The organism is Methylomonas sp. Kb3 (assembly GCF_002834115.1).
GTDB classification, from domain to species: domain Bacteria; phylum Pseudomonadota; class Gammaproteobacteria; order Methylococcales; family Methylomonadaceae; genus Methylomonas; species Methylomonas defluvii.
In genome coordinates this window covers 1-55,844 of sequence record NZ_PIZT01000012.1, presented here as the reverse complement: position 1 = coordinate 55,844, position 55,844 = coordinate 1, and the positions used below count along the sequence as shown (strand labels likewise).

Annotated in this window: 62 protein-coding genes and 1 tRNA gene (1 of these 63 running past the window's edge); 46 read left to right on the top strand and 17 right to left on the bottom strand. The window is 50.5% G+C overall.

Annotated elements, in window-relative coordinates:
- From CWO84_RS09820 to CWO84_RS09800, 4 genes are all read right to left on the bottom strand, one after another.
- Window positions 1-481 carry the 5' portion of a cytochrome D1 domain-containing protein gene (locus CWO84_RS09820; protein ID WP_033159296.1) on the bottom strand. 698 nt of this gene lie to the left of the window's left edge, so only the first 481 of its 1,179 coding nucleotides appear in the window; the start codon lies at window positions 479-481; the stop codon falls past the left edge of the window.
- Window positions 482-565: 84 nt separating this feature from the next.
- The gene (locus CWO84_RS09815; RefSeq protein ID WP_225892912.1) at window positions 566-844 is read right to left on the bottom strand and encodes a cytochrome c; all 279 of its coding nucleotides are present in this window, start codon (window positions 842-844) and stop codon (window positions 566-568) included.
- Between the two features lie 479 nt (window positions 845-1,323).
- Window positions 1,324-1,635 (bottom strand): c-type cytochrome, encoded by a 312-nt coding sequence (locus tag CWO84_RS09805; protein ID WP_033159293.1) that lies wholly within the window; start codon window positions 1,633-1,635, stop codon window positions 1,324-1,326.
- Complete coding sequence (locus tag CWO84_RS09800) at window positions 1,632-3,212, bottom strand: nitrite reductase (RefSeq protein ID WP_084153546.1); 1,581 nt, start codon at window positions 3,210-3,212, stop codon at window positions 1,632-1,634. Before CWO84_RS09800 ends, CWO84_RS09805 begins: the two co-directional genes overlap by 4 nt.
- Before the next feature lie 205 nt (window positions 3,213-3,417).
- On the opposite strand from CWO84_RS09800, the gene CWO84_RS09795 reads away from it, so the two are divergent.
- The 10 genes from CWO84_RS09795 (at window position 3,418) to CWO84_RS09750 (ending at window position 15,839) form a co-directional block, all read left to right on the top strand.
- Window positions 3,418-3,990, top strand: coding sequence for a MarR family winged helix-turn-helix transcriptional regulator (locus tag CWO84_RS09795; RefSeq protein ID WP_084153544.1), 573 nt, complete (start codon window positions 3,418-3,420; stop codon window positions 3,988-3,990).
- Window positions 3,991-4,076: 86 nt separating this feature from the next.
- The gene (pdxA, locus tag CWO84_RS09790; protein WP_101052433.1) at window positions 4,077-5,057 is read left to right on the top strand and encodes a 4-hydroxythreonine-4-phosphate dehydrogenase PdxA; all 981 of its coding nucleotides are present in this window, start codon (window positions 4,077-4,079) and stop codon (window positions 5,055-5,057) included.
- Window positions 5,058-5,065: 8 nt separating this feature from the next.
- On the top strand, window positions 5,066-5,857 hold the full coding sequence (gene rsmA / locus CWO84_RS09785; protein WP_033159291.1) for a 16S rRNA (adenine(1518)-N(6)/adenine(1519)-N(6))-dimethyltransferase RsmA: 792 nt from the start codon (window positions 5,066-5,068) through the stop codon (window positions 5,855-5,857).
- 163 nt (window positions 5,858-6,020) lie between these two features.
- Window positions 6,021-6,659 (top strand): adenylate kinase, encoded by a 639-nt coding sequence (gene adk / locus CWO84_RS09780; RefSeq protein WP_033159290.1) that lies wholly within the window; start codon window positions 6,021-6,023, stop codon window positions 6,657-6,659.
- Window positions 6,660-6,755: 96 nt separating this feature from the next.
- On the top strand, window positions 6,756-8,162 hold the full coding sequence (gene leuC / locus CWO84_RS09775) for a 3-isopropylmalate dehydratase large subunit (protein ID WP_033159289.1): 1,407 nt from the start codon (window positions 6,756-6,758) through the stop codon (window positions 8,160-8,162).
- Window positions 8,163-8,165: 3 nt separating this feature from the next.
- Complete coding sequence (gene leuD / locus CWO84_RS09770) at window positions 8,166-8,804, top strand: 3-isopropylmalate dehydratase small subunit (protein WP_033159288.1); 639 nt, start codon at window positions 8,166-8,168, stop codon at window positions 8,802-8,804.
- Window positions 8,805-8,825: 21 nt separating this feature from the next.
- Window positions 8,826-9,905 (top strand): 3-isopropylmalate dehydrogenase, encoded by a 1,080-nt coding sequence (leuB, locus tag CWO84_RS09765; RefSeq protein ID WP_033159287.1) that lies wholly within the window; start codon window positions 8,826-8,828, stop codon window positions 9,903-9,905.
- Window positions 9,906-9,910: 5 nt separating this feature from the next.
- Complete coding sequence (locus CWO84_RS09760; protein ID WP_033159286.1) at window positions 9,911-10,933, top strand: aspartate-semialdehyde dehydrogenase; 1,023 nt, start codon at window positions 9,911-9,913, stop codon at window positions 10,931-10,933.
- 69 nt (window positions 10,934-11,002) lie between these two features.
- The gene (locus tag CWO84_RS25160; RefSeq protein ID WP_133120659.1) at window positions 11,003-14,017 is read left to right on the top strand and encodes a FimV/HubP family polar landmark protein; all 3,015 of its coding nucleotides are present in this window, start codon (window positions 11,003-11,005) and stop codon (window positions 14,015-14,017) included.
- Between the two features lie 319 nt (window positions 14,018-14,336).
- The gene (locus CWO84_RS09750; RefSeq protein ID WP_033159284.1) at window positions 14,337-15,839 is read left to right on the top strand and encodes a B12-binding domain-containing radical SAM protein; all 1,503 of its coding nucleotides are present in this window, start codon (window positions 14,337-14,339) and stop codon (window positions 15,837-15,839) included.
- Between the two features lie 46 nt (window positions 15,840-15,885).
- On the opposite strand, the gene CWO84_RS09745 is transcribed toward CWO84_RS09750, so the two are convergent.
- Both CWO84_RS09745 and CWO84_RS09740 read right to left on the bottom strand, forming a co-directional pair.
- Window positions 15,886-16,743: an SDR family oxidoreductase gene (locus CWO84_RS09745; protein WP_033159283.1), complete on the bottom strand. Its 858-nt coding sequence runs from the start codon at window positions 16,741-16,743 to the stop codon at window positions 15,886-15,888.
- 241 nt (window positions 16,744-16,984) lie between these two features.
- Window positions 16,985-17,491: a hypothetical protein gene (locus CWO84_RS09740; RefSeq protein WP_033159282.1), complete on the bottom strand. Its 507-nt coding sequence runs from the start codon at window positions 17,489-17,491 to the stop codon at window positions 16,985-16,987.
- Window positions 17,492-18,708: 1,217 nt separating this feature from the next.
- Here CWO84_RS09740 and CWO84_RS09735 point away from each other — a divergent pair.
- The 12 genes from CWO84_RS09735 (at window position 18,709) to CWO84_RS09685 (ending at window position 25,644) form a co-directional block, all read left to right on the top strand.
- Window positions 18,709-19,827, top strand: coding sequence for a site-specific integrase (locus CWO84_RS09735; RefSeq protein ID WP_033159281.1), 1,119 nt, complete (start codon window positions 18,709-18,711; stop codon window positions 19,825-19,827).
- A 15-nt stretch (window positions 19,828-19,842) separates the two neighbouring features.
- Window positions 19,843-20,205 carry a DUF1640 domain-containing protein gene (locus CWO84_RS09730; RefSeq protein WP_020483227.1) on the top strand — a complete coding sequence of 121 codons (363 nt, stop codon included), beginning with the start codon at window positions 19,843-19,845 and terminating at the stop codon, window positions 20,203-20,205.
- 18 nt (window positions 20,206-20,223) lie between these two features.
- Window positions 20,224-20,448 (top strand): DUF6290 family protein, encoded by a 225-nt coding sequence (locus CWO84_RS09725; protein ID WP_033159280.1) that lies wholly within the window; start codon window positions 20,224-20,226, stop codon window positions 20,446-20,448.
- Window positions 20,432-20,698, top strand: a complete 267-nt coding sequence (locus CWO84_RS09720) for a type II toxin-antitoxin system RelE/ParE family toxin (RefSeq protein ID WP_033159279.1) — start codon at window positions 20,432-20,434, stop codon at window positions 20,696-20,698. Before CWO84_RS09725 ends, CWO84_RS09720 begins: the two co-directional genes overlap by 17 nt.
- A 25-nt stretch (window positions 20,699-20,723) precedes the next feature.
- Window positions 20,724-21,329 carry a hypothetical protein gene (locus tag CWO84_RS09715; protein ID WP_033159278.1) on the top strand — a complete coding sequence of 202 codons (606 nt, stop codon included), beginning with the start codon at window positions 20,724-20,726 and terminating at the stop codon, window positions 21,327-21,329.
- 132 nt (window positions 21,330-21,461) lie between these two features.
- Window positions 21,462-21,683 (top strand): hypothetical protein, encoded by a 222-nt coding sequence (locus CWO84_RS09710; protein ID WP_084153541.1) that lies wholly within the window; start codon window positions 21,462-21,464, stop codon window positions 21,681-21,683.
- Entirely contained in the window at window positions 21,680-21,925 is a 246-nt protein-coding gene (locus tag CWO84_RS09705) for a hypothetical protein (protein WP_051670503.1), read from the top strand. The genes CWO84_RS09710 and CWO84_RS09705 overlap by 4 nt, the downstream gene beginning before the upstream one ends.
- A 328-nt stretch (window positions 21,926-22,253) precedes the next feature.
- Window positions 22,254-24,185, top strand: a complete 1,932-nt coding sequence (locus tag CWO84_RS09700; protein WP_165385986.1) for a phage/plasmid primase, P4 family — start codon at window positions 22,254-22,256, stop codon at window positions 24,183-24,185.
- 147 nt (window positions 24,186-24,332) lie between these two features.
- Window positions 24,333-24,458, top strand: a complete 126-nt coding sequence (locus CWO84_RS24910) for a DUF5681 domain-containing protein (protein ID WP_225892913.1) — start codon at window positions 24,333-24,335, stop codon at window positions 24,456-24,458.
- A gap of 186 nt (window positions 24,459-24,644) precedes the next feature.
- Window positions 24,645-25,046 carry a DUF5681 domain-containing protein gene (locus CWO84_RS09695; protein ID WP_101052431.1) on the top strand — a complete coding sequence of 134 codons (402 nt, stop codon included), beginning with the start codon at window positions 24,645-24,647 and terminating at the stop codon, window positions 25,044-25,046.
- The gene (locus tag CWO84_RS09690) at window positions 25,043-25,237 is read left to right on the top strand and encodes a hypothetical protein (RefSeq protein WP_033159275.1); all 195 of its coding nucleotides are present in this window, start codon (window positions 25,043-25,045) and stop codon (window positions 25,235-25,237) included. The genes CWO84_RS09695 and CWO84_RS09690 overlap by 4 nt, the downstream gene beginning before the upstream one ends.
- Window positions 25,234-25,644: a hypothetical protein gene (locus CWO84_RS09685; protein WP_033159274.1), complete on the top strand. Its 411-nt coding sequence runs from the start codon at window positions 25,234-25,236 to the stop codon at window positions 25,642-25,644. Before CWO84_RS09690 ends, CWO84_RS09685 begins: the two co-directional genes overlap by 4 nt.
- Window positions 25,645-25,757: 113 nt before the next feature.
- On the opposite strand, the gene CWO84_RS09680 is transcribed toward CWO84_RS09685, so the two are convergent.
- Together CWO84_RS09680 and CWO84_RS09675 are read right to left on the bottom strand one after the other, a co-directional pair.
- Window positions 25,758-26,168, bottom strand: coding sequence for a hypothetical protein (locus tag CWO84_RS09680; protein ID WP_201799003.1), 411 nt, complete (start codon window positions 26,166-26,168; stop codon window positions 25,758-25,760).
- An 89-nt stretch (window positions 26,169-26,257) separates the two neighbouring features.
- Window positions 26,258-27,007, bottom strand: coding sequence for a DUF1566 domain-containing protein (locus CWO84_RS09675; RefSeq protein ID WP_033159273.1), 750 nt, complete (start codon window positions 27,005-27,007; stop codon window positions 26,258-26,260).
- 108 nt (window positions 27,008-27,115) lie between these two features.
- Here CWO84_RS09675 and CWO84_RS09670 point away from each other — a divergent pair, with 108 nt between their 5' ends.
- Window positions 27,116-27,892, top strand: coding sequence for an NAD-dependent deacylase (locus CWO84_RS09670; RefSeq protein WP_033159272.1), 777 nt, complete (start codon window positions 27,116-27,118; stop codon window positions 27,890-27,892).
- A gap of 117 nt (window positions 27,893-28,009) precedes the next feature.
- Here CWO84_RS09670 and CWO84_RS09665 read toward each other — a convergent pair.
- The 5 genes from CWO84_RS09665 to flgA form a co-directional block, all read right to left on the bottom strand.
- Window positions 28,010-28,086, bottom strand: a tRNA-Arg gene (locus tag CWO84_RS09665).
- Between the two features lie 32 nt (window positions 28,087-28,118).
- Entirely contained in the window at window positions 28,119-28,898 is a 780-nt protein-coding gene (locus CWO84_RS09660; protein WP_101052430.1) for a flagellar brake protein, read from the bottom strand.
- Between the two features lie 33 nt (window positions 28,899-28,931).
- Complete coding sequence (locus tag CWO84_RS09655; RefSeq protein ID WP_033159270.1) at window positions 28,932-29,426, bottom strand: flagellar protein FlgN; 495 nt, start codon at window positions 29,424-29,426, stop codon at window positions 28,932-28,934.
- Between the two features lie 4 nt (window positions 29,427-29,430).
- On the bottom strand, window positions 29,431-29,736 hold the full coding sequence (gene flgM, locus CWO84_RS09650) for a flagellar biosynthesis anti-sigma factor FlgM (protein WP_101052429.1): 306 nt from the start codon (window positions 29,734-29,736) through the stop codon (window positions 29,431-29,433).
- Between the two features lie 69 nt (window positions 29,737-29,805).
- Window positions 29,806-30,495, bottom strand: a complete 690-nt coding sequence (gene flgA, locus CWO84_RS09645) for a flagellar basal body P-ring formation chaperone FlgA (protein ID WP_101052428.1) — start codon at window positions 30,493-30,495, stop codon at window positions 29,806-29,808.
- Window positions 30,496-30,612: 117 nt separating this feature from the next.
- Between flgA and CWO84_RS09640 the strand changes: the two genes are divergently transcribed.
- From CWO84_RS09640 to CWO84_RS09575, 14 genes are all read left to right on the top strand, one after another.
- On the top strand, window positions 30,613-31,545 hold the full coding sequence (locus CWO84_RS09640) for a chemotaxis protein CheV (protein WP_020483236.1): 933 nt from the start codon (window positions 30,613-30,615) through the stop codon (window positions 31,543-31,545).
- A 38-nt stretch (window positions 31,546-31,583) separates the two neighbouring features.
- Complete coding sequence (locus tag CWO84_RS09635; protein ID WP_101052427.1) at window positions 31,584-32,450, top strand: protein-glutamate O-methyltransferase CheR; 867 nt, start codon at window positions 31,584-31,586, stop codon at window positions 32,448-32,450.
- 178 nt (window positions 32,451-32,628) lie between these two features.
- Window positions 32,629-33,024: a flagellar basal body rod protein FlgB gene (gene flgB / locus CWO84_RS09630; protein ID WP_033159267.1), complete on the top strand. Its 396-nt coding sequence runs from the start codon at window positions 32,629-32,631 to the stop codon at window positions 33,022-33,024.
- A 2-nt stretch (window positions 33,025-33,026) separates the two neighbouring features.
- On the top strand, window positions 33,027-33,443 hold the full coding sequence (gene flgC / locus CWO84_RS09625) for a flagellar basal body rod protein FlgC (protein ID WP_033159266.1): 417 nt from the start codon (window positions 33,027-33,029) through the stop codon (window positions 33,441-33,443).
- Between the two features lie 7 nt (window positions 33,444-33,450).
- Window positions 33,451-34,131: a flagellar hook assembly protein FlgD gene (locus CWO84_RS09620; protein WP_101052426.1), complete on the top strand. Its 681-nt coding sequence runs from the start codon at window positions 33,451-33,453 to the stop codon at window positions 34,129-34,131.
- Window positions 34,132-34,144: 13 nt separating this feature from the next.
- Complete coding sequence (gene flgE, locus CWO84_RS09615) at window positions 34,145-35,476, top strand: flagellar hook protein FlgE (protein ID WP_033159264.1); 1,332 nt, start codon at window positions 34,145-34,147, stop codon at window positions 35,474-35,476.
- A gap of 16 nt (window positions 35,477-35,492) precedes the next feature.
- Window positions 35,493-36,236: a flagellar basal-body rod protein FlgF gene (gene flgF / locus CWO84_RS09610; RefSeq protein ID WP_033159263.1), complete on the top strand. Its 744-nt coding sequence runs from the start codon at window positions 35,493-35,495 to the stop codon at window positions 36,234-36,236.
- 51 nt (window positions 36,237-36,287) lie between these two features.
- Window positions 36,288-37,076, top strand: coding sequence for a flagellar basal-body rod protein FlgG (gene flgG / locus CWO84_RS09605; protein WP_033159262.1), 789 nt, complete (start codon window positions 36,288-36,290; stop codon window positions 37,074-37,076).
- Between the two features lie 15 nt (window positions 37,077-37,091).
- The gene (flgH, locus tag CWO84_RS09600) at window positions 37,092-37,796 is read left to right on the top strand and encodes a flagellar basal body L-ring protein FlgH (RefSeq protein WP_051670499.1); all 705 of its coding nucleotides are present in this window, start codon (window positions 37,092-37,094) and stop codon (window positions 37,794-37,796) included.
- 22 nt (window positions 37,797-37,818) lie between these two features.
- Window positions 37,819-38,907, top strand: a complete 1,089-nt coding sequence (locus CWO84_RS09595) for a flagellar basal body P-ring protein FlgI (RefSeq protein WP_033159261.1) — start codon at window positions 37,819-37,821, stop codon at window positions 38,905-38,907.
- 45 nt (window positions 38,908-38,952) lie between these two features.
- The gene (flgJ, locus tag CWO84_RS09590) at window positions 38,953-39,999 is read left to right on the top strand and encodes a flagellar assembly peptidoglycan hydrolase FlgJ (RefSeq protein ID WP_033159260.1); all 1,047 of its coding nucleotides are present in this window, start codon (window positions 38,953-38,955) and stop codon (window positions 39,997-39,999) included.
- Window positions 40,000-40,008: 9 nt separating this feature from the next.
- On the top strand, window positions 40,009-41,676 hold the full coding sequence (gene flgK / locus CWO84_RS09585; protein ID WP_033159259.1) for a flagellar hook-associated protein FlgK: 1,668 nt from the start codon (window positions 40,009-40,011) through the stop codon (window positions 41,674-41,676).
- A gap of 9 nt (window positions 41,677-41,685) precedes the next feature.
- Window positions 41,686-42,594, top strand: a complete 909-nt coding sequence (flgL, locus tag CWO84_RS09580; RefSeq protein WP_101052425.1) for a flagellar hook-associated protein FlgL — start codon at window positions 41,686-41,688, stop codon at window positions 42,592-42,594.
- Window positions 42,595-42,751: 157 nt separating this feature from the next.
- On the top strand, window positions 42,752-43,060 hold the full coding sequence (locus CWO84_RS09575) for a hypothetical protein (protein WP_033159257.1): 309 nt from the start codon (window positions 42,752-42,754) through the stop codon (window positions 43,058-43,060).
- 400 nt (window positions 43,061-43,460) lie between these two features.
- Here the strand turns inward: CWO84_RS09575 and CWO84_RS09570 are convergent, their stop codons facing one another.
- Genes CWO84_RS09570 through CWO84_RS09555 form a run of 4 tightly spaced genes read right to left on the bottom strand, consistent with a single transcriptional unit; the run spans window position 43,461 to window position 46,588 of the window.
- Complete coding sequence (locus tag CWO84_RS09570; protein WP_084153539.1) at window positions 43,461-44,432, bottom strand: AIR synthase-related protein; 972 nt, start codon at window positions 44,430-44,432, stop codon at window positions 43,461-43,463.
- A gap of 22 nt (window positions 44,433-44,454) precedes the next feature.
- Entirely contained in the window at window positions 44,455-45,024 is a 570-nt protein-coding gene (locus tag CWO84_RS09565; RefSeq protein WP_033159256.1) for an adenylyltransferase/cytidyltransferase family protein, read from the bottom strand.
- A complete protein-coding gene (locus tag CWO84_RS09560; protein ID WP_033159255.1) occupies window positions 44,997-45,929 on the bottom strand; it encodes a hypothetical protein in 933 nt (310 codons plus the stop codon). Before CWO84_RS09560 ends, CWO84_RS09565 begins: the two co-directional genes overlap by 28 nt.
- Complete coding sequence (locus CWO84_RS09555) at window positions 45,926-46,588, bottom strand: hypothetical protein (protein ID WP_129871439.1); 663 nt, start codon at window positions 46,586-46,588, stop codon at window positions 45,926-45,928. The genes CWO84_RS09560 and CWO84_RS09555 overlap by 4 nt, the downstream gene beginning before the upstream one ends.
- Before the next feature lie 513 nt (window positions 46,589-47,101).
- Here CWO84_RS09555 and CWO84_RS09550 point away from each other — a divergent pair.
- The 9 genes from CWO84_RS09550 (at window position 47,102) to yeiP (ending at window position 54,871) form a co-directional block, all read left to right on the top strand.
- Complete coding sequence (locus CWO84_RS09550; RefSeq protein ID WP_033159253.1) at window positions 47,102-47,419, top strand: hypothetical protein; 318 nt, start codon at window positions 47,102-47,104, stop codon at window positions 47,417-47,419.
- Window positions 47,420-47,597: 178 nt separating this feature from the next.
- Window positions 47,598-48,074 carry a NifB/NifX family molybdenum-iron cluster-binding protein gene (locus CWO84_RS09545; RefSeq protein ID WP_101052424.1) on the top strand — a complete coding sequence of 159 codons (477 nt, stop codon included), beginning with the start codon at window positions 47,598-47,600 and terminating at the stop codon, window positions 48,072-48,074.
- A 327-nt stretch (window positions 48,075-48,401) separates the two neighbouring features.
- The gene (locus CWO84_RS09540) at window positions 48,402-49,853 is read left to right on the top strand and encodes an ATP-binding protein (RefSeq protein WP_033159251.1); all 1,452 of its coding nucleotides are present in this window, start codon (window positions 48,402-48,404) and stop codon (window positions 49,851-49,853) included.
- A 5-nt stretch (window positions 49,854-49,858) separates the two neighbouring features.
- The gene (locus CWO84_RS09535) at window positions 49,859-50,434 is read left to right on the top strand and encodes a hypothetical protein (RefSeq protein WP_033159250.1); all 576 of its coding nucleotides are present in this window, start codon (window positions 49,859-49,861) and stop codon (window positions 50,432-50,434) included.
- Between the two features lie 5 nt (window positions 50,435-50,439).
- The gene (locus CWO84_RS09530) at window positions 50,440-52,026 is read left to right on the top strand and encodes an ATP-binding protein (protein WP_033159249.1); all 1,587 of its coding nucleotides are present in this window, start codon (window positions 50,440-50,442) and stop codon (window positions 52,024-52,026) included.
- Between the two features lie 13 nt (window positions 52,027-52,039).
- Window positions 52,040-52,768: a response regulator transcription factor gene (locus CWO84_RS09525; RefSeq protein ID WP_225892914.1), complete on the top strand. Its 729-nt coding sequence runs from the start codon at window positions 52,040-52,042 to the stop codon at window positions 52,766-52,768.
- A 121-nt stretch (window positions 52,769-52,889) separates the two neighbouring features.
- The gene (gene aat / locus CWO84_RS09520) at window positions 52,890-53,582 is read left to right on the top strand and encodes a leucyl/phenylalanyl-tRNA--protein transferase (RefSeq protein WP_101052423.1); all 693 of its coding nucleotides are present in this window, start codon (window positions 52,890-52,892) and stop codon (window positions 53,580-53,582) included.
- Window positions 53,579-54,301, top strand: coding sequence for an arginyltransferase (locus CWO84_RS09515; RefSeq protein WP_101052422.1), 723 nt, complete (start codon window positions 53,579-53,581; stop codon window positions 54,299-54,301). The genes aat and CWO84_RS09515 overlap by 4 nt, the downstream gene beginning before the upstream one ends.
- Before the next feature lie 3 nt (window positions 54,302-54,304).
- Window positions 54,305-54,871 carry an elongation factor P-like protein YeiP gene (yeiP, locus tag CWO84_RS09510; RefSeq protein WP_033159245.1) on the top strand — a complete coding sequence of 189 codons (567 nt, stop codon included), beginning with the start codon at window positions 54,305-54,307 and terminating at the stop codon, window positions 54,869-54,871.
- Window positions 54,872-55,844 lie beyond the last annotated feature (973 nt).

The following is a 55,844-nucleotide window of genomic DNA, read 5'->3' as shown; positions in this document are numbered from 1 at the left end:
CCGGCGCGTCAACCAAGCCGACCACTTTGGATAATTTATTGTCTTCGCCGTAAATAGCGGGGATTTCGGCCAGTTGTTCCAGCGTCACCGCGTCGAACAGCTTAACGCCGCCGGGTGTGTAATTAGAAACCGCAATCACTTTGCCGTCCTGAGAAATCGCCCCGCCGATGCTGTTCCCGGCCTGGATGATGCGTTTATCGATTTTATCCTGGAGCAAATCAATCTTGGTCAAACCGCCATCGCGTCCAAATACATAGGCATAGCGCTGATCGCGGGAGAACACTATCGAAGCGTGAGACAAATCGCCCAAGCCTTCGATGCGACTCAGCGACACCGGTTTCGTGGTGTTAACAATCTGGATGCTGCCGGTTTCTCGTTCAATCACTACGCCGAGATCGCCGGTGGCTCTGAGCTCCGCATGACCGGGTAGCGCAGACGACAACAGGAAAATCAGGAGACTTCGGGAATAAGAAAGTTTCATAGGGCGCGTGTTATTTAGCGTCGATCATTCAAGAAGTAAATCTGCCCATTAGGCGATTAGGCCTAGCTACTGCGAAAACAGCCTTCAGTGCGTTCTTAGTTGTTGAATCAGCCAAGCAGTTTCATCGACAGTCAAAAAACTCTTCCACGGCGGCATAGCCGTGCCTGCTCGACCGTTTTGAATCGCATCCGCCAACAGAGCGTCGCTTTTGCCAGCCAGCGCTTCCGGCATCAACGATGGCCCCAAGCCGCCTTTCGGCGGCAGGCCGTGACAGGAGCCGCAATCATGCTTGAGCATATTCAACAGCTCCTGCTGCCGCACCGAGGTCAGTTCATTGGCGGAAATTTCAGTGCTAATGGTCATAACGAACACTAGCAATAAATTCCTCATGTCATAAACTCTAAACATAATACATTTGAATGACACAAAATTACCAAATTAACTTAGATTTAAATTTTGTCCCCATAAATTTGAATAAATTCGTTTAGCCGGTTTTCAGTAATTCTTGCCTTGCATCTCATCAACGAAATTGAATATGCCCCACCAATTGCTTGGTCTTCAAAATCGCACACTTTATCCCGGTAACGAATCCAAGCGCGCTGCGCCTCTACTAGCAATTCATTTTCTTTTGGAAACCTATCTTTCGGATGAGAATCGAGAATTCTCCGGTATTCGACATTAAGTTCCGCATCTAATTCGCTAATTGTCTTTTAAAGGACACAAGCTTGATACAGAGTACTACCTATATCACCTTCACAATCCGTCTCAGCTTCTGCATGAGCAACTACCGTGAGCGCCACCAACAGAGTAATTAATACGACTCTCATCCGGCAACCATCAGGCTAAGGTTTAACGCTGCCGTAATACGCGGCGATGTCGTTGATTTCCGCGTCGGTCAGCGAACCGGCGATCGCATTCATAATGTCGGATTTCCGAGTTTTGTCGCGATATTGTTTGATCGCGGTTTTCAAATACTCGGGATCGCGGCCGCCCAACGGTGGAAACGGCGCATCGGCACTGGGCATTCGGATGCCGTGACATTGCGCACACACCGCGCCCGCTTTAGCTTGACCGACATACAAACTGGTAGCCTGTGCGCTACCGGCGGCAAGCAACCCCGCCAGCAACGACACGATAAAATGAGTCATCTTCATTTTGATTGCTCCATTTCGTCGGGCGACAAGCCGCGGGTCATGTATTTAACCCGGCCGCGCGAGAAGATACCTGCGGGGCTTTCCATCGGTACGCTGGCGACTTTTTGCAAGGTGTTGGAATCGTAAACCACCACTTCGTCGCCGTTGTAACCGGCACTGATATACAGGAATTTGCCATCGGCGCTATATTCCGGGAAGTAGGCGTGGCCGCCGACATCCAGGGTTCTAGCCACTTCCAGGGTTTTCTTGTCGATCAACTGTACAGTGCGGGCGCGTCTATCCTTGCTGATGATGTCAACCGCCACATAAGGGGCGTTGGCATGCGCAGCGGGCGATTCGGTGCCGCCGGAAACCGGTACTTGTTTGACGACTTCCATTTTGTCCAGATCCCAAACGCTGACCACGGTTTTGTCGCAATCGCCGAAGTTGGTGCCAAAGCCCAAAGTACGGCCATCCACTTTCACCGCCGAACCGCCGCCAACATGCGGCACGCACCCGGCTTCCAATTTTTTGATGATTTCGCGTTTTTCCAGATCGATGGCGGCGACGATGCTGTCGTCGTAAGACGCGATCATCAGTTTTTTGCCGCCGTGAGTCAGGAAGGCGTCATGCAAATGTCGGCCTACGTTCTCGATCCGGGTGACAGGGAAGCCTTCTTTGTTTAAATCGATGACCCAAACCTGGCCGGCATTTTCCAATGCAATCGCAAAAATGTCCGCGTATGGAGTACCGATGATCATGCCTGAGTCGGACGAAACGTGTTTACCATCCGGATCGGTGCCTTCCAGTTCGAAGGTTTTCAATGGTTCCAGGGTATCGGCATTCAGAATCACGGCGTTATGCGGTACGAAAGAACCGGCCATAATATATTTACCGTCGCGCGATACCCCCATGCCCGGGCCGTTCCAGCCGGTTTTGATGCTGCGTACCGCTTGCATGGAATACAAATCGACTTTAAAAATCTCGGCGGTATCGGTTTTTACATAAGCCCAGCGCGGATTGGCCGGGTTGAAATCGATGATATGCGCGGCGGTGCCGGTAGGTACTTCGCCGACTTTTTGATGGGTGGAGCTATTAATAAAGATGGCTTTGGAGCCTTCGCCACGACCGTATTTGCCGCGCGCCGCGACACCTATCAAGTTTTCAAATTTATCGTCGATTTGAAAAGTCGGCTTGGCCGGTAATGTACTTTCGTCTTTGACATAGACTTTCAACGACTTTTTCATATCGTCGATGGTCCAGGCCGGGTTGGGCTGTTTTGGCGTTTCTTGCAGATGTTTGATCACGCCGCGAATTTCGTCGTCGCTCAGTTTGCCGTAGAACGGAGGCATCAAGGTGTCGAAGCTGCCGGCCATGACGATGGTGCGCAAGGAGGTGGGACTGCGGCCTTTCAACGTCGCCGAGTTCAGCGCCGGCGCCAGATAACCGCCGTGATCGGAACCGTGGCAGCTGGCACAATTGTCTTGGTAGAGCTTATGAAAGTCGTCGGATTTTGCCACCGCCACTCCGGATGACAACAGCATGGCGATAGAACTCGCCAGTAGGGATTTATTCAGCATTTTTATAGTATTTTTCATTTAAAATTCCTGCCACCCGCAAGTTAAAAAAAAGAGCCAACTTGGTGCATTAAACCATAAAAGATCAGGACGAACAGACACCCGATTTAGCATGGTAAAATAACAGCTTGTTGACTCCAGGCCGATGTTATAAAGTAAAGTTTCGATTCGCTATCAATTTACCCCCTAAACTATCGCCTTGTCAACCTAGTGGGTCACGATGAGAATGCAATTTATGCAACAAACTGATATTTACGAACTTATTGAGTGCATGACTACGTTGATCCGCTCCGAAGAGCGGAAAAAATGTACGGAACTCGGCTTGCAGCCGGTACACTTCCAAGTGCTCAATTACCTCTCGCGCTGCAATAAATATAGCAACACCCCAGCAGCTGTCGCCAATTATCTGGGCATGACTCGCGGCACCGTATCACAATCGCTGATTATTCTGGAAAAGAAGGGCTATATCGGTAAAACGCCGGATGCCAACGACAAGCGCGTGGTGCATTTGCAGTTGCTGGCGGACGGCGCAGCCATACTCAAACAAGCGCGACCGTCTGATTTATTCCACGGCGCCACGGCCATCCTGCAAAGCAGCGATTCACCGCCTTCAGACGCTAATGTGTTTCAGCAAGCCCTTACCGCGCTGCAAAAAGCAAATCAGTCGCAATCGTTCGGCGTTTGCAAAACCTGCCGCAATTTCAGCGAAAAAGACGACGGCTTTTTCTGCCAGCTAACCCAGGAAAAGCTCAGCACAGCCGATAGCGAGCAAATTTGCCAGGAACACAACCCTGTTTAACTGTCCGGCCAGTGCACAGATAGACAATAAACAAGTCTTGGCTCGGTTTACGCTGCATCATTCACCGGTTCGATTTGGGAGTTAATATGTCTATACCTCGCATCGCTTTGACGCCAGGCGAACCGGCCGGCGTCGGCCCGGACTTATGCATACAACTGGCGCAGCAGGAACAGGTTTGTCAACTCGTTGCCATTGCCGATCCGGAACTATTGCAGCAAAGGGCGGAGCAGCTTGGTCTGCCACTGGCCATTCAACTTTTCGACATCGATCAAGCTGTTAACAAACAGCAAGCCGGCACCCTAACCGTGCTACCCATCAGCCTAAGCGAACCAGCCGTTTGCGGACGCCTGAATCCAAACAATAGCCCTTATGTTCTGGAAACCATCCGCCAAGCCACCTTGGGCTGCATGAGCGGTGCATTTGCCGCAATGGTGACCGGCCCGGTCCACAAAGGCGTGATCAACGACGCAAACATTCCCTTCAGCGGCCACACCGAATTTATCGCCGAACTGACCGGCGGCACCCCAGTCATGATGCTGGCGACACCCGGCCTGCGCGTCGCTTTGGCGACCACGCATCTGCCGCTGTCAGAAGTAAGCGCCGCCATCACCTCGGATGCATTGGCGACCGTTATCCGGTTGCTGGACCTCGACCTGCGCCAACGCTTCAACATTACCGACCCGAAAATCTTGGTCTGCGGCCTTAACCCGCACGCGGGCGAAAGCGGCCATCTCGGCCGGGAAGAAATCGAGATTATCGAGCCGACGTTGGAGCGCCTGCGTTGCGAAGGCATTCACCTATACGGCCCGCTACCCGCCGACACCCTGTTTACACCCAAATACCTGGAAACCGCCGACGCCGTGTTAGCGATGTATCACGACCAAGGTCTACCGGTATTGAAATACAAAGGCTTCGGACAGGCCGTCAACATTACCCTCGGCCTGCCGATTATCCGCACTTCGGTCGACCACGGCACCGCGCTGGAACTGGCCGGCATCGGCAAAGCCAATCTCGGCAGTTTGCGATTTGCACTGCAGACTGCACTGGATATGATTCCCCACCTATAAAACTAAAAATGACCCACACCGCCCGCAAACGTTTCGGCCAGAATTTTCTGCACGATCACAGTATCATTTACAACATTCTAGCCAGTGCCCATCCGCAGGCTGGCCAACATTGGGTGGAAATCGGTCCCGGCCTGGGCGCACTAACGCTGCCTTTGCTGGAATCGGGCGCTAAACTCGATGTGGTCGAGCTGGACCGGGATTTAGTGAGCCGCCTGCAAAAACAGTTTGCCGACCACAGCAATTTGACCGTGCATAGTGCGGATGCCTTGAATTTCGATTTTGCCGCGCTGGCAAAAGCCGGCGAGAAACTGCGCATCATCGGCAACCTGCCCTACAACATCTCCACACCGCTGATGTTTCATCTGCTGGAATCCACCGATTGCGTGGAAGATATGCTGTTCATGCTGCAAAAAGAAGTGGTGGACCGCATTTGCGCCGAGCCCGGCAGCAAGACATACGGCCGGTTGAGCGTGATGATGCAGTATTACTGTGAAACCGAATTGCTGTTCGACGTGCCACCGGAAAGTTTCGATCCGATTCCGCAAGTGATGTCGGCCATCGTCCGCCTGACCCCACACAGCCAACCGCCGGTCGACATTCCAGACCTAAAAAGCTTTAGCCAATTGGTGACCCAGGCTTTTTCGCAGCGCCGAAAAACCATCCGCAATTCGCTGAAAAACTTCATCTCCGAGCAGCAGATTATCGAGCTTGGCATCGACGCCAATTTACGTGCGGAGTCGATTAGCCTGGCCGAGTTCGCCCTGCTCAGCACTCACAGCCAAGCAAGCACCGCCAGTTAAGCTCGCAACTCCTCGCGCCGCCAGTTCAACAAGATTTGACGGCATTTACAGGACAAGTGCGATAAAATGCAGGATTTTTCCGCCAGGCTCACGAACTGATGCGCTTGAGCCGGCTCTCTTTATATAGGGCAACCAACCTGATTCATACACTGGAGTGATTGATATGCGCATTATCCTGTTAGGCAGCCCCGGCTCGGGCAAAGGCACCCAAGCCCAGTTCATCACGGAGAAGTTCGCGATTCCGCAAATTTCCACCGGCGACATGCTGCGCGCCGCCGTCCGCGAAGGCACCCCGCTGGGTATTGAAGCCAAAAAAATCATGGATGCAGGCGGCCTGGTTTCCGATGACATCATCTTGGGTTTGATTAAAGACCGCATCACTCAGGACGATTGCAAAAATGGCTTTTTGCTCGATGGATTTCCGCGCACGATTGCACAAGCGGAAGGTCTGGCAAAAATGGGCGTAGAACTGGATTACGTCGTGGAAATTGCCGTCGATGACGAAGAGATCATCAAACGCATGAGCGGCAGGCGCGTGCATATGGCCTCGGGCCGTACCTATCACGTGGTGTTCAATCCACCGAAACAGGAGGGCTTGGACGATGTTACAAACGAGCCTTTGATCCAACGCGACGACGATAAAGAAGAAACCGTTCGCAAGCGCTTAAGCGTGTATCACGAGCAAACCAAACCGCTGGTCGGCTTTTATTCCGCCCCCGATCAAAGCGCCAAATTCGCGTCGATTGCTGGTGTCGGTTCGGTGAGCGAAATCACCGACAAAGTGTTAGCGGTGTTGGCATAAAAACTTCGTAGGGTACGCAACACGTACCTTTTAGCTTTCGGTACGCGATACCCCAAAGGGCATCAATGCGTACACCACCTAAAAAGAGAAATCCAAATGGCAGGTAAAACCTTATACGACAAACTCTGGGACGACCACGTCGTCCATACCGAAGACGACGGCTCGTGCCTGATCTATATCGACCGGCAGTTGCTGCACGAAGTGACTTCACCGCAAGCTTTCGACGGCATGCGCATGTCCGGCCGCCAACCGTGGCGGGTCGCCCGCAATCTGGCCGTCGCCGACCATAACGTGCCGACCTCCGGCCGCGCGCAAGGCATCGCCGACCCGGTTTCCCGTCTGCAAGTACAAACCCTGGAAAACAACTGCGCCGAGTTCGGCATCACCGAATTCGATATGGCCGACATCCGCCAAGGCATCGTCCACGTGGTCGGCCCGGAACAAGGCGCCACCCTGCCCGGCATGACCGTGGTCTGCGGCGACTCGCACACGTCAACCCACGGTGCCTCTGCCGCACTGGCCTTCGGTATCGGCACCTCGGAAGTGGAACACGCCCTGGCCACCCAAACGCTGGTGCAGAAAAAAGCTAAAAACATGCTGATTAAAGTCAACGGCAAAACCGGTCCGGGCGTCACCGCCAAAGACATCGTGTTGGCGATCATCGGCCAGATCGGTACTGCCGGCGGCACCGGTTACACCATCGAATTCGGTGGTGACGCGATTCGCGCGCTGAGCATGGAAGGCCGCATGACGGTCTGCAATATGGCTATCGAAGCCGGTGCCCGTGCCGGTTTGATTGGTTGCGACGAGAAAACCATCGAGTTTTACCAAGGCCGGCCTTATTCGCCCAAAGGCGAGGACTGGAATATGGCGGTCCGTTACTGGGAAAAACTGCATTCCGACGCCGACGCCAAATTCGACAAAGTCATCGAATTCGACGCGGCCGCGATCAAACCGCAAGTCAGCTGGGGCACGTCGCCGGAAATGGTATTACCGGTGGATGCATCCATCCCCGATCCTGTTCAGGAAGCCGATCCGGTCAAGAAGCAAAGCATCGAACGCGCCCTGCAATACATGGGCTTAACAGCCGGCCAAAAAATCACCGACATCAAGCTGGATAAGGTGTTTATCGGTTCCTGCACCAACTCGCGCATCGAAGATTTGCGCGCCGCGGCTGCGGCGATCAAAGGCCGCAAAAAAGCTGCGTCGGTCAAACAAGTGTTGGTAGTGCCCGGCTCGGGTTTGATCAAACAACAAGCCGAAGCGGAAGGCCTGGACAAAATCTTCACCGCCGCCGACTTTGAGTGGCGCGAACCGGGTTGCTCGATGTGCCTGGCGATGAACGCCGACCGTCTGGATGCCGGCGAACATTGCGCTTCGACCTCGAATCGTAACTTTGAAGGCCGTCAGGGCTACGGCGGCCGTACTCACTTGGTGAGTCCCGCCATGGCTGCCGCTGCTGCGATTGCCGGCCACTTTGTCAACGTCGCCGAGGAGGCTTAAATCATGCAGGCTTTTACCACTTTAACCGCCCTGGTGGTGCCGATGGACCGCGCCAATATCGACACCGACGCGATCATCCCCAAACAGTTTTTGAAATCGATCCGCCGCGCCGGCTTCGGTCCATATTTGTTCGACGAATGGCGTTATTTGGATCATGGCGAACCGGAAATGGATTGCACCAACCGTCCGTTGAACAAGGATTTTGTTTTGAACCAACCGCAATACAAAGGGGCGCAGATTCTGCTGACCCGGGAAAACTTCGGTTGCGGTTCATCGCGCGAACACGCACCGTGGGCACTGGAAGACTATGGGTTCCGGGTGATCATCGCCCCAAGCTTTGCCGACATTTTCTTCAACAACTGTTTTAAAAACGGCATTCTGCCGATTGTGTTGCCGGCGGAAACCGTGGACCTGTTGTTCAAGGAAGTTGTCGACGGTTACCAATTGACGGTCGATCTGCAAAGCCAAACCATTACCACGCCGAGCGGACAAAACATTGCCTTTACTGTCGATGAAAACCGCCGCTACCGCTTGCTGAACGGCCTGGACGACATCGCACTTACCCTGCAACATGCCGACAAAATCAAGAGTTACGAAGCCGAGCGCGCCAATCGCGCACCGTGGTTGTTCAAAGACGCATAAGCGCCACTGAAAGGTAAAAAAATGCCCAAAAAAATAGCAGTCCTGGCCGGCGACGGCATCGGACCGGAAATTGTCGCCGAAGCGATCAAGGTCTTGAGCTTTCTAAATACCGACATGAATCTGGGGTTGGTTTTCGAGAACGCCTTGATTGGTGGCGCGGCGTATGACGCTTTCGGCACTCCCCTGCCGCAAACCACGCTGAATCTGTGCAAAAACGCTGATGCGGTGCTGCTGGGTGCGGTCGGCGGCCCTAAGTGGGAGCCGCTGGCCCATGCGGTACGTCCGGAACGCGGCTTATTGGGCATTCGCTCCGAGTTGAATCTGTTCTCTAACCTGCGTCCGGCGATTTTGTATCCGCAATTGGTCGACGCATCGACCTTGAAACCGGAAGTGGTGTCGGGCCTGGACCTCATGATCGTCCGCGAATTGACCGGCGGCATTTATTTCGGCCAGCCGCGCGGTGTGCATGTGGCCGAAAACGGCGAGAAAGTCGGCATCAATACCAAGATTTACAGCGAATCGGAAATCCGCCGCATCGCCCATTCCGCATTCAAGATTGCGCAAAAACGTCACAAAAAACTGTGCTCGGTCGATAAAGCCAATGTGCTGGAAGTGACCGAACTATGGCGCAGCGTGATGACCGAAGTGGGTAAGGACTATCCGGACGTACAACTGAGTCATATGTATGTCGATAATGCTGCGATGCAACTGGTACGGGCGCCGAAACAATTTGATGTGATCGTCACCAGTAATATGTTCGGCGACATTCTGTCCGACATCGCCGCTATGCTGACCGGCTCCATCGGCATGCTGCCGTCGGCTTCCCTGGATGCCAATGCCAAGGGCATGTATGAACCGATTCACGGTTCCGCGCCTGACATTGCCGGCCAAGGTATCGCCAATCCGCTGGCGACCATTTTGTCGGTGGCGATGATGCTGCGTTATACATTTAACCAGCCGGAAGCCGCCGAGCGTATCGAACGCGCGGTGAACAGCGCATTGGATAGTAAAGTCAGAACCGCGGACATTTATTCGGAAGGCATGACCAAAGTCAGCACTTCCGGCATGGGCGATGCTGTTCTTAACGCCTTAAAAGGATAAGCAATATGTCTAAAACTTATGATGTAGCAGTCGTCGGCGCCACTGGCGCGGTCGGCGAAACCATGATTTCCATTTTGGAAGAACGCAATTTTCCGGTGGGCAAAGTCTATGCATTAGCCAGCGAGCGCTCGGCCGGCAAACGTATCCCGTTTAAAGACGGGTCGCTGGTGGTGGAAGATTTGGCGACCTTCGATTTCTCGAAAGTGCAGATCGGCTTATTTTCTCCCGGCGCGTCAGTGTCTGCGGAGTATGCGCCCAAAGCCGCCGCGGCCGGCTGTGTGGTGATCGACAACACCTCGCAATTTCGCTACGACGACGACATTCCGTTGGTGGTGCCGGAAGTCAATCCGGAAAAAGTTGCCGACTACAAAAATCGCGGCATTATCGCCAACCCCAATTGCTCGACCATCCAGATGTTGGTGGCCTTGAAACCGATCTACGATGCGGCAGGTATCAGCCGCATCAACGTTGCCACCTATCAAGCAGTGTCCGGCACGGGCAAGGAAGCGATTGAGGAATTAGCCACGCAAACCGCGAATTTGTTGAATGCCAAGCCGGTCGAGCCTAGCGTGTATCCAAAGCAAATTGCTTTCAACGTGTTGCCGCAAATCGATGTCTTCATGGATAACGGCTACACCAAGGAAGAGATGAAAATGGTCTGGGAAACTCGAAAAATCCTCGGTGATGCCGATATTCTGGTCAACCCCACAGCGGTGCGGGTGCCTGTGTTTTTTGGACATTCGGAAGCTGTGCATATCGAGACTAAAACCAAGATTTCCGCTGAGCAGGTTCGCGAGCTGTTGGCGTCTGCCCCCGGGGTAACGTTGTTGGACGAACGTGAGAACGGCGGTTATCCAACGGCGGTGACGGAATCATCCGGCAACGACGATGTATTTGTCGGCAGAATCCGCGAGGATATTTCCCATCCGACCGGCATAGATCTATGGGTAGTGAGTGATAACGTCAGAAAAGGTGCTGCGCTTAACAGTGTGCAAATAGCCGAAGTGCTGGTAAAAAGCTACATCTAGTCTACGCTTAGCTCTGTGTTTTATAGTGGGTCAGTAAGTACCGAGGTATTACAAGTGAAGGAAAGCAATGTGAGCAATTTAACTAAAGCCTTAGCGGTTGTATCGTTACTGGCACCAGTCAGTGCCCAACCCTTAGGTATCGGCGAAATTGAATTACATTCTGCCCTAAACCAAAAACTCAATGCCGAAATCAGACTCAGCGTCGCACCGGGCGAAAATCCGGCCGATGTCTCGGTAAAATTGGCCCCGCCGGAAAAATTTGACCAAGCCGGCGTAGTTTGGAATTATTTTCTGTCCAAGATCAAGTTGGAGCCGGTTGTGCAAGCAAACGGCTCCATCATCGTAAAAGTCTCCTCAAGGGAAGCGTTGACAGAGCCGTTTCTGGATTTCCTGTTGGAAGTCACTTGGCCGCAAGGCAGCATGATGCGCGAGTTCACATTGCTCATCGACCCACCGGCCGCTTATAACCAACCGGTCACGCCTGTCGTGGAAACCAGCGGTTACAGTGCCGAACCCATTGAGCCACTAGAGCGCCCGATCAAGAGAACTCGAACTGCACCAAAGCGAGCAGTGCGAGCCGCCCCTGCCGACAACATTACGCCAGAAACACCCACTAGCGGCGAATTCGGCCCTATCCAAAAATCGGATACTTTATGGAGTATCGCCACCCAAGTGGGCCAGGAAAAGAACATTCCGACCCAGAAAATGTTGACCGCTTTGTACAGAGCCAATCCGGACGCATTTAACAACGGCAATATCAATTCGCTGAAAGAAGGCGCCACCTTAAAGATTCCTGAGCCGGACGCAATTATGAATCCGGCACAAAGACAAGCGCAAAATGAGCGAAAAGCCGCCAATAAGCAGGTCAAGCCGGAAACCGCACAAGCAGAAACCACCAAGAAAGCGCTCGAATTGGTAGCACCTACCGAAGCGAAGGCCGCCGGCACGGGTTCAACAAAAACCGAACAAAATTCGGCTGCGACAGCCAATCCTGCTTTAAATAGCGCTGCTGATCAAGCCAGCGAAGGGAAAGACCTGGAATTACAAGCTCGCATCGAAAAGCTCGAGCAACAACTAGGCATGATGCAGCAATTGCTGGCCTTAAAAGATCAGCAACTAGCCACTTTACAAAACAATAAACCAGCAACGGCCGAGCCTAGCCCTCAGCCCGCGCAACCGGCACCTCAGCCACCCGTTGCCAGCCCCGAGGCCCCAGCTCCGGCAGTAATGCCGACTCCGACTCCGCAACCATCGGTTTCCGAACCTGCAGTGGTGACACCACCGGCGCCCAAGCCTATTGTTCCACCCGCACCCAAAGTTACTCCGCCGCCACCTCCACCGGTTGTTGCAGAAGACGAAGGCTTATTTAGCTCGGATGCTTACTACTGGGTTGCCGGCACCTTAGGTACTGGTATTTTGGGCTTGCTGGGCTGGTTGTTATGGCGCAAACGTAAAATCGACGAACGCACCAACACCGAAAGCATGTTCGCATCGGCCAGTCAAATTCGGCTGCCCGATTCTGAGAGCAGCCTTTCCGTACCGATTATGGACATTAGCAGTACCGATGAATACGACGTCGGTACTGTAGGCGAAAGTTCGTTTATCAGCGACTTTACTCCTAGCGATTTCGATGCCTTCGACACCGATCAAAATGAAGTTGATCCGATCTCGGAAGCCGACGTATACTTGGCGTATGGCCGCTATCAACAAGCGGAAGAACTGATCCGCCATGCAATAAGCGAACAGCCTAACCGCGACGAATGCAAACTGAAATTACTGGAAATCTATTACGCCAGTGAAAACAAAGACGGCTTTGCCGGTTATGCGCAAGAACTGGCCGATGCCGGCAAACAAGCCGATAAGCCATTCTGGAAAAAAGTCACGGATATGGCTAAAGAAATCGTCCCAGATTTAGCCTTGTTTGGCGGCAGTTTTGCCGCTACCACAGCGCCCATCAGCAAAGGCGATACTAGTGTTAGCGCAGCGAGTTCCACCGTGGCCGACACGGAAATTATCGATTTGGATAAGGGCTTTGCGCAGCTCGACGACGATTTGTCGGATCTGAATATCGATAAAGATTTGGCACTCGAAGACAACGGACTGGATTTTGATTTGGGAAGTTTCGGCGGCAGCGCCAGGTCACCGCTTGAAAACAAGCAAGCCGATGCAAATATCGAAAGTATTGATTTCGATCAGCCACCTGCTTCTAAATCTGCGGCGAAGACTATCGAAACCACGGAAAGTGCCGCAGTTTCCAGCAACGATGACATAGAATCGTTCGACTTCGACTTTGCGCTAGATTCTGACTCGGAAAAAACTGAAGCGGATTCGGCTGCTTTGGCGCTTGAATCTTTGGATTTTGCCAGTTTTGCCGAAATTGCTGCGGATACTGAATCCGAAACGACTGACAACAAAGAGGAGATGGAAACAAAATCTCCTAACTCGATCGATGCTTTGGAGAGTTTCGATTTTAACTTCGATGTCGACAATGCAACTCCGGAAGCAACTGCGGATAAATCTAACGAGGATGCCGCAAAAGCCGAGATATCAACAGATATAGAATCATTCGACTTTAGTGATTTCGATGGCATAAAAAAGACCGCTTCAGACCTTACGGACGGCAGCAAAGAAGCGTTAGCGGACGCAGACAGTTTCGATTTCGACTTCGACAGCATCACCTCCAAAGCGCAAACTGACGACAGCCTAAGCATCGAACCTGAACTGAATTTAGAATCGCAGTTGAAACTGGAAACATTCGATTTTTCCGATTTTGACAATATCACCCCGAAATCAGCCCAATCTTCAGATCAGGTTTTGGAAACATCTGCGCAACCGAGCGGCGAGTTCGATTTTAACTTCGACTTTGACACGCCAATCATCAGCACTACAGACACCGACGAGTTTGAGTTGGGGGTTTCCGATTTGACCGATATGGACGAATTCGAAACCAAAATCGATTTGGCGAAAGCCTATATCGATATGGGCGACACCGAGGCGGCAAAATTGATAGCCGAGGATGTCTTGTCCAAAGGCTCAAAACAACAACAACAAGCCGCACAGGCTTTACTTGACGAACTTAAATAAGCATCGATTGCAGCAGCCGATTCGTCTAAATTGTTAGATCCCGCTTTTTGGAAAAATCGGTAGCGGCTCAGTTATTTCATAGGCCGTTTAGCACAAGCGTTTTATTCCCAAACTATCGCCAGCCTAATCAGAACTCGGCAACATCACTCACCCAACCAAGCTGCTACAGCCGGGCATTTTCAGCACAATGCCAGTTTCCACAATAGTTTGCACTAGCGCGTAGCCTGCATTTGCAGACCAGCCGAGAGCAGCTTCCAACACCAAATTGATGCTATGCTGGCGCATTACCGCAATTTAGAAGCCATCCGCCACATCAGACATGCCCCGTATCGTTATATCTACCCTCAACGCCCGATACATTCACACTGCTTTTGGCTTACGCTATCTCTACGCCAACATGGGCACGTTGCAAACGGACACGGTCTTATTAGAATTCGGCATCCAGCAGCGCCCAATCGAAATTGTCGAAAAACTACTGCAACAACAAGCGCGGATTATCGGCCTTGGCGTTTATATCTGGAATGTGGCGGAAATCAGCGCCGTGATAGCCATCCTGAAACAAGTCGCACCGGAAATTATCATCGTACTTGGCGGGCCGGAAGTCAGTCATCCGCCCGATTTACCAAGCATTGCCGAATCGGCGGACTATGTCGTCACCGGTAACGGCGAATTAAGTTTTCCGCAATTATGCCGGCAGTTGCTGTCAGGATTTAAACCAACCGAAAAAATCGTGGCTGGCGAGATGGCCGCATTGGACACCCTGGCGTCGCCATATCCACACTATACGGAAACCGACATCCGTCAACGGATTATCTACGTGGAAGCATCGCGCGGCTGTCCGTTCAAATGCGAATTTTGCCTGTCGTCGCTGGACACTACCGCCAAACCGTTCAACTTAAACGGCTTTTTGCGCGAAATGGAAATTCTATACCGGCGCGGTGCACGACACTTTAAGTTCATCGACCGCACCTTCAATCTAAAAGTAGACAACAGCGTTGCTATCCTTGAGTTTTTTTTGGCTCGCTTGAGCGAAGATCTATATTTGCACTTTGAAGTGATTCCGGACAATTTGCCTGAACGTCTGAAGCAGGCCATCAGCCAATTTCCGCCCGGTGTACTGCAATTTGAAGTGGGTGTGCAAACCTTTGATCCTGCCATCCAACATCTGATCAGCCGCAAACAGGATAACCAGAAGACCGAAGCCAATTTAAGCTGGCTCCGGCAACATTCCAACGCCCATATTCATGCCGATTTAATTGCCGGCCTGCCTGGCGACACTCTTGCCGGCTTCGGTGCCAGTTTCGACAAACTGTTTGCACTCAACCCCCAAGAAATTCAGGTCGGGATTTTAAAACGCCTGCGCGGCGCACCAATCAACCGACACAATGAAGCGTACCAGCTACGTTATGACCCGCTGCCACCCTACGCCATTCTCAGCACGCGAGATATAAGTTTTACTGACTTGCAACGTATTACGCGATTCGCCCGCTTTTGGGATTTAATCGGCAACTCAGGCCGGTTTGCCGCGAGTTTGCCGCTCATTGTCGCCGAACAACCGTTTACCCGCTTTTTACAATTCAGCGATGCGCTATACGCCTTAACGGACAGTACCTGGCAAATTGCTTTGAAACGCTTATTCGAATTAACCTACTCGGTCATGACTGACACACTATTTGTACCACCAGCCGAAGCGATGGCAGCGTTAGACGAGGACTATCGAAGGAGCGGCGAAAAAAGTCAGCCGGCGTTCTTACAACAAGCCGCAACAGTGTTCGCGACGAAGCGCGGTGTGGCGAATAAACGGCAAACTCAACACCTATAAACTTGCTTGAGCTTGAATAACATGAAGAGGCTTAAAGGTATTGAGTTCACCCATCCGCGCCCGGCAACGGTCGCACGGTTGCATAACCATCCCGATAGCTAGGGTACAAAAAGCGGTAACCCAAGGCCTTGAGCCTGGTGTTGCGACAGCGTTTGTTTTGTGGGGCATCTGGAGCTAATAACAACGGTGGAGGCTGAGGACAAGCAAATTGTTCGGCCAACCAACTCATCACTTCCCAAAGCGGGGCCGGCTCATCGTCGGTCGCCAGATAGCAAGGCTCCAAGGCTACACCCGCGAGTTGTTTTTCCAGTAAAAATAACAACACCGCCACACAATCCTCCGAGTGAATGCGGTTGGTATAACTGGGCGGTTGCTGTTGGATGCCCTCCCCTCGCTCCACTCGGCGTAATAACCAATCACGACCCGGCCCATAAATTCCGGAAAAACGCACGACGCAACTGCGGTCACTCGCAATCCACAAGCGTTTCTCCGCCGCAGCCAGCCGGCGGCTCGTGGCGCTAGCCGGTTCAGTGACACTGGTTTCATCAACCCATTCGCCACGATTCTGTTCGTAAACACTGGTTGACGACACCATCAACCAAAAAGGTGATGTTTCAGCTGCCGCAAAATGCGCTAACAAATTGCGCAAACCAACATCATACAGCGCTTGATATTCCTCAGCCTGTCGGCTATCGGGAGCTACGATAAATATCACCGCATCAAAGCTGCTTGGTAAAGTAACCAATGACGAGGCCAATCTTATATCGGCAATAAAAATGGGAAACGGGGTCGAGGCAGCCGGCGCGCTGCGCTTCAACCCGGTTACCTGATGCCCCTGCTGGTGCAAGCGCAAAGCCACCGGATAGCCAATATCTCCACAACCGATCACTAGTATTTTCGCCATAGTATTTACCCAAGATAATCTGCACACCGCCTATTATGGCCTGCCGCAACAAGATAAACGCTATAAAAACCGTGTCTCGAACGCATTCGAAAATGAGTGCGCTGATTTTAGTGCGTTGCCGGATTTGCTCACAACTTTGTGTAAGCACTTATGAACAAACCGGCCTCTGTTCAATAGGCATAAAAAAACCGGGTGGAGTACTGGACTCCAACCGGCCTAAAAGCCCAATGATAGCTTGGGATTAAACGACCTGTTTACGACGACCTATATACAGAAAGCCCATCAACGCACTTGTCATAAACCATACAGAAGCGGGGAGAGGCACGCTAGTGACAGGATTTTGATTAGCGGCTGCTTTCAGATCAAATCCAAACAGAAAGCTTAAGTTGTTGGTAATCACGCCAGGTTTTACAAAGGACAACAAGAAGGTATTAGGAGCGCTCAGCTCGTAATTACCGGCTTCGCTAACCCAACCGCTTGCTGTCAACAGGCCCAATTTAAAAGGGCTAGCAGAGGCAAAGCTACCTACACCGTTAAAAGTGTACACAGGTGCATCAGCAGCCAGATCAGCGGTAGCAGCAAAGATACCGAAGGTGTCACTTGAAGTAAATGGGAATGCACTAGAACCGAAGGAGATAAAATTACTATCGCCGTCAGTAGCTTCCCAAATGATGCCTGCTGAGCTTGCAGTCGAAACTGCAAACAGGCAAACAGCAAGCCAAAGTTTTAAAGATAAAAGCATTTTCATGGATTGTTCCCCATTTTCACTTACGTTAACAAACGGCTATCCTTTAGCCACCTTATACTCCGAAGCCGATATTGCATAACAACATCAGCTTTAGCAGAGTTCTGTCTGCTTACTACGAGTCTTCAACTCTCGTAAGCCGCTACTGCCGAACATTCGTTGATCGCAAGGCAATAGCTCAAAATGGTTAATCCCTGAAACAGAGATCAAGTTCAATAGATGAATTGATATATTCAAACGACTTTACTTAAACGGCGCTTTTTACAAAGGCATGGCACCCACTTGAATAACCTGGCTACATTAGGGTGCATACCCCTTCGGCTTTCTCCCTAGACTTATCCCTATACAACGGCATAAACCACTGAATGCAAGCCCCGCTACCCACCACCAATCGCTCCCAACTCTACCGTGCAATATAATGCGCCACAATCCATTGCTAAGACAGAAACGCCTTCCATCTTTATGAATAGTCGTGCATCTGTCGGACAAATCGGTTGTTCAAAACTAAAAACCGCAATTAGAAATTGGGTATGCCGAGATTCTACAGCCGGCAACTTAATCCTTTATTAACAAAATATTAAGTTTTGATTAAAGCCTTTAACGAACGATGCTTTGCTGGCTGGGCTACCACCCTGTAAGACCAACTATTGAAGTTTATCAGCGAGCCAAACTGGCATGAATCATGGCCGCTACAAGACTCATAATGAAGATAGCGGATGCGCAGAAAAATAAGCTCGCACGGGAAAACTATTTCAAAACGCCATCAGCGTTGAGCGCACATGGGAGTTGGATTTGCAAAAAACTATGCCTCATACCCAGACTTTAAACTGGCGTTTGATGCAACGATTGCGAGAGCTTTGGTCAACCAAAAGCAGTCCGTAACGGCTGTTATGGCGTCCCGGAGACGATTCGAACGCCCGACCTGTCCCTTAGGAGTGCGCTTCAAATCAAAAGCCACCACAAAGCACAACAAAACATAACAATAAAAATCAGATACTTACTTGCAACCATCTTTGCCTAGCTTTTGTTATTTGTTATGGATTTTTGTGGCTTAGTGTGACGTGAGTGTGACGCCGTAGTATACTTAAACCCGCAAACAAAACGGGCCTGATGACGCTACCAACATCACCAAGCCCTGACCGACTCACTTAACGAACAGGGTTAAGCAATGGCTGAGGGCATCATACCAAAACGCCGATTGCTGTCCCATAGGCGGCAACATGGCAAACATACGCAAGCGCACCACCAAAACCGGCGAGACCTACTATACGGTGCAAATTAGGCTGAAAGGCTGCCCGCCACAAAACGAAAGTTTTAACCGCCTGACCGATGCACGCAAGTGGGCGCAATTAACGGAAGCGGCAATCAAGGAGGGCCGGCACTTCAAAACAGCCGAAGCTAAAAAGCACACGGTAGTGGAGATGATAGACCGATATGCAACCGATGTAGCCCCCAACAAATTCAAACCTAACGAACTACGCATACGCGGCCCGATTCTCGAATGGTGGAAATCTGAAATAGGCTACCTTCGACTGTCCGATTTGAGCATCACAGATTTTGTGACCTGTCGGGATAAGTTAGTAAACCATGGCGGCAACAAAGGTAAGCCGCTAGCCGCTGCGACCGTCAAACGCCACTTTGTCGCAATCGGCCACGTTTTGAAAATATGCCACTTAGAATGGCGATGGATTGAGAAAAACCCGCTCAAGGATGGCATCATTGAAATGCCAGAGTTGCCGCGCGGTATCGTTCGTTTTTTGGATGACGGCGAATTATCCAGACTAACGGCGGCATGCAAGGATTCGCCAAACGAATTGCTTTACCCCGCCTTTGTGTTGGCTATATCCACAGGCATGCGGCAATCGGAAACCATGAACCTGTATTGGCGGGAACCGGAAAGCCCGCCGACCGAAACCGCTTGGGGCGTGGTCAATCTGTCCGAGTCCTGCATCATTCTGCACGCAACCAAAAACGGCGACAGGCGGCGCGTACCGTTAGCCAATCAAGCGTTGGCCGAGCTGCAAAAACTGAGCAAGGTTAGACGATTAGACACGGCTTTAGTCTTTCCCTCTCCCACTCACCCACACAAGCCCATCGAGCTAAAAAAGGCGTGGTTGAATGCCTTACAATGCGCCGAAGTTAATAATTTTCGCTGGCACGACCTTAGACATTGCACGGCATCTTATTTAGCAATGGGCGGCGCGTCCATGGTCGATATTGCCGCCGTCCTTGGTCACCGCACCCTGGACATGGTGAAGCGTTACGCGCACTTGTCAGACGGCCATATTGCCGGCGTAGTAGAACGCATGAACAGCCGGATATTCGGCGCTAACCCTTAGCCCATAGGAACAACCATGAACGCCATCCCATTTGACACCCTGCAATTTGCCAACCGTCTAAAAGCTGCGGGCTTTAGTGACGACCAAGCGCAAGTATTAACCGAGCTACAGCGCAGCGCCACTGACAGCACCCTTGAACAGGCGCGCCATGATTACCATTTAGACGACGTGGCCACCAAGCGCGATTTGAAAGAGATTGAAACCGCGTTGCGCCATGATATTGAAATGCTCAGAGCTGAAACAGGACGGCAAATTGCCGAAACCGGCAGACAAATAGCGGAAACCAAGGCGGATTTAACACGCTGGATTATCGGCGCTGGGTTTCTGCAAACCAGTTTGATTATTGGCGTATTGCTAAAAATCGCCCACCTGATTTAGTCGCGCGAGAGCCCAACCATGATGACTTTAGAACTCGACGACGAAACCGCTGGCGTACTGGCCGAGCTGGCCGAGCAACAGCAACTAAGCCCTGCCCAGCTGGTTAAAACCGCACTACTCGACTACCTGGAAGATAGCCAAGACGCCAAGCGTGCAGAAGCCGCTTACCAGCGTTATCTGGACAGCGGAAAAATCTCCCATAGCCTAGATGATGTGGTGAAAGCCTTTGGCCTGGACAATTGAGCTATCGGACGACGCCAAGCGGGACTTGCAGAAATTGGACAAGCCTGTACAAAAGCGCATCGTTACCTTTCTGCAAGAGCGCATCCAATCCACAGACAACCCGCGCACCAGTGGCAAAGCCTTGCAAGGCAATTTGTCCGACCTCTGGAGGTATCGCGTCGGCGATTATCGATTGCTGTGCCAAATCCAAGATGATGAATTGGTGGTACTGATAATCGAGATAGGTCACCGTCGGGAGATTTATCGATGAATGCCACGATTTTCAGGGGAGAGTGATGTTTAACACAGACGATTTTTTTAAAGAAAACCCGATAGAGCCGGAAACAGTCTTTGAGCACAAAAAGCCTATCAACGCCGATAAGTTTTCGGTCGATGCTTTGCTTGAAAATAGCGTCAGTATGCTCTTTGTAAAAGCAAGAATCGAAAATGACTATTTCTCACAAGGTCTTTACAAGGTTGAATGGACAAAACAGCTAGAGAAGGAGCGCGACCGCTTGTCGAATCTGCCCGGTCGCTCTGAGTTCGATAATTCGAGACTAGAGCGAATCAATAAAAAAATTAGTGTCTTTCGGAAGTGGGCCAATTCAGTCGATAGTAAACCTACAGAAAAAGAATCTCACCCTTCGCACGACTGGCAAGACAACACAACTCTTACCAAACTAGAAAAGCAGCACAAAGCGATATTAGAGGTTATCAAGCAAAAAAGACTTTCACCAATGGCAATCCCAGACGGAGATAAAGGGATAATTCAGCAGCTTTGCGAGCATGATTACCCATCGCTGTTCGACAAGGAAAGTAGTTTTGAAACAGCATGGAAAAAAGGCCGCAAGCTGTTCATGATGGCAAACCACGCCAGTTTTGCAAGACGTAGTAAAAAATAGTCCCACGAATTACCACCTTTTACTACATCGTTTTACTACCCACCTAACCGGAAAAATTACCCCAAGCCGCAAACAACAACACCAAGCGGCGAAACATCAATCTTTATCAAAATTGAATGTAAGGGGTAATTCATGACCACTACAGCAACACAACCCGCCAACCGCTTAATTCCTGTTCCTGAATGGAACAAGCACCACTCGTGGCCACCACAAGGCGGATTACGTCACTTAATATTTAACGAGAAAACTAACGGTTTTGCGACTGCGTTTAAGCGTGTTGGCCGTCGAGTTTTAATTGATGAAGCCGAGTTTTTCGCTTGCGTCGAACGTCAAAATCAAAGGGGTAAAAAATGAAACTATCCCCGCGCGAAAAAAGAGTAGCAATCGCTCTATTAAATAATCCGATTATGCGCGAGAACCTGGACAACATCGCCGGATGCTCAAACGGTCCTGAGTTGGTGGCAGGGTTGCGTAGAAAGGGCTTGTCGGTTCCGTGTGACCGTGTAGAGCGTTTCGACAAGGACGGCAACTCATGCTATCCAGGCCAATACAGCTTTACTGCCGAAGATAAGCAGATTGTACGCAACTGGCTTTGAGGTGGAATTGATGTTGCAATCATTGCGCGACTCTATGCAAGCGGCGGGTTTCGACCCGCCCGATAACATCCAGCCCAGTAAAACAACGCGATTTTCCACCAATGGCAAACGCTCGGACTTGTCCGGCTGGGTTCATTTATTCGCAGACGGCCAAGGCGCGGCGTTTGGGTTCTGGCGCTCTGGTAATCAACACGTATGGCAAGCAAAGCGGGATAAACCCTTAAATTCAGCCGAGCAAGCCGCCTTTAACCGCAGCATTAAGGCGGCTACGAAAGCAGCCCAGGACGAACGGGAAGCCGGATATAAACAGGCCGCAGCAAAAGCCCTGATGGAATGGGAAGCGGCAACCCCAGCGGATGAAACGCACCCGTATTTAATGAGGAAAGTTATTAAGCCGCACATGGCGCGCGTGGATAGTAACGGCTCTTTGGTGCTGCCGGTTTATGGTTCTATTGGCGAATTGCAAAGCCTGCAACGTATCGCGCCAGACGGCCAAAAACGCTTTTATAGCGGCGGTCGTATGTGTCGTGGGCATGTGTGGCTAGGCACACCGGAAAACGGCGCTACGCTGTTATTATGCGAGGGTTTCGCCACTGCTGACACTCTGCATAGGGCAACAGGATATGCGGTCTGTGTGTGCTTTTCTGCCGGGAATTTACGCAGTGTGGCCGAAGATTTGCGGAATCGTTACCAATCCGCGCGCCTCTTAATTTGCGGCAATGATGACATACAAACCGAGGGCAACCCAGGACGCAGCAAGGCAACCGATGCGGCTCAAGCTGTAGCCGCTGCCGTGGTATTTCCACCCTATGGCGGGGACTTTAATGACTTGGCACAATCTGCCGGACTAGATGCGGTACGGCGGGAAATTGAGCAGGTATTTGAAGCGCTGCCCACCACAAAAACATGTTTTGCAGTTCCGGCGTTATCAGGTACGGATGTTCGCGACGGCACGGCAAGCACTAGACCACTATCTGAGCTTGGCAACGCCTCCCGATTGCTAGATGCTCACGGAGGAAATCTGCATTATGTCCACGATGCCAAAGCCTGGCTACATTGGCGTGATGGTGCTTGGATGTGGGACGTTGACGGCGCAACAGTAAGAGGCTTAGCCGCAAGATTACCTCAGCAGATTTACACCGAGGGCGGCTTACACTTGGCCGACGCCCAGCATTTTGCTAAATGGGCGCGCACATCGCAGAAAGAACGCACCATTGAAGCATCTGTGTCGTTATTGATGGACTTCGACACGGTACGCTTGCCGCTGGCGCTTATCGATGCTGACCCGTTCCGTTTAGCCTTAGATTGTGGTCGTGTATCACTAGACCTGAGAACCGGAACCACTAGGCCCGCACAACAAAACGACTTTATAACCAAGTCGCTGAACGTCAAGCAGTTGGGCAAATCTAAAGAGGCACGGCGCTGGCTGGCGTTTCTATCGCAAATCTTTGTTTTCTGCTTTGGCTTGGGTGCAAACGGTAAAAGCGTTTTGGCTGATACCATCCGATTTATCCTTGGTGATTATGCGCGCGCCATCGCTGCCGAAACATTAACCGAATCGAAACGGCAAGCCGGCGGGGCTACACCAGACCTAGCCGAGTTGATAGGTGCTAGGCTGGCTATGAGTTCCGAAACCGAAGATGGTGCAGCATTGGCCGAGTCATTTATAAAAAGCCTTGTGGCAGGCGACACCATGACCGCACGGAAGCTTTACGCCGCACCCTTCCAATTTACGCCACAATTTAAACTGATGATGCTAGGCAACCATAAGCCCATCATCAAAGGCAATGATTACGGCATATGGCGTCGAGTTAGGTTAGTCCCATTCAAAAGGACGTTTACACCGGAACAACGCGACCCTGCGCTATTAGACAAACTAAGAGCCGAATCCCCGCACATCTTAGCGTGGATGGTAGAAGGCTGTATTGAGTGGCAGCGGCGCGGTTTGGTTGATGTGCCTGCCACCATCAGGCAAGCAACAGGCGACTATCAGGACGAACAGGACTTGGTCGGGCGTTGGCTGGCTGAGTGCTGCCGACAGTCACCAAGTTTTGAAACATCATCGACCGATATTTACAGCAATTATAAGCAATGGTGCTTCGATAACGGTTTAAAGCCAGCCAGTAACATTTCACTTGGTCGGCGGCTTGGTGAACGGGGATTTAATAGCCGTAGGTCCAGTGGATTAACGCTTTGGGCAGGCCTTGCCGTTAAGGAAGCCAACTATTCCGGCAACTATAAAACCGCCCGCGGTTGGTAAACGAGTGCAGATAGTGCAGATAAATCCCATTTTCCCAAAGTTTTCTTATATTTTATTTCCGTGAGGACTTTACTAAAAAAGGCTTTTATCTGCTCTATCTGCACTTTCAGATTATTAAAAACTGTGAAACAAGCAGGATTTGAACAGATGGCAAATACCAAATTCAAACCCGGCCAAAGCGGAAGCCCGGCAGGCCGACCCAAGGACAAAACCCCGGAGACATTGATTAGAAAAACGATTTCTGACGATATGCCGGACGTTGTAGAAAACTAGTCGAATTCCAGGGAAGGCGATGTACAGGCCACAAATAGGTGAAAACATGCGAACGGCCTAATTTCCAAGCAAATCATCCATTTCGTTGAAGGCTTTGGTTTGCAACGGAAGAGTTATGTTGATAAATTAAACGCAGTTCAATTATGAATTATCAGAACTCTAACAGAGCGATAACAGAAGTTTGCGATGCCAACGCCTAAATCCAAACCCGGACAGTCGGGAAACCCTAACGGCAGGCCCAAAGGCAAATCAGCGGGCGGCATGGTGCGTAAAGCGATTGAGGAACGCCGCGAAGATATATTGAAAGTGGTGATGGATGCCGCGCTCAACGGCGACCTGCAAGCCTGTAAGACGCTGTTAGACCGCATTGCTCCAACGCTGAGACCGGTGGCGGCGAGCGTGGCAATTACCCTGAACAAGTCCGCAGGATTGGCCGAGCAAGGCGCGGAAGTTGTCAATGCGGCGTTATCCGGTAATGTCCCGCCTGACGTTGCCAATCAGCTAATTTCCGTTCTGACTCATCAAGGCAAGCTGATTGAAACCACCGAGCTAATTGCCAGAGTTGAAGCACTAGAGAGTAGACAATGAGTTTGCAAGCCCGACTCAGTCATTTGGAAAATCTGCATTCAATCAATCCACCGAAAATGCCGGAAGGATTAAGCCCGATGGAGCAGTATCTTTGGATGGTGCGCCAACCCGCAACCGCATCTGAAAAACCGGTTAACAAAACTAGTGGATTGTCACCGGAAGAAGCCTATACCTGGATGTTGGCAGCATGAACTTAGATAAGCGAATCTGTCAGATGGAACAGCGGCAGAATGCCCAACAATCCTGTATTCGAATTTCTCGATTTATCGTTGACCCTGGCGCTGAAATCTTTGGCTACGAATGCGAAGGGGAAACGATTCGACGCGAGCAAAACGAATCGGTAGTGGCCTTCTCGGGCCAGCGATGCCATTTTCTGGCCGACCTACACAACTATCAAAATCTTTTATCCCCTTGCGAGGTAAATTCAATGGCGTTGCAAAATAGACTGCACAAGCTTGAGCGAAAGAATTGCCAATCCGGCCCGGTCTTTATCATTCTTGAGCAGGGTAAAACTGAGCAGCAAGCCTTGCAGTGTCGTTACCCTGGAAAAAAGTCGAAGCACGTTTTCTATCTCGATGAATTCGATGTTCGAGCTTAGGGCTTGGTAAATCGGGTGATTGAGGCCGAAATTAAAATATTATGCGATTTGGCGCTCCTTCTTATTGTTAAATTGTCTGGGCCAGGAAAGATTACAATGACAGTTGCTAACGATTAATTAGGCAAACTACTCAGACGGGACGACATAAATGGGGGCATTCGAATGTGGATTACCTGCTCCGTATGGATTATTAATACTGTCTGGCGAATATTTACTTCCATATCTACCGTAGGGGTTCGAAGTGGAATCAGAATCGTAGGGATTATGCTCAGGCGTCCTCGGTAATTTCCTTCGCTATCGTAAAGTTTTGGTGCGTCTGTGGCATAAGGATTTGTGTGCGATTTATTGCTGTAGGGGCTACCGTATTCACTGTAGGGATTTTTTAACCCATCGGACTTGTACGGGCTACCAGCACCATATGGATTGTCTAAGCAGTTCGGGTCATATGGACATTCTGCCGATACCATTATTGGGAACCCTACAGCGGCAAAAACGGTGCTAATGAATATTTTCTTGATGTTCATAACGAACTCCTTTGTTTGTCCAACGTAAAAGTAAGGGTTTTAATCGTAGCCCCTCTAGTCAAAGGGCTTTAATATTTTGCAATACAGAATCACCTTCTAAATTTAAGCAAACGTATTGAAAAAACCCCAGTTAACAGGAACCAAAGGGCGCTAGGCAACGGAACTTCAGATAATTGTCCTGGTGCAACTACCCAACTGTACAAGTGATTCGTTTTATTATCGTTGGTTTGAGCGCCGTCATAGGTGTAGAACATGCTCGAATTAATTGGGTTTGGCAAATACTCAGAACCGTACCAATACGCAAATTTCACGCTGTGAAAATAATCATTTTCTGGGATAGCTTGGCTTGCAATACCTCCCAGTTCTTTATAAAAAAGCTGTCCTATTTCACCGTCTAATTGACTGTATCCTTGATTTGCATAATCGCTAATAGTTGGCAATCGCCATTGGTTAGCACCTGCATAGTTTGTTGTATTTAAGTAATTAACAAATGCTATGGCTCCGTACCAAGTCATTAATCCACCCGCAAGGAAATCGTAGCCCGTCACTTTGTACCTTCCAGAAGGATTAAGGTTTCCTTCGGGAAAAGAATATTCTCCATCAAAGTAATTTGGCGTATCGTAGATATAAGGTGTATCGGAAATTATTGAATTAATGAAAGATGGTGCAATCTGTCTGGTCTCCATTGTGTCAAATAAATTTGCATCAGCAAGCCAAGTCACATCACTAACGCTGCTATAAACCAAAGCCACGCCGTTGGAGGTGTACGGGATTAAAGTCGCATTGGCCCCTGTCGATGCTAAGCCGACCAAAACGCCTAGTATTTTCTTGATTTCCATAACGATTCCCTTGGCTTGTGGTTAATCATAGGGCAATCATGCCGTAACCCCACAACAAACGGCAAAACAAAGCAACTTCGTTCTAACGCCAATTTTTTCCTATCGAAGATGACAGAAAACAAAATCTTGAATGAAATTCGCAAGGCAAAACGCGTCGCTGTTTTGTCAGGAGCTGGCATGTCGGCAGAAAGCGGCATCGCCACCTTTCGAGACGCGCAGACCGGGCTTTGGGAACGCTACGACCCGCAACGTTTGGCAAGTCCTCGCGGTTACGAGGAAGATAAAGCTTTGGTCTGGGGTTGGTACGAATGGCGCAGAATGCACGCACTCAAGGCCCAGCCGCACGCCGGGCACTTGTCATTGGCGGAATTGGCAAGGCGGTTCGAACAATTCTCTCTGATTACGCAAAACGTGGATGACTTACACGAACGCGCCGGCAGCAATGACGTTATCCACCTGCACGGCAGTTTGCATAAGCCACGATGCAGCTATTGCGGGAATCCCTATCAACACCCGGAGGGCATACCGAATGAACCCGAGGGCGGCAGGCGCGTTGAGCCACCAGTGTGCATAATTTGCGGCAATACCATTCGCCCTGGAGTAGTTTGGTTTGGCGAATCTTTACCGGAAAAAGCCTTAAAGCAAGCTGCGCAAGCAGTATCCAAATGTGAGGTGTTTATTTCCGTCGGAACATCTGCGCTTGTTTGGCCGGCAGCCGGTTTGTCCGATATAGCCAAGCAGCACGGCGCAAAGGTAATTCAAATCAACCCCGACGAAACCCCGCTGGACAGCAAAGCCGATTTCAATATGAAAGCGAAAGCCGGGGACGTTCTGCCCAAGTTATTGAACGGCCTAAAAGCCAAACCATCTAACCGAATTGGTTAGCGTTTATTAAGTAGAGAAATCAGGTAGGTTTTTGAGGCTTTTTATTTCTTAGCGTGACGTGAGTGTGACGCAGAGCGTTTTAAGTTTTTATTAATCAGCACAAGACATTGATTTATATGGCGTCCCGGAGACGATTCGAACGTCCGACCTGTCCCTTAGGAGGGGACCGCTCTATCCTGCTGAGCTACCGGGACCTTAGCGCGTGATTTTACCACAGGCCAAAAGACTAGGCTTTCTGTTTTCTAATCACCACGCGCTCAAGTGAAGTGATGAAATAGGACAGCTTGGATTGGCTTTTTGCAGACAGATTTTCGAATAATCCGCCGATTTGCACTTTGGCTGATGCCGCCGATACCGGCTTTACAAAGCGTACGGACAGATCAAAATCCATAACATAATCTTCAAAGGTGATTTGGCAGTTTTTTACGGTATCGCCGCGCTGAACCCGCGCCCTATTAACGGGAACGGTAATCCCCGCTCCGCCTCTGGATAAATCGAACAGACTACCTCCGACCGAAATACCCGTGCGCTGCACAACGCCGGAAAACGGAATATCGATACTGCTAATTTCCAGACGAGGGGTGCGCCGCCGCTGGGGATAAAACACGCGATCAGGGAACGGGGCTTTGTAGTAATTGATTCCCCTTGAATGACCGACTTCGATTCCCGCCAGATTAAACGATAAATGGATACCCTTATGAAAGGTAGAGAGTTTCAGCGAGCGATTAAGCAACAGAAAATCGTTGCCGTGTTTAGGCATCAGTTCGTCGAGGATAATGACCTTCTTATCCAGTTTGACTGCCAATATTGAAGAACTAAAGTCCTCGCCCTCAACCTGAACGGTACATAGCGGCGAACTATTTTCAATTTCCCCCAGCAATTTGGCAATCTTGTCGGAATCGGTAATAAAGTTAGGGTTCTCAAAACTCAATAGCTCGTCATCGTCATCGTGAGCGGGCTCCGTCGGCAACGGTTTTGAAAATAAATGCTTGAGTTTTCGCAGCATATGAGCGACCTGTCTGGTTATTCGTCGCTCAGTCTACACCGAAATTAATGTATGCGAAAACAGCTCGTTGCGGGTAACGCCATCAGGCCCGTAGGTAGCGGCTAACGGCGACTTGCCTCTTAAGATTTGCAGTGATCTTTGCGTATGTCGACTCAATAACGCAATGCTGGCACCGTTTTGTTCGTTAATTGTGCGACAGGTTTGGGAGAGCCTAACGATGTGATTCCAATAATTCCAGGACTCGGAAATATTGATACCGGCGGATTTAGCTTTGACCAGATAGGCTTTCATGCCATCGTTACTCACCACCAGTTGCTCGGTGGCGAGTACCTGCCCAAGTTGCTTGGTGAATTGCTCAAGCTGGGCAACCAGATCTTTTTTGTGGGTAGCGATTGCCGATATGGCATCCGCATCGGTTTTTTGTTTCAGGTTTGCGGCTTCGGCGTTCAGCAGCTCGTGCAAACTTTGCGTTGCTTTTAAACCGTTATTTAGTAGTTTTTCGGTGATTTGATAAGTTTTCTCTATCATGACGTCATGTGCTATTGGTTAGTTGACCTTCAAATTGCAACATTTTCTCGGCAACGCGCTCGGCGTTGACTTGATAGCTGCCGTCCTGCACAGCGGCTTTTATGGCCGCCACACGGTCTTCGTTCACCACGGGGGCGGTAGCGCTTGCAGCAGTTGCCGATTTAATGTCCAGAGCGGTCGCTGTGATGTTGACTGTGTCCGTGGAGGCGCCGCTGACGGGCTTCTCTTTAAGTTCGGCCGAGTCCTTAACCGCTGGTTTTGCCGGTAGCGGTGTGCTAACAGATTTGCTGGTGATAGGGTCGATAGCCATGACGGTATTCCTAAATTAGTTTTATCTGTAGCATTTAGCGGCATCATCATAAATTCCTTTAACGCTTTATCAAAAATAAACCGATACCTGACCGGAATCCACCACGGTGGCCTGGATTACCCGTTGCGAAGACAAGTTTTTTACATTGATTTTCTGACCTTTGGCGCCATCCGCCATCGCCGTGCCAACCGCGCTAATCAGCACTCCGGCCTTGCCTGATTGAATATTTACCCGCTCGCCGCGCTTCACCAATGTCAACTCGGTAACGTGCTGCTTGCTTAACACACTGCCGGCGGGAATGTTGCGTACCGCCTGCTTATCGACGACGTCATCCAGCTCGGTCAGATAGCCCTGCTGCAACAAGCCGATATCGCGGGTTTCCGTAGTCAAATATTCGGCACGAATCACATCATTGCGCTGTAATGAACGATTCAGGACCAGTACGTCTTTAAACGACCTTACCGATACCATGCTGTAAATCGTCCAGCCTCTTTCGCCCTGGCATCGCACCCCCACCGTATTCCTGCCCGGCTTTATTTCGCCGGATTGGGTAAATACTTGTAATGGTTGTTCGCACTGCGGCAATTGCAAACGCGGATCAATTTGCGCTCCGCCTATTTCGTACTTGCCGCCTGGAGCAAGATTGGTGCTGATGTATTGGTTAACCGCATCCTGGATTAACGGCACCGACTGCATCGGCCCCGCTAACGCTGTTTCGCAGACCAACAGCCAAATCACTCTCAAATTTTTGATCTTCATTGCAGTCGCCATTTTTTTGACTTTTGCAAGAATACAGCACGAAACATACCAGTAATTTTATAAAGTAAAAAAAAGCAAAGTGTCTATAATTGCAAGCAGTATATTTCAGGGGGTTTTATGGCCGGAGTCTTAGACGGAGTCGATCAGCGCACCAAACTAGCGGGGCACAACAGATTCGAACTCTTGTTGTTTAAACTTGTTAGTAAACAACGCTTTGGGATTAATGTTTTCAAAGTTCAGGAAGTGATTCAATGCCCGCCCTTAACGCAAATTCCCAATTCACATTCGGTGATTTGCGGCGTGGCCCACCTGCGCGGTAAAACCATTCCCGTACTCGATTTGTCGATGGCTATCGGCATGAGACCCTTGGTCCGCGACGCCGGCTGCTACGTCATCGTCACCGAATACAACCGTTCCATTCAAGGCTTTCTGGTCGGCTCGGTAGACCGGATCATTAATATCGGTTGGGAACAAGTAAAAGCCCCACCTACCGGCACCGGCAAAGAAAGCTATCTAACCGCAGTGACTGAAATCGACGGTGAGCTGATAGAAGTGATTGACGTCGAAAAAGTCATGAAAGAAGTCATCGGCGGCCGCGAAGAAGCTTCTGCAGAAATCATTGACATGGAAGTAACCAGCAAAAACGATCATATCTTGGTAGTGGACGATTCATCGGTGGCCAGGAACCAAGTTAAACGGGTCTGCCAGCAAATCGGCATCGAATGTACGCTGCTAAAAGACGGCCAAGAAGCCTGGGATCATTTAAACGCGCTGGTGGCCGACGGCATCGATATTCAGGACAAATACTCGATGATCATTTCCGATGTAGAAATGCCGCGCATGGACGGCTATACCCTAGCTACCAAAATCAAGGCCGACCCCAACATGAAAAAAATCTATTTGATTTTGCATACTTCATTAAGCGGCGTGTTTAACACATCAATGGTCCAAAAAGTCGGCGCTAACGAATTTCTGGCCAAATTTGACCCAGACTCGTTGATGAATTCCATTCAGCATCAGCTCAAACTTTATCATGCAGCCCATTCCTGACCGATACTCGAGACGCCGTCCAGCCGCAAAGCTTAGACATGTTGAACCAGGCTGAACCGGGTAGTCCGGCGGGTAAAATTATCGACATTTCCGCCGCGGAGTACCAAACCATACAACAATTCCTCAGCCAGAGCTGCGGCATCGAGTTGGGCGACAGCAAACAATACCTGGTAAAAAGCCGATTATTGCCCTTGATGGGCAAATTTGAATTCACAAGTTTCGCTGAACTAGCCAATAGCCTGCAATCCGCGTCATTTTCCTCGCAAAAAATCAAAAGCGCCGTCATCGACGCGATGACCACCAACGAAACTTTCTGGTTTCGCGACGAACGGCAATTCGTCGAACTCAAAGACCAAGTCCTACCCAACTTGCTAAATCGCAAAAACGGCAACATCAGAGTTTGGTCCGCCGCGTGCTCATCCGGCCAGGAACCCTACTCGATAGGCATCTGCGCCCTGGAAGCCATCAGAGCCTCCAGCAAATCCCGCTCCGTGCAAATTATCGGCACGGACATCTCGGAAGCTATCCTCGAAGAAGCCAAGCGAGCGGTTTATTCAGAAGCCGCACTATCTCGCGGCCTGGATAGCGCGGCAAAAGCCCGGTATTTCCACAAAAATTACGACGGCTACTTACTTAGCCCGGAAGTCAGCCAGCTCGTGCGTTTTCAACAATTCAACCTGCTCAAATCGTTCACTGCCTTGGGCCGTTTTGACCTGATCTTCTGTCGCAACGTCCTGATCTATTTCTCCGATCAAGTTAAACGCGACATCCTCTCCCGTATGGCTGACAGCCTGGAACCCGGCGGCTATCTGTTTCTAAGCAGTACCGAAGCGATGCCGACAGGCTTAAACAGCTTTGAATTGGTTCGCTCCGGCTTAACCAGCTACTTCAAAAAAGTCGGTTAAGTCGCTCGTCAGTTTATTGACGACTTAACACAACGGCAGCATTTTGCCGCCCCGCCCGAAACACTGTTTTTTGACACTCTCGCCATCCCTCAAATCCGCTACACAAATGAAATAACAGCACATTTATTTTATGGCACATATACTGCTTTAAGGTTTAAAAAACCCAAAGGTGGCAATTATGGCTATTAATTTCGACAGTGCCTTAGGCATTCATCCGCAAGCATTAGCGTTGCGCGAAAAGCGCAGCGAGATTCTGGCGTCAAACCTGGCCAACGCCGACACGCCCGATTACAAAGCCCGCGATCTGGACTTCAAGTCGGTGTTTCAACAAACCCTGGCCGGGGCAGGATCAGAGCTGAAACGCAGCCAGCAAGGCCATCTGTCTAGCCAGAATAATGTACTCGGCGCAGACCTGCTGTACCGCAATCCGCAACAAGCCTCGCTGGACGGCAATACCGTCGAATCGCACATCGAACAAGCCAAATACGCAGAAAACGCCGTGCAGTACGAAGCCAGCTTACGGTTTATCAACAACAAGTTTTCCGGCCTGATGTCGGCCATTAAAGGAGAATAACCATGTCTGCATTTCGCATCTTCGATGTCGCCGGCAGCGGTATGAACGCGCAAAACCTGAGACTCAATCTGGTCGCCAGCAATATTTCCAACGCCAACAGCGTCAGCAGCAGCATTGATCAGGTCTACAAATCCCGTCAACCGGTGTTTGCCGCCGAACTGAAAAATGCAATGGACAAGAACAGCACCGCCAGCGGCGTCAACGTGCTGGGCGTCGTCGAAAACCAAGCGCCGCCGGTGATGGAATATGCCCCCAATCATCCGTTGGCGGACGCGACCGGCTACATCTATAAATCCAACGTCAATACCGTGGAAGAAATGGCCAATATGATGTCCGCTTCCCGCTCCTACGAAAACAATGTAGAGGTGTTGAATACTGCTAAAAACCTGATTTTGCAAACCCTGAAAATGGGACAGTGAGGCATTTATGACCAGCGCAATAGACACCTTTAAAAGTCTCGGCTTGGCCACTACCAGCTCCGACACATCAAGCGGCGTAAAAAAACAAAGCTTGGGGCAAGACCAGTTTCTGAAACTGCTGACCACGCAAATGACGCATCAAGACCCGATGAAGCCCATGGATAACGGCGAATTTCTTGGCCAGATGGCGCAATTCAGCACCGTATCGGGTATTCAAGATCTACAGGCTTCGTTCAAAGAGTTTGCCAGCTCGCTCAGCTCAGACCAAGCCCTGCAAGCAGCCGGCTTGGTTGGCCGCCATGTTTCGGCACCCTCCAAGGAAGCATTGCTGGGTGCCGGCGGCAGCGTCTCGGGCGATTTCGAAATGCCCAGCAGTTCGCCGAATGTCAGCGTGAAAATCATAGACCCGCAAACCGGCGCCACCATCAGAGAAATCGATATGGGCGCACAGTCGGCGGGCACTACCACCTTCGAATGGGACGGCAAAGACAGCAATAAACAATTTGCCGACCCCGGCGTCTACAAAATTCAAGCGGAAGCCAAAATTGACGGCGTCAATACGGTATTAGCCACCAATATTAAATCGCTGGTGAAAAGCGTGACGATGGGCAGCGGCAGCAGCGGCCTGCAAGTCAATCTGGACGGCGTCGGCACCGTAAAATTCAGTCAAATTAAACAAATCTTGTGAAGGAGAAGGCATCATGGCTTTTACAACAGCATTAAGCGGCTTAAACGCCGCATCCAACAATCTGGCGGTGACCGGCAATAACATTGCCAACGCCAACACCGTAGGCTTTAAAAAGTCGCGCTCGGAATTTGCCGACGTTTACGCCTCCAGTCTGGGCGGAGTCAGCAACACCACGGCCGGCGCCGGCGTCAGAGTTGCCAACGTCGCCCAACAATTCAACCAAGGCAGCTTGTCGTTCACCGACAACAACCTGGATTTGGCGATCAGCGGCGAAGGCTTCTTTACCATGGCCAAAAGCCCAACAGAAACCAATGACATCACTTATACCCGGTCCGGCGAATTCAAACTGGACAAGGACGGCTATCTAGTTAACAACCAAGGCAAATCACTGATGGTTTATAAACCCAACGGCACTGCAGTCTCCGACGGCTTCAGCACCGGGGTGACGCAACCGGTGCAGATCAATACCCTCACCGGCTTACCCAGCGCCACCGACACTGTCTCTCTGGCGGTAAATCTCAACGCCAACGAAACAGTTCCCAGCGTAACTCCGTTCGACCCAACCAACAATAACTCCTACAACTCGCAAACCTCGGTGACTGTTTACGATTCGCTGGGTTCGCCGCATATTCTCTCCACCTATTATGTAAAAGGCGCCTCGACAGCCTCCACTACGAATTGGAGTGTGTATCATTTTATGGCCGAGCCAGCCACCCCAAACGCCCGAACCTCCATCAATGCCGGCACCTATGGCACGGCGGTCGCCGCCCCGGCCACGACCACCACTTTGCCGACGCCGGCCGTGATGACTTTTGATTCCTCCGGCAAATTACAATCCCCGGTGTCCGGACGCTTCGCCTTGAGTGATTACACCATACTGCCGGCGACCGGCGCGGCCCCTGTGAAGGTAGGCACCATGGACTTCTTCGGTTCCACCCAGGTTCAGGAAAAGTTCAGCGTGAATACGATGACGCAAAACGGCTTACCGGCCGGACGCTTGACGGGCATTGATATTGACGATGAAGGGGTGATATTTGCCCGCTTCAGTAACGGCGGCTCACAGACCATGGGTAAAGTGGCATTGACCCGCTTCGCCAATACCAACGGCTTGGCCAAAATCGGCGACACCGCTTGGGGACAAAGCGCCAACTCCGGGGAACCGATTCCCGGTGAGGCCGGCGCGAATAACTTCGGCTTGATTCAGGCCGGCGCGTTGGAAAGCTCGAATGTCGAGCTATCCGCGCAACTGGTCAACCTGATCGTAGCCCAACAGCATTACCAGGCCAATGCGCAAACCATCACCACTGAAAACAGCATTATGCAAACCATACTGCAGATTCGGTAATTAATGGGGAATAACCATGGACCGTAGCCTATACATTGCGATGAACGGCGCCAAGCAGACCTTGCTGGCGCAAGGCGCCAACGCCAATAATCTGGCCAACGCCCAAACCACCGGCTTCAAGGCCGATTTCGAGCAATTTCGCGCGATGCCGGCTTTCGGTCCCGGTTATCCATCAAGGGTCTATTCGATGACCGAACGCCCGGGCACCAACATGGCCAGCGGCAGTATCCACACCACCGGCCGCGACCTGGATGTCGCCATCAACGGCCAAGGCTGGATCGCGGTGCGTAATGCCGAGGGCCAGGAGGCCTATACCCGCGCCGGTGATCTGCGCCTCACCCCGGAAGGCTTACTGCAAAACGGCGCAGGACTCTCGGTGCTTGGCGAAGGCGGCGAAGCGATCACGGTTCCGCCCGCCCAAAAACTGGAAATCGGTACCGACGGCACCATCTCCATCGTCCCGCAAGGCGTCAATGCCACCAATAGCGTGATTGTTGAACGGATCAAGCTGGTGAATCCCGATCCGGCCAATCTGGAAAAACGCGAAGATGGCTTGATGCACGCCAAGCAAGCCGGCGCCATACCGGCCGACGCCACTGTCACGCTGATTCAAGGCTCTCTGGAATCCAGTAACGTCAATGCTTTGGCGGCGATGGTGGAAATGATAGAGCTGTCTCGAAACTTCGAATTGCAATCCAAGGTCATGAAAAACATCGATGACACATCAGGCGCCAGCGCCAAGCTGATGCAAGTGGCATAGTTTCTGCTTTACTCCTGATAAGACAAAAAATTGTCAGATTAGGAGATTGTCATGACAGAACGAGCATTATGGGTCGCAAAATCCGGTTTGGATGCCCAACAAACCCGCATGGCGGTTATTTCCAATAACCTGGCCAACGTCAACACCACCGGCTTCAAGAAAGCCAGACCGATTTTCGCCGACTTGATGTATCAAAACGTCCGTCAAGCCGGCGCACAGTCCACCCAGAACACCCAATTACCCACCGGCTTACAGCTAGGCACCGGGGTGCGCACGGTAGCGACCGAAAAACTGCACACCCAAGGCAATATTCTACAAACCGGCAACTCGCTGGATATAGCGGTCAGCGGACGCGGGTTTATGCAGATTTTAATGCCCAACGGCGACATCAACTACACCCGTGACGGCTCGTTCAAAATGGATTCCACCGGCCAAGTGGTCACCTCCAACGGCATGCCGCTGGAACCGGCCATCACCATTCCTCAAGACGCGCTGAGCGTCACCATCGGCCAGGACGGCACGGTATCGGTAACCCAACCCGGCGCGGCGGCAGCCAATCAGGTGGGACAGATTCAGATCGCCGACTTCATCAACACCGCCGGCTTGGAGCCGATTGGCGACAACCTGTTCCGGGAAACTGTCGCCAGCGGTGCGCCGATTATCGGAGCGCCCGGCGAAAACGAACTTGGCACCATGATTCAAGGTTCCTTGGAAACCTCAAACGTCAACGTCGTGGAAGAGCTGGTCAACATGATAGAAACCCAGCGTGCTTATGAGATGAACTCCAAAGCCATTTCCACCACCGACCAGATGTTGTCCTTTGTCACGCAACAACTTTAATTCAGGACAAAGCTCATGAATACATTCATCACACGGCAAGCAGGCGGCAAAATTTTGCTGGTAGCGGCAATCGCCTTGCTGGCAGGCTGCGATACCTTGCCAAAACGCGACCCCGACTTCGCCCCGGTACAACCCGCCGATTTGCGGCCGCCCCAACAAAGCAACGGCGCGATTTACCAGGCCGGCTACGACATGCGCTTATTCGAAGATCATGCCGCGCGCCGGGTCGGCGATATTTTGACGGTAACCTTCGACGAAAACACCAACGCCACCAAGCAAGCCAATTCCAAGGCCAGTAAAAACTCTGACATCAATATCAAAGGCTCCGCCCCAACTCTATTCGGCGTCGCCAGCGAGGCTTTGCTTGGACATGACCTGGCCTCATCGCTCGAATACAGTACCGACCGCAGCAGCGAAGGCAAAGGCGACTCCCGGCAAAGTAACCGGTTGACCGGCAGCATGAGCGTGACCGTGGTCGACGTGTTGCCCAACGGCAATCTGCGCGTGCGCGGCGAAAAACGTGTGACGCTGAACGACGGCAGCGAATATATCCGCCTGTCCGGCATCGTAAGGCCTATCGACATCAACGTCGCCAACACCCTGGCCTCCAGCAAAGTGGCCGACGCCACAATTATGTACACCGGCGACGGCGCCTTGGCCGACAGCAGCAAGCCCGGCTGGATCTCGCGAATTCTTTCCAGCCCCTTGTTTCCTTTCTAGCCGAGGCTGACGGAGAAATCTGATGAACAAAATACTCTTTTCATTCGCCTTACTGCTCTTGGCAAATACCGCGCAAGCGGAACGTATCAAAGACATCGCCGCCATCGCCGGCGTGCGCACCAACCAATTGGTGGGCTATGGCCTGGTGACGGGGCTGGATAAAACCGGCGACAAAACCAAATTTACCGGCCAAAGCCTGCGCAGCATGATGGGCAAACTGGGCCTGACCTTGCCGCCCGATACCGATCCCAAAGCCAAAAACGTCGCATTGGTCAGTATTCACGCCGACCTGCCCGCTTTCGCCAAACCCGGTCAAAAAATTGACGTCACGGTGTCCTCGATAGGCGATGCCAAAAGTTTGCGCGGCGGCTCGCTGTTGATGAGTCCTTTACGCGGTGCCGACGGCAATGTGTATGCGGTGGCACAAGGGAATTTAGTGGTAGGCGGCCTTAGTGCCGGCGGCCAGGACGGCTCAAAAATTACCGTCAACAATCCACTGGTCGGCCGGGTACCCAACGGCGCCACGGTGGAACGCATCGTGCCCAGTTCATTCGATCAAAGCGCGGACCTGGTGTTTAACTTGAATTCCGCGGATTTCACCACCGCGCAGCGCATGGCGGACTCGATCAACAAGGCTTTAGGCGCCGACACCGCGCAAGCCGTCGACGCCACTTCGGTCAGCGTCAGAGCGCCGGTTAATCCCAATCAACGGGTCGGTTTTGCCTCAGTTATCGAAAACCTGGAATTGGCTCCCGACGACGCACCGGCCAAAGTGATCGTCAACTCGCGCACCGGCACCGTGATTATCAACAGCAAGGTCAGAGTACAACCGGCCGCGGTGTCTCATGGCAGCCTGACGGTGACGATCAGCGAAAACCAACAAGTCAGCCAGCCCAACCCCTTATCCGGCGGCAGTACCGTAGTCACACCGCAATCCAATGTCTCGGTTAAAGAAGATAAAAACCACATGTTTGTCTTCAACCCCGGCGTATCGCTGGACGAGATCGTCCAAGCGGTAAATGGCGTCGGCGCCGGCCCCAGCGACTTGGTGGCGATTTTGGAAGCATTGAAATCCGCCGGCGCGCTCAGAGCCGAGTTGATTGTGATTTAAACAACGTTACACAGCCGCCAATTGCATGATTCTTTGGAGATTCCCATGTTAAACGTAGACAGCGCTTCGGTTTATACCGACTTCAACGGCCTGGCGAAACTTAAACAAGGCGCCCGCGAGCAATCGCCCGAGGCGATCAAGGAAGTCGCCAAACAATTCGAGTCGGTGTTTTTAGGCATGATCATGAAAAACATGCGTCAGGCTAAATTGTCCGAAGGCATTTTGGATAGCCAACAAACCCAGTTTTATCAAGACATGTACGACCAGCAAATGTCCGTGCACCTGGCCGGCAAACCCGGCATCGGTTTTGCGGATTTGATTGCCCAACAACTGTCGCCCAAACAAAACAAAGACGAAGAACAAGACAAACAACTGTCCACTGGCGATTTCTTGAATCGCGCGGCCGGCACCGGCGCCAGCAATAAGCCCGACCATCATCAGTCGTTGCGAGCCGGCGAGGAAAGCGAAGAATCCCTGCCGCTGGATGCCTCCGGCTTAAGCAGCCTGGAACGCAGTTTGGCCCGTTTGGAACGTAGTCAAAATGCGCTAGCCGACCAATGGCAAACCCTGGACGACAAAGTCAGCAGCGAAAATGATCGGCCGCTAACCTCCAGAGACGAGTTCGTTAACCAATTGCGTCCGCATGCCGAACAAGCCGCGCGCAGCCTGGGAGTAGATCCCAATGTCTTGCTGGCTCAAGCGGCATTAGAAACCGGCTGGGGCCAAGGCATGGTGAAAAATCCCCAGGGCGATAACAGCTTTAACTTGTTCAATATCAAGGCCGACAGGTCCTGGCAAGGCAAACAAGCCAAAACCATGACGCTGGAATATGCCGGGGGTGTCGCCAAAAAAGAAATGGCCGGCTTCCGGGCTTACGATTCCTATAAAGAGAGCTTCGACGATTACGTGAACTTTATCAAAACCAATCCGCGTTACAGCGAAGCTTTGAAAAAAGCCGGCAACGCCGGACACTATTTACACGAGCTGCAACAAGCCGGTTATGCCACCGATCCGCGGTATGCCGAAAAAGTCATGACGATCTACCACAGCCAAACCGCGGCCCAGGTAGCAGCTCTAAAAAGCGCGGGATAGGAGGCGACCATGGCCATTGGCATTCTCGGAAACGCATTGTCGGGGCTGACGGCGTTCCAGCGCTCGCTGGAAACCACCAGCAACAACATCAGCAACGCCAACACCGAAGGCTACAGCCGGCAGCGCGTCGAACTGGCCACCCGCCCCGAGCAATTCACCGGCAACGGCTATATGGGCAACGGCGTCGAGGTTGCTAATATCACCCGCAGCTACGACCAGTTCATCAGCAATCAGGTCCGCTCCAGCACCGCGACGTTTCACGATATAGACAGTTTTTACACCTTGTCCTCGCAAATCGACAATATCACCGCCGACGAAACCACTGGTCTGGCACCGGCCATGAAAAGCTTTTTCGATGCGATCGACAGCGTTGCCAACGATCCCAGCTCGGTGGCCGCCCGCCAGGTGATGTTGACCGAAGCCGAATCGCTGACCCAGCAATTCAACACCATGAGCGCCCGCTTCGGCGATTTGCGTAAGCGCGTCAACGATAACATCACCAGCTCGGTGCAAGAGCTAAACGGCTTTGCCAAAACCCTGGCCGAATTGAATGTGAAAATCGTGTCGGACATCGGCCGCTCGTCCGGCAAGCAAATGCCCAACGAGTTGATGGATCAGCGCGATCTATTGCTGACTAAAATTGCCGAAAAAGCCGATGTTTCCTATGTCGCCCAAGCCGACGGCTCTTACAACGTGTTTATCGGCAAGGGCCAACCACTGGTGTTGGGCAGTGCGGCTTCGACGCTGTCCGTGGTCGGCGACAGTAACGACGTCAATCAAAAGCTGATCATGCTGAATGGCCAGGATATTTCAAAACAGTTATCCGGCGGCGAAATCTCCGGCAATTTGCGCTTTAGAGATCAAGTACTGGACCCTGCGCAACAACAGCTGGGTTTGCTGGCAACCGGTTTGGCTACGGAATTTAACAATATTCATAAAGCCGGCTACGACATCAACGGCAACACCAATGTGGCGTTTTTTGATTTGAATTCGCCTACTCCACAAGTGAAAGCCACCGTCAGCGACAGCACCTTGGTGGTTTCTAGCGCATTTGTTGCCCCAACATCAGCATCCGGCTTGGGCGCCGCTTACCGGCTTGATGTGACCGCAACGGTGCCGGCGGCCACTTTCAGCCTGACCAATTTAAGCGACAATACCACTACCACAGGCTTAAGCGCCGCTACTCTGGCGACCACCGCCGCCACTAACGGTTTTAGTATTAGTTTTAGCGGCGGCTCGTTGACCAGCGGCGATTCCTTCCAGATCAGCCCCAACTTTAATGCCGCCGCCAAAATCAAAGTGAACGCGGCCATCACCAATCCCAGACAAATTGCTGCCGCCAGCGCCACCGGCCTGCCCGGCGACAACAGCAATGCGCTGAAATTGGCTAACCTGGAAACCCAAGCAAAAATGTTCGGCGGTAAAGCCAGCTTTACCCAAGTGTATGGGCAAATGATCTCGGATGTGGGTTCGCAAACGCATGCCGCCTCGGTGGGTCGCACCGCGCAGGAAACCCTGCTAAAGCAAGCCACCAGCGCCAAGGAAAACGTATCCGGCGTCAACTTGGATGAAGAAGCGGCCAATCTCATCAATTTTCAAAATTCGTATCAGGCAGCAGCCAAAGCCGTGTCGGTGGCTAACTCACTGTTCGACACGCTGATCGGGGCATTTCGCTAGGAGATTATTATGCGCATTTCAACTTCATGGAATCATCAGCTCGGCCTTAACGCGATGTTGGATCAACAATCCAAACTCAGCGAGACTCAGCTAAAACTATCGTCCGGCAAGAAATACCTCAGCCCCGCGGAAAATGCGGTCGCCGCCACCAGTATGATCGACCTGAATCACAACATTAAGGAAAATGAGCAATACCAAGTCAACATCGGCGCGGCGCGGCAAAGGCTCGACCTGGAAGAATCCGGCCTGGATAATGCCGGCAGCGTGTTGCATAGAATCAGGGAATTGACCGTACAAGGTTTGAACGACAGTAACACCGCCACCAACCGCAAACAAATCGCGATGGAAATCGATGAGTTGAACAAGCAATTACTAAGCATCCCCAACACCAAAAATGCCAACGGCGAGTATATTTATTCCGGATACAAAACCGATCAGGCCGCATTTACCGACACCCCGGCTTACGCCTATCAGGGTGACGCCAACCAACGTAGTATCGCGATAGGCCCCACCCGGCAAGTGACCGACGGCGACCCCGGCGAGTCGGTGTTCGGCAGTATTCAAGTCGCGCCGCTGACAGCAGGCAGCATCAGCAACGTGTTTCAAGCAGTCGCGCAAATATCCGCCGATTTAAAAGCCAACACGCCCAATAAGAACTCGCTGAACGACATCGATACCGCTCTGGTGCGCTTCGATACGATACGCGCCTCGGCCGGCGCCCGTTTAAACGCCTTGGACGATCAGGAAAATTTAAACGCCGACTACATTCTGGACAACAAATCCACCGCCTCGGACATCGGCGACCTGGATTACGCCGAAGCTTTGAGCAAATTCAATCTGCAACAAATATCACTGCAAGCCGCGCAGCAAGCCTTTACCAAGGTACAAAATCTGTCGTTGTTTAATTACATTTCGTAATTTTTCTAGCACCGGGATTATCCATCCCGGTGGGCACCTGTATGGTCTGCATTGCCTTCCGATGTTAAGATTCTTGGGGCTGAGCAAAATCAAGCAGCAAGACGATTTAGGTCAATTAAGTTGATTTAGTGACGGAAGGCATGAAATGGCAAAAACCATGAGTTGGCACCGCATCACCCTCTCCCGCCAGGAATACGAATCCGGTGAAATCTACGTGCTGTTAGGCGCTTTCCGAGCCGCCTACGTGGCGCGAAACGGCCCCGAGGGCATGGCGATGTTCGGCGGCTGGTCCGACGACGAAACGGCCTTCCTGGTTTACACCACGCCCAGATCGGTACGCCACATCACCCCAATCCTGGACGCCTACTCGGCCAAACAAAGCAAAATACCCGATCCGTCCGGCCTGTCGTTGATATACGGCGACGAGTCCGGCTTCTCTTCCTTCGAGATGGGTTTTGAAGCCTGATGTAGCTTCGGATATTTGTGAATTGTCTTTAAACCTATCGCAAACCCGATTTTCCGGTAGGTGTTCTGGAGTGGGTTGATGGGCAAATTTCGGCCAAAAGCCGCCTAACAAAACAATAAAACCAATGACAAATGTCCAGCCAAAAGCAGACGTGGCATGATGAGTTTACGAACTGCATCAATCGCGAACGATGCGATTCACGTTGTTCAGTTCAGTATCCTACAACCCTGTCTATCGCTATCATCAAACGAATAGCAGGTAAGCATAGAAAAGCTGCCACTAACGGCAACTATAGCTCAACCATAAAAGCGGGAGAATTTTGTCTCAGCAAGATTTGTGGCAGTTTTATGAGTCAAGTTGATATACTAGTTAGCACATTTAGTACTACTCATAGTATAAATTAATGTAATTCTATTTTTGATTGCGCACCTCTACGAGCTGAACCTATCAAATGAGATCTTGCATGCCTATTTAACTCCTCCAATAGCCTATCTGTATAATCTTTCTCACAAAAAACTAAAAGAGGTCCGTTTGTTTCACCAGAATATAAAATTTCCTCCATTAAACTGCTAAGCTTTAGGCGTGTAACAACGTTACATGAAAAGTCACGGATATTGCATTTTTTAGATGTTAAAAAGCTATCTAAATATCTAGTATCTATGGGCAAAGAGATAGTTTCAATCATAGCAGTATTAATTTTACACTCTAAACTATATTTTTTAGCTAATGTTGATAAGTGGCCAATAAATCCAAAACCTGAAACATCCGTTATTAAAGGGCATTTAGTTGTAAGCAACGGAATTAAGTTAAATGGATCAGTTGTCAAGTAGCTCGTGGCCAACTCTTGTAAAGTAGTATCATTATTTATCAGTGAGTGAACCAAGTAATACGAACCACCAAGTGGCTTGGTTAATATAATATCTAGATCATCGCTTATATCTCTAACTCCACCATAATTTGACTCCCCAATGAATGTAAAAGTAAGGCTAGTCTTATCAGATAGATATGTGTGTTGATTTACAAGTTTTACACCTAAAGACAATGAAAGACTTGTAATCTCACTAAATATTGTTACCTGCTCTTCCTGAGTAATATCATTTCCTAATCCAGTGCTCAGTAAGCAGTCCGTTGGTGTAATCTTGGCGGCTATTAGGTCATTAGCACAATGGTAAAAAGCTGCTTTAGCATAGGTTTTAGCACATGGAGAGCAAGGAAAAACGGTATCAATAGTTGCGCTTATTTTATTATTAGCCTGTAAGGGCTGAGAGTCATCAGCAAAATCAGAGATACATCTAGAACCAGTAAGATTCAACAATTGATGTGCAGGAAGTTTAGCATTGCAGCCGAATCTAAAATAATCGCAATCAACCATGGAAAACCGCTCAATTATTGAACTATTGTTTGTTTATCATTGATATAAGCCTGTCCCGTATTTTCCACTCTTCTATTAACTCCGCAGCTATTTCAGGCATATAAGTTTTCCATATAGGATCATCATTTATAATATACTCCCTTATGGTTGATCCATCAAATGGTGATTTAACGCATTGTTCTAAAACGTGTGGCTTATATCCGTATTTTTCTAAACGGCGAATCTTTTCTTCATTCCATTGATAGAGTCTCGTTGTTGCACATACAATAGTTTTTGGAAGTATATATTCCAATTTTTCCGGCTCATCAATAGGGAATGGTATAAATTCCACATTATTGCTATTTACTCCTATTTCAGATAACGAACTTCTTATCAAAATCATTCTTTCTGTATAAGTAAGGGGATTGGCAAAGTCTGTCGCTCTATGTTCGACTCCTGCAATAGGATTTTTGACAGGCGTAGGGGCTGCAAGCCCTATTATCAATTTTGGCCAAATTTTTACGGCTTCTAAAAAATAATTTACATGGCCATAATGAAAGGGCTGAAAGCGGCCATGAATACAGCCTAACTTAGATATTTCTCGAAATCCCATACATCTCTCTTTGCTTGCTTCCATAATTGGTTAAAATATTCCTCCGTAGCACCGTAGAATTCTCGGTCAGGGGGAATATCCAACGGTTTTCTTACAATTAGTGTGGTGTGACTTTTATTTTCAAACTCGTTTTCTTGAGTGTTTACGACTGATTCACTATAATAACCAAACCAGCATTCATTATTATTTATCAAGAGAATTCTAAATAGTGGCTTTGATCTATAAAAGCGAACCTCAATTGGAGTCTGATATTCTTCTTTCAATTGCTTTATTTTTCTTAGTGAACGTATTAACAACTCCTTAAAATGGCTTTTTCCTAGACCCCTTCTTGTTGCACCTTCATGCACCCAGTCTACATCGGGAGCAACCAGTAAAAATCTTGCTGGATTATTATTGTTAGAGCAACGATTCATTGCTGATTTAAATACTTCAAAATCTCTAGTTAATTTTTCAGCACCTACTCCAAGCAACGAAAATCCATGAATAGTACCTTTTAGTAAGTTCGAATAGTCTTCTATGGTTGGGTCTATAACAGCGTCATGAACACCTGCGGCGTGTAAGCGAGCTAATAACTCAGCTGACCCTCTTAGATTTTTTTCAACCCGAAAAATATAACTAGACAACATAAAGAAAGGTATAAGTGAGCTAACAGCAATAAAAAGCACATGTATGCCAGTTATATTTGTAGAATATGCTGAAATAATTAGCAAAACAATAAATGGCACAGCAGTAACAGCAATATACAGCAGTGATCCAAAGTCATTTCTACCCGCTTTAATTCTTGATTTCCTAACCCAAGTTAGGATTGTCGCCCCAATCACCTGAATGATAAGGACAACCGATGAAGCAATCATTCCTTGCCATATTGGATCGCTCCAGGAATCAGGGGCAAAGGGAAATTTCATATATCGTTACCTAGTTTATTTTTATTATTATTTAAGTAATTAATTACCATCCGAGACCATGTTGTATAATTATCAATAGTACTATTAATATCAACCATACTCTCAAATCTTGCCTGAGTTAATAAACCTGGCTCCATTATTGTGAATGATCCGTCGCAAGGCACTATATACATTAGCCCTAAATGTTGTTTTCCCAAAGCGTCTGAAGGCTCCCAAATATAACCCACAAAACTAATTGGAAAATCGGGGTTTAGCTTTACCTTCACTTCTTCAGCTAGCTCTCTATTTATATATGGTGTTATTAACGATGGTTCAAACATATCGAAATTATATAGCTTGTCAGCATCAGACTCCATAATATGCCCACTGAAACCAACTGATTTTATATTTACAAGTCTTTTTTCAGGTTGCCGTTTGCTTCTCTTGTGAGTCAGTAACTTATTGTTATTTAGAACCACAAAATAGGAAACTAATTGAACAACATCAGTGTTTTCCTCGGCAATTCCCCTTTTCATGGGGAATGCATTAGAAATTTCTGCCCATAGCTCATTGCAAGACGGAATTACCCCGACTCCGTGGATTAAAAGTTCTAATTTTGCTCTTGAACATACAAGAACTGACTCTTCAGCATATTTTTTAGGCAAGTCAGCTTCTTTCAAAACAATACCCTGATGTTTTTATAAAATTGGTCTGTCAATCTAACAATCAAACTATTAGTACGTCAATCTCATTCTGAAAGCTTTGTAGCTCTAAACGGGATAACACGCATTCTTGACGTGATAGCCAAGTCTGGATAACTTCAACATGTTGCACGCTATTCGCGACAAGTGCTTGATTGTCACCTATTCCTGAACTTGCTGCCATTCGGAATATTTATCGACAGTCTGCTTAGGGTCGGTTTTACCCGGTCAATCCTTACTGAGAAAGCTCCGCCAATTTACACCTGCTATAGCGCTAACATTTCAAGTCGGATTGCGGTAGTTGATTAAGCGCAACTGCTGCCATTCAAACATCTGCGGTTCAACAGGGTCTTGTTTGTTACAAACGCAACAGATACTCACAGGATTTTCTACTTATTAATCAATAACTTATAAATTGGCGCGAAATATGAATTAAGCAAGCCGTGCACAAATCAATGCTATGTCCGGTTGTTCATCATTATCACGGCGCTTATGTCTGAGATCATCCCGTTTCCCGTTCCCAACCAACAACAAAAATCGGATCTTGATGCGGTTATCGATGCAGCGCTAAAGGCTATCCCGAGGCAAGACAGGGAAAAACTCAGGTTTGAGTTGATCAAAACGATAGACAGCTACGATGCCTTTTTTTCTGAATGGTCTTTGAGTCTGCCCGAGGATAGTAACGAAACTCTCAGAAAACAAATTTACGATATTGCACACCAGGAACATGACCGAAAAATACAAATGTTAAAAGACATTATGCGACTGAAGATTAAAGAGCTGGTTGCGGAATACCGACAACGAAAGTAGCGCGGTTTGTACCGAGCTCGTAAAAACCCACGGCTGGTGTGCCCTTCGACAGGCTCTGGTCGAACGGTATTTAAGCGCCGGATTTAAGTAAGGCACGGATTAACAACACCCAAGACCATCAGTTTTAAAACCTAGCCTTAGTCGTCCTTTGGCCCAAATATTCATTACGGAGTGTCATATGAATCAACTTGCCGATGTAAACAGTGTCGCGGAGCTTGAAGTCGATGCGAATAAGCTGATCGTGGCTTTTGCCAGTTCCGATGGGGAAATGATCAATCAGCATTTCGGTTCATCCTTGGGATTTCATGTCTACGCTATAGACGGCAGTTCCGCGACGCCTTTGGCGGCTAAGTCGTTTGGTAAGGAACAGCGTGACGGGAATGAAGAGAAATTAAAGCCTAAGCTGGCCTGGTTAACCGGCTGCGATATGGTTTATTGCGGCTCGGTTGGTGGCACAGCCACCAATGAATTAATCAAATTGGGCGCTCATCCGGTCATTGTTAAAGGCGGTCCCGACATTGAAGAAATCATTGCCGAGTTACAGCAAGACCTTACCGGTGCCATGTCACCGTTGCTGGAACGTATTTTTAAACAAAAATCCGGTAAAGATCAGAGCCGTTTTGCAGAGATGGCTGACGAAGAATGGGCTGAATAATCTGCCGGGCAATTTTGCCTTAATACCCTCCAACTCTACTACCCCTGTCCTTACATTTCCGGGTAGCGTCATCCCCGCAGCAGCGATGGTATGTGAAGGCCGGGCGAAAATAATCGCACGCTTGGGCCGGCGACCGACATTTGCGCCACCATCTCCAACGCTAAACTACCTTTTTCTAAACTCAGGGCATACCGCCTACACCTCCCAATATTTGCCGCCACCGGCCTTATGGCCGCTGGGCAATGCCGTTTGTGAAGGATTTAGGGCCAATTTTTAGGATACCGTTTCAACTATACTATGGAGTGATTTATTGCTTCTCGCACAAGGATGAAATTTAAAAATTTTTTATCGTTAAAGTCCCTGATCATTCTGGGCTTTGTCATTGCGGTGATTCCGCTGTTTCTGGCCGTTATGTACGCCGCTTTCGGCATGCGCGAGACCTCGGCGCTGGGCCGCACCGTCAACACGCATGTCTTCGAACAAACCAAAACCATCCGCCTGGTTTTACAAAAAGCCTCCGATATAGAGCGCAAGGCCAAACTGTTTGTGTTGCTGTCCGACCCGACGCTGCGCCAACCCTACGAACGGCAATCCTACGAAACCGTGCGGGCCTCGTTTAAACAGGCTTTGGGTGATTTACTAAAACTGCACGTCGATAACAAAATCGCACTGCTGGTCAATGAATTATCCGAAAAAGAAAACCTGATTTACCAACAAATCATCGGCTCGGATGACGAAAACAATCTGGAGCTACCGATAGACGAAGCTTTCCAGGGCTTGCGCGAATCCGCCGCCACCCTGTCGCGCGAGTTTGAAAACCACGTGGATCACGAATTCAACGAACTGCACCAATTGTCGGAATCGCTGGAGCATGGCCTGTTGGTCAAAGGCGCAGTATTACTGGCGATTTCGTTCGGTGTGATTGCCGTTCTGTTGATCGTATTGTCGCGTTCGATGCGGCAACTTGATCTTTCGATCCGCCGTTTGGGCGCGGGCGAGCTGGCCGAACCGATTCTGGTGAACGGCCCGTCGGATTTACGTTACCTGGGCAACCGTTTGGAGTGGCTGCGCACTCGCTTACTGGAACTGGAAGTGTCCAAGCAACAATTTATGCAAAACGTCGCCCGCGAGATAGAACTGCCCTTGGCAAGCCTGCGTCAGGATGCCGAATTGCTGGCCGGCGAAACCGACTACGACCCCAACAGCAAGCGGCAAGCCACTGTTTTGCATTTATGCGCCAATATCGAAAAGTTAAGCGCCGTATCCGAGGAATTACTGCGCTACAGTCGGATCAATTCCCTGCCCGACATCAATCGCAAGGAAAGCGTAAACGTCAAAGATTTGCTGGAAACCGTCGTTGACGATTTTCAACCGGTTTTAAGCAGTAAAGCCATCGCTATCCGCATGCTGGCGCGGCCGGTGGAAATTGCCGGCATTCCCGAACAATTGCGGGCAATCATCGAACAATTGCTGACCAATGCCGTGAAATTTTCGCCGGAAGGTGGCGAAATTCGCGTCATATTACGCGACGCCGGCACGTTAATGGAGCTAGAAGTGGAAGACGAAGGCCCCGGTATCGCCATCGACGAACGCGATCATATCTTCGAGCCGTTTTATCGCGGCAAGACCGGCGATACCGGCGACGGCCCCGGCCTGGGCTTGGCCATCGTCAAGGAATACGTCGCCAATCATCAAGGCAAAGTGGAAGTCATCGATGCCCGTCAAGACCAACAAGGAGCCCGCATCAGGGTTCAAATTCCGTTAACCGGGGAGAATTAAGCAACATGCAGGCACTATTCATGCGCGTATTGGCACTGATCGCATCATTGTTGGCCATCAGCGGCTGCGCCGAGATGGATTCCAGCGTCAAGGAACATTTTCCAACCGTTTACAGCGCGCCGGTGGTGCATTCGGACATAGACGAGTTGCTGGATTTTGGCAACAATCTGGCCAACATGACCACGGCGAGCCGCACCGAGACATGCCGGTCTTTAATGAAACGCCAAAAAGACGAACCCGAGATTGGCGTGTTATTGCATTTGATGGTAGGCCGCCTATTGTCAGATGCCTGTGGTGACATTCCCAAAATTCTCGATGAAATTGCCGGCATTCCGCCCGCAGGCCTGAGCGACGAACGGATGCGCCATCTGGTTGCCATTCACACCGAAGCATTAAAACGCATCAACAGCGCATCAAGAAAACTCGGCTCATTGGAACGCAAACACAAAACCGTGCAAAACGTGCTGGAAACGAAAGACGCCGCCGGTTCCAAGAAAGAAGAATCAAGACTGCTACGCGAGAAACTGGAAGCCATCCGGTCGATGGAAAAGCAACTGGACGAGACTAGCGAAGGCAAATAAGGCCAATGTTTCGGTTTCGCTTGGCGATAGTCATTGTTGTTTCGTTCTGCTTTGTATTGAGTTTGGGTATTGCCTTGTATTGGGGCGCCGACGAAGTAGCGCGCTATTTTCAACACAGCCAAACCGCCTACGAAACCTTCGACGATTACGAACAGCTGTCGCAGGAAGCTTATCGCCATTTCAAGCAACGCATGGACCGGCTGATCACCGCCAACCCCAATTCGGAAACCGGCGTGGAATCTTCCAAACGCCGTCTTTACGAGGCCATGCAAACGCTGCGCGACACCGCCGTCAAAGCGCCGGACACAGACAGCGCCAGCGAAGAATGGACCAATAAGCCCGCGGAGTTGGAGAAAGTCGCCCATCTCACCGCTTTCCTGGAAGCCAGCGAATATCGTTTCGAAGAAGTGGAGCGGCTGCGCTTGCAAGGTAAGCTGACTACCGCGGTGCAGGCTTTAGCCAAGTTCACTGAAGAGGAAATCGACGGTAAATTCCAACCCCTAATCGACGCCGCTATCAACGCCGAACGGGAAAAAGCCCAAAAAGCCAAGCGCGAGTTGGAAATGTTGGTGGAAAAGTCGCGCTGGACGGCGATTTTAGCTTCGTTAACCGCGGCGCTATTCAGCTTGGTAGCCGGCATCATGTTGCTGCGCGCGTTTAAAAAACCTATCGAAGCGCTAATGAAAGGCACGGACGAAATCGCCTCCGGCAACCTGGATTACCGAATCGCTTTGGACAGCCGCGACGAATTTGCTTATTTGGCCAGCCACTTCAATCAAATGGCCAAGGAACTGGAAGTCCAACAAGATAAACTACGCGAAGGCCGCGCCGTATTGGAAGAGCGAGTGACCGAGCGGACCTTTGAGCTTAATCTATTGAACGAGGAATTAAAGCGCATGGATAATGCCCGCCGTGAGTTTTTGGCGGACATCAGCCACGAACTGCGCACGCCGATCACGGTGATTCGCGGCGAAGCGGAAGTGACGTTGCGCGGCCAGGACCGCGATGCCGAAGAATACAAAGACGCATTGCAACGCATCGTCGAGCTGTCGATGCAGTTGGGTAAATACGTGAACGATTTACTGTTTCTGGCCCGCGCCGACACGGCCAATCTGCAATTCGAATGGAATAAAGTGGATTTGGCGGATTTGGTAGCCAGCAGCGTCGAGGATTTTCAAGTGATGGCGCAAGAATATTCGATTTCCGTCAGCCTGGACGCGCCTTCCGGACCGTTACTGGTGCGCGGCGACAAGCAACGGCTACGGCAGGTGCTGTTCATTCTGGGCGAAAATGCCTGCCGCTATTCCAAACCGCTCGGGCATATCGCTGTGGCGTTATGGCGCGACGGTAAACAGGCCTGTTTCAGCCTGACCGATCAGGGCATAGGCATACCCTCCGAGGATCTGGATCGAATTTTCGAACGCCACTTCCGCAGCAGCAATGCCCAGCATTCCCGAGACGACGGCTCCGGCCTGGGTTTGCCGATGGCCAAATCCATCCTGCAAGCCCACGGCGGGCAAATCGCGGTACGTAGCGTCGAAAACGCCGGATCGACATTTACGGTTACACTACCCCTGCTTACGGTAGCATAGGACGGATTTTCATATGAATGATAAATACATGACGACCAATACTCTGACGGGAATAGGCTATATGCGGGTACTGATGGTTGAAGACGACGAGCGTATCATCGATTTCGTGCAACGCGGCTTAAAAGCCGAGGGCTATGCCGTGGAGGTGGCCCGTAGCGGGCAAGAGGCCATTGCCTTGGGTACCGAAGGCAGCTTTCAGGTGATCATTCTGGACTTGGGCCTGCCGGACATGAACGGCCGGCAGATTTGCGAACGCTTGCGCAGCAACGGCATCGACACCCCGATTTTGATGCTGACCGCGCGCGATACCGTGCAAGACAAAGTAGCCGGCCTGCGCTCCGGTGCCGACGACTATATGACCAAGCCGTTCGCCTTTGAAGAATTGCTGGCCCGTATCGAAGTTTTACTCAGGCGGCGCGGCGGCGAAGTGAAGCAGGACGACAAAGAATTGCGTATCGAAGACCTGGTACTTAATGGCGAAACTCACGAGGTAAGACGCGGCGATAACGTCATCGAGTTAACCCCCAAGGAGTTTGCCTTGCTGGAATGCTTTATGCGCATGCCGGGTAAAGTATTGAGCCGCACGCGCATTCTGGAACAAGTCTGGGGCTATAGCGCCGATCCGCTGACCAATGTGGTGGATGTTTATATTCGTCAACTACGGCGGAAGATAGACGACGATTACGAGCTGAAATTGCTGAAAACCGTGCGCGGCTTTGGATACAAAATGGATGCATCTTGAGTTGGACGTGCGAAATTTTTGTGTCTACGCACCGTTATCAACAGTCTGGTCGGCAGCCTACAAACCTTGGTAAGCTAGCTTACTGAACAAACCAGCGCCAACCCGGACCCAAGCGCCTCCTATGCAACTCACCCTGCTCGACCCGGATCATCCGCACCAAGCCTTTCCGCCACTGCATAAGGCCTTGAAACAACCCAACGGCTTACTGGCCTTTGGCGGTTGCCTGTCGCCGCAGCGCATCGTCAACGCCTACCGGCACGGGGTATTCCCCTGGTTCAATCCCGGCGAGCCTATTCTGTGGTGGTCGCCCGACCCGCGTTTGGTATTGTTTCCGGAACAACTGAATATTTCTCGCAGCCTGGCGAAAACCCTGCGCAAACAATTGTTTGAAATTCGTTACGACAGCGCCTTTCGTCAAGTAATCGATGCGTGTGCGGCGCCGCGTCGCGACGAAGGTGGCACCTGGATTACCGACGACATCCGCCAAGCCTATACCACACTACACCACCTGGGTATCGCACACAGCTGCGAAGCCTGGCAGGACGGCCAGTTGGTAGGCGGCCTGTACGGCATTGGCATCGGCCAGGTCTTTTTCGGCGAATCGATGTTTCATCGTAAAACCGATGCCTCCAAAGTGGTGTTTGTGCATCTGGTGCAGCAGCTCAGCGCTTGGGGTTATCAAGTCATCGACTGTCAGGTCAGCAGCGAACACTTACTCAGCCTTGGCGCGGCGGAAATCCCTCGCAGCCGCTTTGTAGAACTGCTGGATAGGCTCTGCGATCAAACACCGACGCCCGACGCTTGGCAAGCATGAGCTCCATCCCGATTTGGCTGGACAGCGGCCACGCCTGCGGCTATCTGGACGACCGTCTGGCACGTTCCGGCTTCGTGCATCCGTCGGTGAATATCGACACCACGCTCTACTCGCAACTGATTGCTCAGGGCTTTCGGCGCAGCGGCGATCATGTTTATAAACCCTATTGCGAAGCCTGCCAGGTTTGCGTGCCGACGCGGCTGCCGGTGGCATTATTCCAACCCGACCGTAAACAAAAACGCTGCATCAAGCGCAATGCCCAAACCCAGGTAGTCGTCAAAAACGCCGAGTTCGACCCGCGTCATTTCCAACTGTATCAACGCTATCTAAGCACCCGCCACGACAAGCCCGGCGAAGATGCCGAAATCACGCCGGATGACTACATCAAATTCCTCGGCAGCAGCTGGTGCGACACGCTGTTTGTGGAGTTTTTAATCGGCGGCCAATTGGCGGCGGTCGCGGTGGTCGATGTGGTAGCCGACGGGCTATCGGCGGTGTATACCTTTTTCGACCCGTATTTTGCCGACCATAGCCCAGGCGTTTACGCGGTATTGTGGCAAATCGAAACGGCCAAGCAAATGGGACTGGAATATGTTTATCTGGGCTACTGGATCAAAGACTGTCGTAAAATGCGCTACAAAATCGATTATCAACCGCTGTCCGGCCTAATAAACGGCCAGTGGCAATTTATTTCAAATCAAACATTTAACGAGGATTAAGCCGTGCCGAAAGCCAACGAACTAAAACAGGGAACCGCCATCGAAATCAACGGCGAGCCGTATGTGGTCAAACACATCGACGTGCGCAACCCTACCTCGCGCGGCGCGACCACGCTTTACAAAGTCCGCTTTACACACATGAAAACCCGGCAGAAGCTGGACGAAACCTTCAAAAGCGACGACATGCTGAAAGCCGCCGATTGTTCACGGTGCAACGTGCAGTTTTCCTACCAGGACGGCGACACCTACTATTTCATGAACAGCGAAACTTACGATCAATACGCGCTGGCGGCTGACGACCTGGAAGGCCAAACCCTATATCTGACCGACGGCCTGGAAGGCATCATCATGCTGTTGATGGACGACGCCGCGCTAGGTATCCAGTTACCAACCACCATTACGCTGCAAATCGTCGAAACCCCGCCATCCATGAAAGGCTCCAGCGCCACCAAACGCACCAAAACCGCCAAACTCAGTACCGGCCTGGAAGTACAAGTCCCCGAATATATAGAATCCGGCGAGATGATCAAGGTCAACACCGAAACCGGCGAATTCTCGTCGCGGGCTTAACGCCGCCCTCTCCGCCAGCCGCCGACCGAATCAGCCATCGGCGGCAACGGCTTCACTACCCCGCCCTTTACCCAGTCAGCCCCCAAATCTCGATTGGAAGTATGTCCGAGTTCGTGTCTGAGCCGCAATGAATGACTCATGCTCGATTGATATTGAAGCGATTTTTGATTCTTTGTGGCACACACCGCAATCCCTTTGGCAGCATTGCTGAAAAAATTCTGAGTGCAACAGCTTTATTGGAATATTTCGCAGGCATTCAGTGCTGACTGAGCAAATTCGGCCAATTGCCGACTGTTGAGTATTTCGAGTCAATGGCAGGTTTACCCCCAAAATAGCTATTCAACATGAAACTCGGCAACAACAATTAGCACGACGTGATATCTCGGACGATCCAATGGAATTTTGAGTCAGGCAAATTCGCTCGTGTCATTGGCAATAATCCTCCGAAATATGATGGTTATTACAAACAAACTTAAATACGTTTTAGATTCAACAGATATGATAACGGGTTTCTTCGTACTTTTTTAGTTTCAGAAGCAGCATCTAAAAGGTCTGGAACAATGGAACCTAAACTTGCGGCCGCCCCTGTAAGAAGAGCGGAAAGAGTAAAACCTGCAAAGGCAGAAACTACTAGCGCAGGAGAACCGGCAGCAAATGCTTTCTTTGATATTTTTCCAAAAAGATTACACCAAATATCTCTGTAAGCATCCTCCGCTTTCCGGGCTTCAGGTATTATCTTTCCAAGTACTAACTTACGAATTTCACTTTCATACTTTTCATCCCAAGGTTGAGATCCAATCTGAGAGGTTAGATCAAGTATATATTCTCTAACAGGCTGTTGATTTTATCGCTCCCGCAAGCCGCATTGATTGGTTGAACCAGATGCGAGAGTAATTCATAAGACATTGTTCTGCATGATAAAATAGTACCATCTCCAATATACTGCATTGATCCCATGCGCGGCGCCGACATC

What these genes read in the sequence shown, in the direction of transcription:
- CWO84_RS09815 (WP_225892912.1), bottom strand. Translation starts at nt 844, where the DNA reads ATGACCATTAGCACTGAAATTTCCGCCAATGAACTGACCTCGGTGCGG.
- CWO84_RS09805 (WP_033159293.1), bottom strand. Translation starts at nt 1,635, where the DNA reads ATGAAGATGACTCATTTTATCGTGTCGTTGCTGGCGGGGTTGCTTGCC.
- CWO84_RS09800 (WP_084153546.1), bottom strand. Translation starts at nt 3,212, where the DNA reads ATGAAAAATACTATAAAAATGCTGAATAAATCCCTACTGGCGAGTTCT.
- CWO84_RS09795 (WP_084153544.1), top strand. Translation starts at nt 3,418, where the DNA reads ATGCAATTTATGCAACAAACTGATATTTACGAACTTATTGAGTGCATG.
- pdxA (WP_101052433.1), top strand. Translation starts at nt 4,077, where the DNA reads ATGTCTATACCTCGCATCGCTTTGACGCCAGGCGAACCGGCCGGCGTC.
- rsmA (WP_033159291.1), top strand. Translation starts at nt 5,066, where the DNA reads ATGACCCACACCGCCCGCAAACGTTTCGGCCAGAATTTTCTGCACGAT.
- adk (WP_033159290.1), top strand. Translation starts at nt 6,021, where the DNA reads ATGCGCATTATCCTGTTAGGCAGCCCCGGCTCGGGCAAAGGCACCCAA.
- leuC (WP_033159289.1), top strand. Translation starts at nt 6,756, where the DNA reads ATGGCAGGTAAAACCTTATACGACAAACTCTGGGACGACCACGTCGTC.
- leuD (WP_033159288.1), top strand. Translation starts at nt 8,166, where the DNA reads ATGCAGGCTTTTACCACTTTAACCGCCCTGGTGGTGCCGATGGACCGC.
- leuB (WP_033159287.1), top strand. Translation starts at nt 8,826, where the DNA reads ATGCCCAAAAAAATAGCAGTCCTGGCCGGCGACGGCATCGGACCGGAA.
- CWO84_RS09760 (WP_033159286.1), top strand. Translation starts at nt 9,911, where the DNA reads ATGTCTAAAACTTATGATGTAGCAGTCGTCGGCGCCACTGGCGCGGTC.
- CWO84_RS09750 (WP_033159284.1), top strand. Translation starts at nt 14,337, where the DNA reads ATGCCCCGTATCGTTATATCTACCCTCAACGCCCGATACATTCACACT.
- CWO84_RS09745 (WP_033159283.1), bottom strand. Translation starts at nt 16,743, where the DNA reads ATGGCGAAAATACTAGTGATCGGTTGTGGAGATATTGGCTATCCGGTG.
- CWO84_RS09740 (WP_033159282.1), bottom strand. Translation starts at nt 17,491, where the DNA reads ATGAAAATGCTTTTATCTTTAAAACTTTGGCTTGCTGTTTGCCTGTTT.
- CWO84_RS09735 (WP_033159281.1), top strand. Translation starts at nt 18,709, where the DNA reads ATGGCAAACATACGCAAGCGCACCACCAAAACCGGCGAGACCTACTAT.
- CWO84_RS09730 (WP_020483227.1), top strand. Translation starts at nt 19,843, where the DNA reads ATGAACGCCATCCCATTTGACACCCTGCAATTTGCCAACCGTCTAAAA.
- CWO84_RS09725 (WP_033159280.1), top strand. Translation starts at nt 20,224, where the DNA reads ATGATGACTTTAGAACTCGACGACGAAACCGCTGGCGTACTGGCCGAG.
- CWO84_RS09715 (WP_033159278.1), top strand. Translation starts at nt 20,724, where the DNA reads ATGTTTAACACAGACGATTTTTTTAAAGAAAACCCGATAGAGCCGGAA.
- CWO84_RS09710 (WP_084153541.1), top strand. Translation starts at nt 21,462, where the DNA reads ATGACCACTACAGCAACACAACCCGCCAACCGCTTAATTCCTGTTCCT.
- CWO84_RS09705 (WP_051670503.1), top strand. Translation starts at nt 21,680, where the DNA reads ATGAAACTATCCCCGCGCGAAAAAAGAGTAGCAATCGCTCTATTAAAT.
- CWO84_RS09700 (WP_165385986.1), top strand. Translation starts at nt 22,254, where the DNA reads ATGGAATGGGAAGCGGCAACCCCAGCGGATGAAACGCACCCGTATTTA.
- CWO84_RS24910 (WP_225892913.1), top strand. Translation starts at nt 24,333, where the DNA reads ATGGCAAATACCAAATTCAAACCCGGCCAAAGCGGAAGCCCGGCAGGC.
- CWO84_RS09695 (WP_101052431.1), top strand. Translation starts at nt 24,645, where the DNA reads ATGCCAACGCCTAAATCCAAACCCGGACAGTCGGGAAACCCTAACGGC.
- CWO84_RS09690 (WP_033159275.1), top strand. Translation starts at nt 25,043, where the DNA reads ATGAGTTTGCAAGCCCGACTCAGTCATTTGGAAAATCTGCATTCAATC.
- CWO84_RS09685 (WP_033159274.1), top strand. Translation starts at nt 25,234, where the DNA reads ATGAACTTAGATAAGCGAATCTGTCAGATGGAACAGCGGCAGAATGCC.
- CWO84_RS09680 (WP_201799003.1), bottom strand. Translation starts at nt 26,168, where the DNA reads ATGAACATCAAGAAAATATTCATTAGCACCGTTTTTGCCGCTGTAGGG.
- CWO84_RS09675 (WP_033159273.1), bottom strand. Translation starts at nt 27,007, where the DNA reads ATGGAAATCAAGAAAATACTAGGCGTTTTGGTCGGCTTAGCATCGACA.
- CWO84_RS09670 (WP_033159272.1), top strand. Translation starts at nt 27,116, where the DNA reads ATGACAGAAAACAAAATCTTGAATGAAATTCGCAAGGCAAAACGCGTC.
- CWO84_RS09660 (WP_101052430.1), bottom strand. Translation starts at nt 28,898, where the DNA reads ATGCTGCGAAAACTCAAGCATTTATTTTCAAAACCGTTGCCGACGGAG.
- CWO84_RS09655 (WP_033159270.1), bottom strand. Translation starts at nt 29,426, where the DNA reads ATGATAGAGAAAACTTATCAAATCACCGAAAAACTACTAAATAACGGT.
- flgM (WP_101052429.1), bottom strand. Translation starts at nt 29,736, where the DNA reads ATGGCTATCGACCCTATCACCAGCAAATCTGTTAGCACACCGCTACCG.
- flgA (WP_101052428.1), bottom strand. Translation starts at nt 30,495, where the DNA reads ATGAAGATCAAAAATTTGAGAGTGATTTGGCTGTTGGTCTGCGAAACA.
- CWO84_RS09640 (WP_020483236.1), top strand. Translation starts at nt 30,613, where the DNA reads ATGGCCGGAGTCTTAGACGGAGTCGATCAGCGCACCAAACTAGCGGGG.
- CWO84_RS09635 (WP_101052427.1), top strand. Translation starts at nt 31,584, where the DNA reads ATGTTGAACCAGGCTGAACCGGGTAGTCCGGCGGGTAAAATTATCGAC.
- flgB (WP_033159267.1), top strand. Translation starts at nt 32,629, where the DNA reads ATGGCTATTAATTTCGACAGTGCCTTAGGCATTCATCCGCAAGCATTA.
- flgC (WP_033159266.1), top strand. Translation starts at nt 33,027, where the DNA reads ATGTCTGCATTTCGCATCTTCGATGTCGCCGGCAGCGGTATGAACGCG.
- CWO84_RS09620 (WP_101052426.1), top strand. Translation starts at nt 33,451, where the DNA reads ATGACCAGCGCAATAGACACCTTTAAAAGTCTCGGCTTGGCCACTACC.
- flgE (WP_033159264.1), top strand. Translation starts at nt 34,145, where the DNA reads ATGGCTTTTACAACAGCATTAAGCGGCTTAAACGCCGCATCCAACAAT.
- flgF (WP_033159263.1), top strand. Translation starts at nt 35,493, where the DNA reads ATGGACCGTAGCCTATACATTGCGATGAACGGCGCCAAGCAGACCTTG.
- flgG (WP_033159262.1), top strand. Translation starts at nt 36,288, where the DNA reads ATGACAGAACGAGCATTATGGGTCGCAAAATCCGGTTTGGATGCCCAA.
- flgH (WP_051670499.1), top strand. Translation starts at nt 37,092, where the DNA reads ATGAATACATTCATCACACGGCAAGCAGGCGGCAAAATTTTGCTGGTA.
- CWO84_RS09595 (WP_033159261.1), top strand. Translation starts at nt 37,819, where the DNA reads ATGAACAAAATACTCTTTTCATTCGCCTTACTGCTCTTGGCAAATACC.
- flgJ (WP_033159260.1), top strand. Translation starts at nt 38,953, where the DNA reads ATGTTAAACGTAGACAGCGCTTCGGTTTATACCGACTTCAACGGCCTG.
- flgK (WP_033159259.1), top strand. Translation starts at nt 40,009, where the DNA reads ATGGCCATTGGCATTCTCGGAAACGCATTGTCGGGGCTGACGGCGTTC.
- flgL (WP_101052425.1), top strand. Translation starts at nt 41,686, where the DNA reads ATGCGCATTTCAACTTCATGGAATCATCAGCTCGGCCTTAACGCGATG.
- CWO84_RS09575 (WP_033159257.1), top strand. Translation starts at nt 42,752, where the DNA reads ATGAGTTGGCACCGCATCACCCTCTCCCGCCAGGAATACGAATCCGGT.
- CWO84_RS09570 (WP_084153539.1), bottom strand. Translation starts at nt 44,432, where the DNA reads ATGGTTGATTGCGATTATTTTAGATTCGGCTGCAATGCTAAACTTCCT.
- CWO84_RS09565 (WP_033159256.1), bottom strand. Translation starts at nt 45,024, where the DNA reads ATGGGATTTCGAGAAATATCTAAGTTAGGCTGTATTCATGGCCGCTTT.
- CWO84_RS09560 (WP_033159255.1), bottom strand. Translation starts at nt 45,929, where the DNA reads ATGAAATTTCCCTTTGCCCCTGATTCCTGGAGCGATCCAATATGGCAA.
- CWO84_RS09550 (WP_033159253.1), top strand. Translation starts at nt 47,102, where the DNA reads ATGTCTGAGATCATCCCGTTTCCCGTTCCCAACCAACAACAAAAATCG.
- CWO84_RS09545 (WP_101052424.1), top strand. Translation starts at nt 47,598, where the DNA reads ATGAATCAACTTGCCGATGTAAACAGTGTCGCGGAGCTTGAAGTCGAT.
- CWO84_RS09540 (WP_033159251.1), top strand. Translation starts at nt 48,402, where the DNA reads ATGAAATTTAAAAATTTTTTATCGTTAAAGTCCCTGATCATTCTGGGC.
- CWO84_RS09535 (WP_033159250.1), top strand. Translation starts at nt 49,859, where the DNA reads ATGCAGGCACTATTCATGCGCGTATTGGCACTGATCGCATCATTGTTG.
- CWO84_RS09530 (WP_033159249.1), top strand. Translation starts at nt 50,440, where the DNA reads ATGTTTCGGTTTCGCTTGGCGATAGTCATTGTTGTTTCGTTCTGCTTT.
- CWO84_RS09525 (WP_225892914.1), top strand. Translation starts at nt 52,040, where the DNA reads ATGAATGATAAATACATGACGACCAATACTCTGACGGGAATAGGCTAT.
- aat (WP_101052423.1), top strand. Translation starts at nt 52,890, where the DNA reads ATGCAACTCACCCTGCTCGACCCGGATCATCCGCACCAAGCCTTTCCG.
- CWO84_RS09515 (WP_101052422.1), top strand. Translation starts at nt 53,579, where the DNA reads ATGAGCTCCATCCCGATTTGGCTGGACAGCGGCCACGCCTGCGGCTAT.